The following is a 56,915-nucleotide window of genomic DNA, read 5'->3' as shown; positions in this document are numbered from 1 at the left end:
TTGCTCCAAACACAAATAAAATTCCAGCAACAAGTATGTTATTCCCCAATGAGACTTCCCCATTTGCAATAAGTACAGACCTTAAATACACAAAATCAAATAATACGAATGCAATAAAGAAGAGCTGGACTGCATTCCATAAAGACGATGAGCGAAACATCCCTAGTCCAAAACGATGGATTGTTAAATATGCAAAGAATCCCATTTGACTTATAACGCTAAAAATAAATCCTACCCCCATCAACCAGAAAGATACCGCTAAAATCTCCTTAACGTCGAAATTTTGAAAAAATTCATTGTACCTGTCCCACTCCAAAACAAAACCAATAATAACTGTGCTAATCCCACCAAGAAACAACGTCGTTAAAAATAGTCGTACCCACTTGCGGCTATTCACAACACATCCCCCATTATCCTTATATTTCTAATTAAATTGTATCAATGACAATTTCAAAAAGCTAGCCATGTTCATGTATAAATTCCTTAAAGATATTTATATTAAAAAGAGAGAACTGTGCTGAAAGGAGTTCCAACTTATGAAACGGATACTATTCATTTTCGTTTCTTCTTTTCTACTTATCGCACTTGTAGCATGCGCACAAGGAAAAGAAACGAAATCCGAACTAGATTACGATCAAACAAAGAAAATGATTGTTGATATTTTAAAAACAGATCAAGGTAAGAAAGCTATTCAAGATGTATTAACTGATGAAAAAATGAAACAAGCACTCATACTAGATGAAACAGTAGTAAAGAAAACGATTGAAGATGCAATGGTATCCGATAAAGGGCAACAATTCTGGGAAAAGCTCTTTAAAGATCCTGAGTTCTCATCGAAGTTCGCTAAAAGTATGGGGAAAGAACAAACCCAATTAATGAAAACCTTATTAAAAGACCCTGAATACCAAGCAGGCGTTATAGAAATCATGAAAAATCCTGAAGTAGAAAAAATGATGTTACAAACAATGAAGAGTAAAGAATACCGTCAATATCTACAACAAGTACTAACAGAAACTGCTGAAAGTCCACTCTTCCAATCCAAGATGATTGATATCATTAGTAAAGGTGTACAAAAGGCTGAAAAAGGTGGATCTGATAAGAAAGAAGCAGGCGGTGACGGTGGTTCTCAAGGCGAGAAGAAGGAAGAACAGTGAAAATAATAACTATAATAACGAGTGGACAATGTATAAATTGTCCACTCGTTATTACTTTATCTTGCTATTAACAGACAAAATGGCCCTCTAGTTAAGCGAAAAGTTTACTAGTAACAAAACCCTTATTGTTGCCAGTAACAGATGAACTCCACTGATTAAAGTTTCACTTTATTTTTGTGTAACAGCTGTTTTATCAATTACCACTTCGGCTATTTTACTATAAATAATGCCGGTTGTATGTGTATCTTCATATACTGAAGGAGCAAAGTCTTCTTTATTCCAATCAGGTTGTTGCAGCGGAATACGACCAAGAACATTTGTTTGTAGTTCGGTAGCCAACTTATCTCCCCCGCCTCTTCCAAATACATATTCTTTCTCACCAGTTACCTTACTTTCAAAATATGCCATGTTCTCAACAACACCGAGAATACTATGTTCAGTGCGTAATGCCATCGCTCCAGCACGCGCTGCTACAAACGCAGCTGTTGGATGAGGCGTCGTTACAATAATCTCTTTGCAAGATGGCAACATTGAGTGCACATCTAACGCAACATCACCTGTTCCTGGTGGTAAATCTAGTACTAAATAATCTAAATCGCCCCATTCCACTTCTGTGAAGAAGTGGTTTAACATTTTCCCAAGCATAGGTCCTCTCCAAATAACTGGTGCATTATCCTCTACAAAGAAGCCCATTGAGATTACCTTTACACCTAAACGTTCCACCGGAATTATCTTGTCACCTCTTACGATGGGACGTTTTTCTATCCCCATCATGTCTGGCACACTAAAACCGTAAATGTCCGCATCAATAATACCAACTTTTTTTCCTAAACGAGCTAAAGCAACTGCAAGGTTAACGGAAACGGTTGATTTTCCCACGCCACCTTTTCCACTCGCTACTGCTAAGAATGTCGTTTTTGAATTTGGTGACAATAAAGATTCACTTTGCTCTGCTTCTTGTTCTGGTGCAAACTGAGCTAATTCCTCTTCTGTAAATTCTGCAAAACGAAGTCCAACTGTTGCTGCTCCAAGTTCTTTTACTAACTTTACAATTCCAGACTGCAACTGCATTTGTTCCGCTGTACCAGTTTTTACGATTGCAATTTTGACACTCACATGTTCCTTCTCAGGCTTGACTGTTACCTCTTTAATTGCACTTGTTTCTTTTAATGTTTTATGTAAAAACGGATCTACAATCCCTTCTAACGCTTCAACCACTTGTTCTTTCGTTACCATAATTAACCCAGCCCCCTGTATGAAAAATAACGTAATGTTAATTGAATTCATCTTTGTTTATTCTTCAAATTAATGCGTTTACATTTCCAGTATAACATATTTTCCGAAAACTTCGTTAACGAGAGAAACTCAAAAAAATCCTCCTTATTCTGGAGGATTTCCTTTTTCCGTGAAATAACGCAATATACCACGGTATATTGCAGCTGCTACCTTCTGTTGATATTTCTCCGAATTTAACATATACCTTTCGTTCACATTCGATAAAAAGCCGGCTTCAATTAAAGCACCTGGTGTTTTCGCATACTTCAATAAGTATACGTGAGAGATTGTTTTAGCAGAACGATTCGTATTTTCTAAACTCGTTCTCAATTCAGCCTGTATAAATTTAGCAGCACGTTCATTTTCAATTGAAGAGCGATAGTAGAATGTTTGTGCGCCTTTCGATCCACTACTAGTTAAAGCATTTAAATGAATGCTTGCAAAAAAGTCTATATCTGGTTTATTGATGATTTCTACACGTTTTTTTAAATCCTCCGCTTTACGTCTACTATATGACTTTGTATCTTTGTTAGCTAAATCATAATCTCCCTCACGCGTTAAAATAACTAGTGCACCTTGTTCTTGTAAATAGTCTTGTACCTTTTTTGTAATTTCAAGCGTAATATCCTTTTCTATAATATCCTTTCCACCAACAGCCCCTCCATCTGGTCCACCATGCCCAGCATCTAATACGATTACTTTCCCTGATAAGGGTAAATTCCAAGCTCGCCACGATTTTGTGATTTGAAATTCTTGTTTGACTAAAAAAAACAAAACAACCGCAGCGAGTGCAAAAGAGATAATTCGAATTCTCTTCATACCTTTCCTCCTCCAGCTAGTCCCTCTAATTACTTATATGGGACAAGAGGAAAGTTTATGCTTGTCTTAATGAAGCTTTAATCGATATCTTCTTTCACCTTTTTCATACCCTTCTTGCCACCACAATCCTATAAACTGCTGACAAGATTCAAAAAGTAATTCCTCATCTTTCAACTTTATTTCTCGCATAGTCATACTCGTTAAAAATTGAAATAGCGTTTCAGTTAATTGTTGTTCTTCTTCTAAAGCTCTATATTTCACATCAAAAAACGATTCACCATAATAACCAAATTTACTATATCTCGCTCCTAATAAATAAGATTCTATCCCTAATTCAATACAGTAATCTTCATACTGACGATGAAGCTCTTGCATTTGAAAGGCATCACGAATATTTGAGCGCAATGTTTTTAATGATAATTCTCGCAGCATCTTCCGCTCGTATTTTAACTGCTTTTCTTTTTGTTTTTCTTGTAAGCTGACAATGACATTCATAGTACTTATAAACCTCCCTAATACGTATAGTCTAAACTTCTAAAGAAGAAGCATACGCGAGGCCGTAGCACTAAAATATTCCAAGCTAAAAAAATTGTAAAAGAGGAATGAAACACAAAAAAACCCCAACCAAAATGGTTGGGGTTTGTAGTTCGCAAAAATTAACGTTTTGAGAACTGAGGTGCACGACGTGCGCCTTTAAGACCGTATTTTTTACGCTCTTTCATACGTGCGTCACGAGTTAATAGACCTGCACGTTTTAGTGTTAGACGGTATTCTGGATCAGCTTTTAATAAAGCGCGAGAAATACCGTGACGAATAGCACCAGCTTGACCAGTGTATCCACCACCATTTACGTTTACAAGTACATCGTAGTTACCTAAAGTTTCTGTTGCAACTAGAGGTTGTTTCACTACTTCACGTAATGCAGCAAATGGGATATAGTTTTCAAAATCACGACCGTTAATGATAACGCGTCCTTCGCCTGGAACTAGGCGTACGCGCGCTACTGAACTCTTACGACGTCCAGTGCCATAGTATTGAACCTGTGCCAAAGTAAGCCCTCCTTTAATTAATTATCCGCGAAGTTCGTAAACTTCTGGTTTTTGTGCTTGGTGTGGATGCTCTGCTCCAGCATACACGTTAAGTTTCTTAGAAACTTGACGGCCTAAGCGTCCTTTTGGAAGCATGCCTTTAATTGCAAGCTCTAACATTTGTACAGGGTAGTTTGTACGCATTTCAAGAGCTGTTCTTTGCTTAAGTCCACCTGGGTGGTTAGTGTGACGGTAGTAAATTTTATCGTTTAATTTATTACCTGTTAAATGAATTTTCTCAGCGTTAATAATAATTACATGATCACCCGTGTCAACGTGTGGTGTAAATGTAGGTTTGTTTTTACCACGTAAAATGGATGCTACTTCAGTAGATAGGCGACCTAAAGTTTGACCTTCAGCATCAACCACATACCATTTACGCTCAACTTCGTTAGCTTTTGCCATAAAAGTCGTACGCATGTGTTTCCCTCCTCGTTATCTTTTCCATAGAAAAAATCTATTGTTTATCTTAAACACGATTTCCTTCCGGGGCTAATCGTGGTTTTAGAAACAATACCATATGTTATGATATACTTTTGAGTTTCTAATGTCAAGCAAATGTTACACCAGGATTAGTTGTTATAGTTTACCTCCCATAGGTAAAGCCCATGACCTGGAGCCATCTTTCCAGCAAACTGACGATTTTGTTTCGCTAAAATCTCTGGAATGCTATCAGGATCAAGCTTTCCTTGCCCTACGTTAAGTAACGTACCAACAATAATTCTGACCATATTATATAAAAATCCATTACCTACAAAACGAAAAATTAATTCATCATCTTGCTCAATTAACTCGATTTCATAAATTGTTCGCACTTTATCTTTTTTGTCAGTTTTTGCCGAGCAAAAAGAAGTGAAATCATGCGTTCCAATAAAATAAGGAATTGCTTTTCTTATAGAATTGATTTCGAGCGGATATGGATATTGATATACGTAATTTCTACGGAATACATCCGCAGTCTTTGATAATAATACACGATAACGATATTCTTTTTTCTCAACACCGTAACGTGCATGAAATTCTTCTGTTTTTTTCTCTACTCGCCTAATAACAATATCATCTGGCAACATTGTATTTAAAGCGTTATTCCATTGCCACTCCTCAAGAGACAAAGGAGTATCAAAGTGTATTACTTGCCCTTTTGCATGAACCGTAGAATCTGTTCTACCAGACGCCTGAACACGAACAAGTTCTCCCTTATGCAATTTCTGTAATGCTTTTTCTATCTCCTGTTGAACAGTACGATGCTTCGGCTGAATTTGATAACCACAAAAATGCATACCATCATATGCAACCGTACATTTTATTCTATCCATTTCTCTATTCTCCATTACGATCGCACCCATGCCAAAATACAAGCTAAACAAAATAAGCTTACAATCGTTACTGTATCGCTTGTTTTCCAGCGTAGTTGCCTAAATTTAGTACGTCCTTCACCACTTTGATATCCACGAGCTTCCATCGCAATAGCTAAGTCCTCTGCACGCTTAAAAGCACTGATAAACAGAGGAACGAGCAGTGAGATAATAGCTTTCATTCTATCTTTTATCGGTCCACCAGCGAAATCAATACCACGTGATGCTTGTGCTTTCATTATTTTACTCGTTTCATCCATTAATGTCGGGATAAAACGAAGAGAAATTGACATCATTAATGCGATTTCATGAACAGGAACCTTTATACGCTTCAATGGCTTTAATAACGTCTCCAAACCATCTGTAATTTCAATAGGTGTCGTCGTTAACGTTAATAATGTCGTCATTAAAATAATAACGAAGAACCGTACAGAAATGTATATCCCTTGCTCTAATCCTTTTTCATGTATCGAAAACCAACCAAGCTGGAGTAGTACATCCCCCTCTTTATTTGTAAAAATATGCAGGAAAAATGTAAAAAGAAAAATCCATAAAATTGGTTTTAAGCCCGAAAGTACATAACGAATCGGCACTTTTGCAAAAAATAAAGCAATGAGTGCATATAAAAATAAAAATCCATATGAAATCGCATTATTTGCTAAGAAAACAACAAATACATATAAAAAGACAATCAGCAGCTTCGTACGTGGATCAAGTTGATGAATAAGTGAATTCCCCGGGATATATCTCCCAATAATCAACTGCTGCATGATTCATGACCACCTTTTCGTAACACCTGCACAACTTCATGAGTAAGATCCTCTAAAGATAAGGTAGCCTTTGGAATTGAAATACCAAACTTCTCTTCAATTGCACGTTTATACTTTAATGACATAGGAAGATCCACACCAATTTTCTCTAGTTCATCAGCATGTGAAAATACTTCCTCTGCACTTCCTTGCAAAAAGACCGTTCCTTTATGCATAACTACAATTTGTTCCGCATACTGAGCAGCATCTTCCATATTATGCGTTACAAGGATAACTGTAAGCCCTTTCTCCTTATGCAACTTATAAAACATCTGCATAAGTTCGTTCTGCCCTTTTGGATCTAGACCTGCTGTAGGTTCATCTAATACAAGCACTTCAGGTTCCATTGCCAGTACACCCGCTATAGCAACACGTCTCATTTGTCCACCACTTAATTCGAACGGAGAACGTGTTAACAGTTCCGGTTCTAGCCCTACAAGTTCTATTGCCTCTCTAGCCTTTTGCTTCGCTTCGTCTCCAGATACCCCGAAATTAGTAGGTCCGAAGCAAATATCTTTCTCCACAGTTTCTTCAAACAACTGATGTTCCGGGAATTGAAAGACAACCCCTACTTTTTTACGTAGTGGCTTTAGCTTTTTTTCTTTCTTTCCTGCCGAAATCAAATGTTCACCAATTTGAACTGTACCATTTGTCGGCTGCAATAAACCATTTAAATGTTGAATCATCGTCGACTTACCTGAACCAGTATGACCGATAATGGCATAATAGCCCCCACTTGGAAACGACACGTCTACATCATAAAGTGCGCGTCTTTCAAATGGAGTTTTATATTGATAACGATGTTCTACTTTTTGGAATGTAATCTCCAAAGTTCGTTCACCAAGCTTTCCATTGTAAGATGCGTATTTTGCAAAAGAATTTCATTTCTTTTTAATAATTCTGCTATTTTCACCGAAAACGGTACATCTAAGCCAATTTCTTGGAGCATATGAGAGGACTTGAAAATTTTCTCTGGAGTCCCTTCCTCTAATATTTCTCCCTTATTTAAAATAATGACACGATCTGACTGCGCCGCTTCTTCTAAATCGTGCGTAATTGATAACACGGTAATACCTTTTTGATTAACAAGTTGTCTAACCGTTTCTACTACTTCACGTCTTCCTTGAGGATCTAACATTGACGTTGCTTCATCTAATATTAAAATAGATGGCTGAAGTGCTAAAACGCCCGCTATTGCCACTCGCTGTTTTTGCCCACCAGATAAGGAATGAGGCTCATCATTAAGAAAATCTTCCATACGGACAAGTCGTAAGGCCTGTTCTAATCTTTCAATCATTTGTTCTCTTGGCATTCCGATATTCTCTAAACCAAATACAACATCATCTTGCACTGTTGTTCCAACAAATTGATTATCTGGATTTTGAAATACCATTCCAATTTGTTTTCGAACATCCCATACCGTTTCCTCTGATAAAACCATTGAATCATTTACTGTAATAGTCCCTGCTTCCGGCAAAAACAAACCATTCAATAATTTTGCAAGTGTAGACTTTCCTGAACCGTTTTGTCCAATAATAGATACCCATTCTCCCTCATATAAGGAAAATGAAACATCTTTTAATGCATACGTGGCTGCCCCAGGATATTGAAATGATATATTTCCTATCCGAAGTTTCTCTTTTTTCAATAGAAGGCACCCTTTCCTTCGCCAAGCTCGCCTATTTTTATATTTAAAAAAAAGGGCCATGACCAGTTTCTTGAAAAGAACTGTCCTGCCCTTTTAATTATCATTATACTAACTCGATAATTACCATTGGTGCTGCGTCTCCGCGACGTGGACCAATTTTTGCAATACGAGTGTATCCGCCTTGGCGCTCAGCATAGCGTGGAGCTACATCAGCGAATAATTTTTGAAGTGCATCTTGACCAGTCTCAGCGTTAGCTACTTCATTGCGAATGAAAGCTGCTGCTTGACGACGAGCATGAAGATCTCCGCGTTTACCTAAAGTGATCATTTTTTCCACTACAGAACGAAGTTCTTTTGCACGAGTTTCTGTCGTTTGGATGCGCTCGTTGATAATTAAATCAGTAGCTAAGTCACGTAACATAGCTTTACGTTGCGCACTTGTACGGCCTAATTTTCTGTATGCCATTCGTAGTTCCCTCCTTTGTTCATGGGTTTAAATCCTCAGTCGTCTTTACGTAAACCTAAACCTAATTCCTCAAGTTTATGTTTAACTTCTTCTAAGGATTTACGTCCTAAGTTACGAACTTTCATCATATCTTCTTCTGTTTTGTTCGCAAGCTCTTGTACAGTATTAATTCCTGCACGTTTTAGGCAATTATAAGAACGAACAGAAAGGTCTAGTTCTTCGATAGTCATCTCAAGAACTTTCTCTTTTTGATCTTCTTCCTTCTCGACCATAATCTCAGCATTTTGTGCTTCATCAGTTAAACCAACAAAGATATTTAAATGCTCAGTTAAGATTTTGGCACCTAAAGAGATAGCTTCTTTTGGCCCGATGCTTCCATCCGTCCATACATCAAGCGTAAGCTTATCATAATTAGCCACTTGTCCGACACGTGTCTTTTCCACTTGGTAAGTCACACGTGATACTGGAGTATAAATAGAATCAATAGGAATTACTCCTATTGGTTGATCTTCGCTTTTATTTGCATCAGCTGGCGTATACCCACGGCCACGCTTTGCAGTTAAACGCACGCGGAAATGCGCATCTTTTGCTAACGTTGCAATGTGTAAATCTGGATTTAAGATTTCTACATCACTATCGTGAGTAATATCAGCAGCTGTGACAATACCTTCGCCCTGCACATCAATTTCCAACGTCTTCTCTTCTTCAGAGTAGATTTTAAGAGCTAACTTTTTCAAGTTTAAGATGATCGTCGTAACGTCTTCTACTACGCCCTCAACTGTTGAAAATTCATGTAATACGCCATCGATTTGGATAGCAGTAACAGCGGCACCAGGGAGTGAGGATAAAAGAATACGACGTAAGGAGTTACCCAAAGTAGTACCATATCCACGCTCAAGCGGTTCAATTACGAATTTACCATATTTAGCATCTTCGTTAAGTTCAACCGTTTCGATTTTCGGCTTTTCGATTTCAATCATTAACTAAACCCTCCTTCAAAACGTCGAAACCCCGGTTAAACAAAGGTATAACCCCTGTCTAACCGAAAGTCCCCCTTAGGCAGTTCCCGATTGTGCACAACAAGCGATGTTTCTGTACGAAATTTCTCGATAATGCATCATATCCATTATAGACAAAAGGGAAAATTCTATACAGAAAAATTACACACGACGACGTTTTGGCGGACGACATCCATTATGAGGAACTGGAGTAACATCTCTAATTGCTGTTACTTCTAGACCTGCAGCTTGAAGAGCACGAATTGCAGCTTCACGACCAGCACCAGGACCTTTAACAGTAACCTCTAAAGTTTTTAAACCGTGCTCCATTGCAACTTTAGCAGCAGCTTCAGCAGCCATTTGCGCAGCGAATGGAGTAGATTTACGAGATCCACGGAAACCAAGTGCACCAGCACTAGACCAAGAAAGTGCGTTACCGTGAGTATCTGTAAGTGTTACGATTGTGTTGTTGAAAGTAGAACGAATATGAGCTATACCAGCTTCGATATTCTTTTTCACACGTTTTTTACGAGTGTTTGTTTTACGTGCCATTGTTAGTTCAACCTCCTTTACTTATTATTTCTTTTTATTTGCTACTGTACGACGTGGACCTTTACGTGTACGAGCATTGTTTTTAGAATTTTGACCACGAACTGGTAAACCACGACGGTGACGAAGACCACGGTAAGAACCGATCTCCATTAGACGTTTAATGTTAAGAGATACTTCACGACGAAGGTCTCCCTCAACTTTAATACGATCGATAACATCACGGATACGTCCTAATTCGTCTTCCGTTAAATCACGAACTCGTGTTTCTGAAGAAATACCAGCTTCAGTAAGAATTTTTTCAGCAGTTGTGCGACCAATGCCGAATACGTAAGTTAAAGAAATAACAACGCGTTTGTCTCGAGGAATATCTACACCTGCGATACGTGCCATTCTGAATGCACCTCCTTCTGATTAACCTTGTTTTTGTTTATGTTTAGGGTTTTCACAAATAACCATTACTTTTCCACGTCTACGAATAACTTTACATTTTTCGCAGATTGGTTTAACTGACGGTCTTACTTTCATGTCTCGAACCTCCTTAAAGATTACGGAGTGCTATATTATTTAAAACGGTACGTAATACGACCACGATTTAAATCGTACGGAGATAATTCTACCGTAACTTTGTCTCCTGGTAAAATACGAATGAAGTTCATACGGATTTTACCAGAAACGTGAGCCAATACGACATGCCCATTCTCTAATTCTACTTTGAACATAGCATTTGGCAACGTTTCAAGAACGGTACCTTCGACTTCAATTACATCATCTTTAGCCATTCAATAGTTCTCCCTTCTTCAAATCAGTAACATTTTACACTGCTCTGAAATCCCGGAGAGCCAGCTACTTATAAAGTGGTAAGGATTTCGTATCCTGCTTCTGTAAGAGCAATCGTGTGCTCAAAATGGGCACACCATTTACCATCTACCGTTACCACTGTCCAGTCATCAGATAGTGTTTTTACATATCGTCTTCCTTGATTCACCATCGGCTCAACACAGATGACCATTCCCGGCTTTAATCTAGGGCCTCTATTTGGTGGACCATAGTGCGGGATTTGAGGGTCCTCATGTAAGTCTTGCCCGATTCCGTGACCAACATACTCCCTAACGATCGAGAATCCATTCTCTTCAGCATGGGTTTGAACCGCATGTGAGATATTTGATAATCTCTCGCCTGGTTTTACTTGTTCTAGACCAAGATACAACGATTTTTCTGTGACATCAAGTAGCTTTTGAACAGATTCAGAAATGTTTCCAACTGGATACGTCCATGCAGAATCTCCATGGTACCCATTGTATTTCGCACCAATATCGATACTGATGATATCGCCCTCTTTGAGCTTGCGCTTTCCTGGAATTCCGTGTACAAGCTCTTCATTTACAGAAGCACATATGCTCCCCGGAAATCCGTTGTATCCTTTAAAAGATGGCGTAGCACCATATTTTTGAATCGTCTTTTCCGCTATTTGATCGAGCTCTTTCGTTGTAATTCCTGGAGTAATGTGCTGTTTCAACTCTTGATGAGTTAAAGCAACGATTCTGCCAGCTTCTCGCATGATTTCTATCTCGCGAGGAGTTTTGCAGATGATCATTACGCTAAGCCTCCGATGAGAACATCGATATCAGCAAATACTTTATTGATATCTTGCTCACCATTAATGCTTTTTAAGTAACCAAGCTCGTCGTAGAAATCAAGCAAAGGTTTTGTTTGCTTAATATTTACATCTAAACGATTTGCTACAGTTTCTTCATTGTCATCAGAACGTTGGTATAATTCGCCACCACATTTATCGCACACATCAGCTTTTGCTGGTGGATTGAATTCTAAGTGGTAAGTCGCACCGCACTCTTTACAAATGCGACGGCCTGTAAGGCGTTTTAATAACAACCCTGAATCCACATTAATGTTTAAAACATAGTCGATTTTTTTGCCAAGATCTTTCATAATCTCTTCAAGAGCTGATGCTTGTGCAACAGTTCGTGGGAAACCGTCTAGTAAGAAACCTCTTACGCAGTCTTCTTGACTTAAACGTTCACGAACAATTCCGATTGTAACTTCATCTGGAACAAGTGCACCTTTATCAATAAAAGATTTTGCTTGTAGACCCATTTCAGTTTCAGCCTTCATAGCTGCACGGAACATATCTCCTGTTGAAATGTGAGGGATGTTATACTTGGCTACAATCTGTTCGGCTTGTGTACCTTTACCAGCACCAGGAAGCCCCATTAAAATTAAGTTCATCCTTGTTCCCCCTCAGTACATGAGCATGTAGGGAAGATAGTTCTTCCCACTTACTCACTGCTTGATAAACCCTTTGTAATGGCGTTTTACCAGTTGGCTTTCTAGCTGCTTCATTGTTTCTAAAGCAACGCCGACAACGATTAACATACTCGTTCCACCAATCTGTGCAGATGGAGGAAGATTTCCCAATTTCGTAAAAATAACTGGTAAGATTGCAATCGCTGCTAGGAAAATTGATCCTACAAAGGTCAAACGATACAAGATTTTTGTTAGATATTGTTCTGTATTCTTACCCGGACGAATACCTGGAACATATCCACCTTGCTTGTTTAGATTCTCTGACATTTGCTCTGGATTAACCTGAACAAATGCATAGAAATATGTGAAGGCTACAATGAGCGCAACATATATGATCATTCCCACTGGGTGAGAATAGTTAAAGTTTGCAATAATCCACTGCGATACATCATGTTTCGGGAAGAACTGTGCAATAGTTGGAGGCGTAATTAAGAATGAAACAGCAAAAATGACTGGAATAACACCCGCACTATTTACCTTAAGCGGTAAATGTGTGTTTTGTGCTCCAGCATGATTCCCATTCCCTCCTGTTACACGCTTCGCGTATTGAATTGGGATCTTTCTAACAGCTTGTTGAATGAAAATAACACCAACAATAACTGCTAGCACAGCTAGTAAAATCAATGCAACTTTAACGATACTCATGAACAATTGATCTCCGATATTTTGAAACTGTTGTTGATACACTTGAGATATAACACTTGGGATCGCTGCAGCAATACCGCCAAAGATAAGGATGGAAATACCATTACCTACACCTTTAGCTGTAATCTGTTCGCCTAACCACATTAAAAATGCAGTACCAGCAGTCAGTACCGTAGCAATGTATAAATAAGTGCTCCAACCAGGATTCAAAATTAATTGCCCACCTACCATACCGTTAAAACCGATTGACATACCAAACCCCTGAATAAACGCAAGAACAATTGTAAAGTAACGCGTGAATTGCGTTAGTTTACGACGGCCCATTTCACCTTGCTTCGACCATTCCGAAAATTTAGGAACAACATCCATCTGCAATAATTGCACGATGATGGATGCTGTAATATACGGCATGATTCCCATCGCGAAGATGGAGAAGTTTTTCAAGGCGCCACCGCCAAATGTATTTAGGATGCCTAAAGCATTTAATTGGTCTTGTGCTTTCAGTACGTCTCCATTTGTAAATGGCACTGGGATAAACGTGCCAATCCTGAATACGATTAACATCGCTAAAGTGAATAATATTTTACGTCTTATCTCAGCAACGCGCATAAAGTTGGAGATTGTACGAAACATTAGATCACCTCAACTGATCCGCCAGCTGCTTCAATTGCTTCTTTAGCACTTGAAGAGAACTTGTGCGCTTTAACAGTTAGTTTTTTCTCTACTGCTCCGCTTGCAAGAATTTTAACACCGTCGTTTAACTTGCTGATAACGCCAGTTTCCAGCAATAATTCAGGTGTTACTTCTGTACCATCTTCAAAACGATTTAACGTTGATAAGTTTACAATAGTAAACTCTTTACGGTTAATGTTTGTGAAGCCGCGTTTTGGTAAACGACGGAATAATGGAGTTTGACCACCTTCGAAGCCAAGACGAACACCGCCACCAGAACGTGCGTTTTGTCCTTTATGACCTTTACCAGCAGTTTTACCGTTACCAGAACCGATACCACGACCGACACGGTTACGTACTTTACGAGAACCTTCTGCAGGTTTTAATTCATGAAGTTTCATTCCCAGGCACCTCCTTATATTAATGAGTTATCCTTAAGCTTCTTTTACAGTTAAAAGGTGAGAAACTTTGTTGATCATACCAAGAATAGCAGGAGTTTCTTCCTTAACTACAGTTGAATTCAACTTTTTAAGACCTAAAGCTTCTACCGTCGCACGTTGATCTTGTGGACGACCAATTACACTACGAGTGAGGGTAATTTCTAACTTTTTCGCCATTTGTTTTCCCTCCTTAACCTAGTAGCTCTTCTACAGATTTACCGCGTAATTTTGCAACATCTTCAGCGCGCTTAAGTTCGCTTAATCCGTTCACAGTAGCGCGAATCATGTTGATTGGTGTGTTAGAACCAAGAGATTTCGAAAGAATATCTTGTACACCAGCTAATTCAAGAACCGCACGAACAGGTCCACCAGCAATAACACCAGTACCCTCAGCAGCAGGTTTTAAGAATACTTCACCAGCTCCAAAGTGACCGTTGATTGTGTGTGGAATTGTTGTACCAACTAATGGTACAGCGATTAAATTTTTCTTAGCGTCTTCGATAGCTTTGCGAATTGCGTCTGGTACCTCTTGTGCTTTACCAGTACCGAATCCAACATGACCGTTTTTATCGCCAACTACAACTAGTGCAGCAAAGCGGAAACGACGACCACCCTTAACAACTTTCGCGACACGATTTATCGTAACTACACGTTCTTCAAGTTCTAATTTACTTGGGTCAATGCGATGCATCAATTTTCCCTCCTTTGACCATTAAAATTGTAATCCAGCCTCACGAGCAGCTTCAGCTAGAGCTTTAACACGGCCATGGTATAAGTAACCACCGCGATCGAATACTACTTCTTTAACGCCTTTCTCTACAGCACGCTTAGCAACTGATTCTCCAACTTTCGTAGCAGCTTCAGTATTGCTAGTACCGTTAAGAGCAAGGTCTTTATCAAGAGTAGATGCACTTACTAACGTTACACCATTCACATCATCAATAACTTGAGCGTAAATATGTTGGTTAGAACGGAACACGTTTAAACGTGGACGCTCTGCAGTACCAGTAAGTTTAGCACGTACACGTGCATGTCTTTTCTTACGAGTCGCATTTTTATCAGCTTTAGTGATCATTTTCTTGTCACTCCTTTCTCTCACCTAACGGGTTTACTTAGCAGTTTTACCTTCTTTACGACGAACAACTTCGCCTTCGTAACGAATACCTTTACCTTTGTAAGGCTCAGGAGCACGTACAGCACGGATGTTAGCAGCAAATTCGCCAACACGTTGCTTGTCGATACCTTTAATTACGATTTTAGTTGGTGCAGGTACTTCAACTTCAAGACCTGCTTCCGGAGTCATTTCTACTGGATGAGAATAACCTACGCTTAAAACAAGTTTATCTCCTTGTTTTTGAGCACGGTAACCAACACCGACTAATTCAAGTCCGCGTGCGAAACCTGCAGTTACACCTTCAACCATGTTTCCGATTAAAGCACGAGTTGTACCGTGTAATGCACGGTGTTCCTTCTGTTCAGATGGACGCTCAACTGTTAGTGTATTTTCTTCAATTTTGATAGACATATCAGCATTGAATTTACGAGTTAATTCACCTTTAGGGCCTTTTACTGTTACAGTATTGTCTTCTGCAATTGTAATAGTAACACCTGCAGGGATTTCAAGAATCTTTTTACCAATACGAGACATGTGGTCACACCTCCGTTCGTTTTAAATATATATTACCAAACGTATGCTACTACTTCTCCACCAGTTTGTAATTGACGAGCGTCTTTGTCTGTCATTACTCCCTTAGATGTAGAAACAAGAGCGATACCTAATCCGTTAAGTACACGTGGTACTTCGTCAGCTTTAGCGTAAACGCGTAAGCCAGGTTTACTGATACGTTTTAATCCAGTGATTACACGTTCATTGTTTGCACCATATTTCAGGAAAATACGAAGGATACCTTGTTTGTTATCCTCGATGTATTCTACATCACGAATGAAACCTTCACGTTTTAAAAGTTCAGCGATCTCTTTTTTGATTTTAGAAGCAGGAACCTCTAATTTCTCATGACGTACCATGTTCGCATTACGGATGCGAGTAAGCATGTCTGCAATTGGATCTGTCATCACCATGTGTTTTACCTCCTTCCCATTTGTGGGTTTTACCAACTAGCTTTTTTAACACCAGGAATTTGACCTTTATATGCAAGTTCACGGAAACAAATACGGCAAAGTTTAAATTTGCGGTATACAGAATGCGGACGACCGCAGCGTTCGCAACGTGTATACTCTTGTACTTTAAACTTAGGAGTACGCTTTTGTTTCGCTATCATAGATTTTTTAGCCACGTTTTCGCCTCCTCTACTTAGCGTTGGCTTCCATTATTTTTGGAATGGCATACCGAATTGTGTTAAAAGTTCACGAGCTTCTTCATCAGTTTTCGCTGTAGTAACGATTACGATGTCCATACCGCGTACTTTGCTTACTTTATCATAATCAATCTCAGGGAAGATAAGTTGCTCTTTAACACCTAATGTGTAGTTCCCACGACCATCGAATGATTTCTTAGAAACACCACGGAAATCACGTACACGTGGTAAAGAAACCGATACTAATTTGTCGAAGAACTCATACATTTGCTCGCCGCGTAAAGTTACTTTCGCACCGATTGGCATACCTTCACGAAGACGGAAACCAGCGATTGATTTTTTAGCACGAGTTACAACAGGTTTTTGACCTGCGATTTGTGTTAATTCTTCTACTGCATTGTCTAAAGCTTTTGAGTTAGATACCGCGTCACCAACACCAGTGTTGATTACGATCTTTTCGATTTTCGGTACTTCCATCACAGATTTATAGTTAAACTTGCTCACTAGAGCAGGAGTAATTTCCTTTTGGAACTTCTCTTTAAGGCGATTCAATGAAGTGACCTCCTTTCTTAAGAAAATTATTTATCTAATAATTCACCAGATTTTTTTGCAATACGAACTTTTTTACCATCTTCTACTTTGAAGCCTACGCGAGTAGGTTCACCTGTTTTCGGATCTAAAATCATAACGTTAGAAACGTGAATAGGTGCTTCTTTAGTAATAATTCCACCTTGTGGATTTAATTGAGATGGCTTAGAGTGTTTTTTAACGATGTTAACACCCTCAACGATAACACGGTTTTGCTTTGGGAAAGCCACAAGGATAACGCCTTGTTTTCCTTTGTCTTTACCAGTGATTACCTGTACTTTATCACCTTTTTTTACATGCATCTTAATTCTGCACCTCCTTAGCAAGGCAATACCTTAAATTATAGAACTTCTGGAGCTAAAGAAACGATCTTCATGAAGTTGCTATCACGTAATTCACGAGCTACTGGTCCGAAGATACGAGTACCACGTGGGCTCTTATCGTCTTTAATGATAACCGCTGCGTTTTCATCAAATTTGATGTAAGAACCGTCCGGACGACGAGCTCCGCTCTTCGTACGTACTACTACTGCTTTAACAACGTCACCTTTTTTAACAACGCCACCTGGTGTTGCTTGTTTTACCGTAGCAACGATAATGTCACCAATGTTAGCATATTTACGACCAGAGCCGCCTAATACTTTAATTGTTAAAAGTTCACGTGCACCAGAGTTGTCAGCAACTTTCAAACGAGATTCTTGTTGGATCATGTTATGAAACCTCCCTTCGGACTAAAAATTCCGATTCGTCTATTTAGATAATAACCGCTTCTTCAACGATTTCAACTAAACGGAAACGCTTAGTAGCAGAAAGCGGGCGAGTTTCCATGATTTTAACGATATCGCCAAGTTTCGCTTGGTTTTGCTCATCATGGGCTTTGTACTTCTTAGAATACTTAACACGTTTTCCGTACAAGGAATGAGTTTTGTAAGTTTCAACTAAAACTGTAATCGTTTTGTCCATTTTGTCAGACACTACACGACCAGTATAAACTTTGCGTTGGTTACGTTCGCTCACTATGCAAACCTCCCCTCAATTTATCGATTAATTCCGATCTCTCTTTCACGAACTACAGTTTTCATACGAGCAATTGCTTTACGCACTTCACGAATGCGAGTTGGATTCTCTAATTGTCCTGTAGCAAGTTGGAAGCGAAGATTAAACAACTCTTCCTTTAAAGCTTTAACTTTTGTTTCGATTTCGGCAGTGGTTAATTCACGAATATCATTAGTTTTCATTAGATTCACCACCATTTTCTTCACGTTTTACGAATTTACATTTCACAGGTAACTTGTGAGCTGCAAGACGTAATGCTTCGCGTGCTACCTCTTCAGATACACCCGCGATTTCGAACATAATTTTCCCAGGTTTTACTACTGCTACCCAGCCTTCTGGTGCCCCTTTACCGGAACCCATACGTACTTCTAGAGGTTTTGCAGTGTAAGGTTTAGAAGGGAAAATTTTAATCCATACTTTACCGCCACGTTTCATGTAACGAGTCATTGCACGACGAGCAGCTTCGATTTGACGGTTTGTAATCCATGAAGCAGCTTGTGCTTGTAAACCGAATTCACCGAAAGCAATTTCAGTTCCACCTTTAGCACGACCACGCATTTTACCACGATGCTCTCTACGATATTTTACGCGTTTTGGCATTAACATATTATTTTCCTCCTTCCTCAGAAGCTTTCTTTTTTGTAGGAAGGACTTCTCCACGGTAGATCCATACTTTTACGCCTAATTTACCGTATGTTGTATCAGCTTCAACTGCTGCATAGTCAATATCAGCGCGAAGTGTATGAAGTGGAACAGTTCCTTCACTGTAAGATTCTGCACGAGCGATATCAGCTCCGCCAAGACGACCAGAAACCTGTGTTTTAATACCTTTAGCACCTGCACGCATAGCACGTTGAATAACTTGCTTTTGTGCACGACGGAATGATACACGGTTTTCTAATTGACGAGCGATGTTTTCGCCTACTAATTTAGCGTTAAGATCAGCTCTCTTAACTTCTAAAATGTTGATGTGTACACGCTTGCCTGTTAATTGGTTAAGAGCTTTACGAAGTGCTTCAACTTCAGTACCACCTTTACCAATTACCATACCAGGTTTTGCAGTGTGAATTGTAACATTTACACGATTTGCTGCACGTTCGATTTCTACTTTAGCAACAGCAGAATCTTTTAAGCGTACATTAATGTACTCACGGATTTTGATGTCTTCATGTAATAATGTAGCGTAATCTTTCTCAGCGAACCAACGAGATTCCCAGTCACGGATAACACCGACACGAAGACCAATTGGATTAACCTTTTGACCCATCGATTATCCCTCCTTCTTTTCTGATACCACAACTGTGATGTGGCTTGTGCGTTTGTTAATTTGGCTTGCACGACCCATTGCACGTGGACGGAAACGTTTCAACGTTGGACCTTCGTCAACGAAGACTTTTTCAACAACTAGGTTGTTAATATCCATCTCATAATTGTGCTCTGCATTTGCGATTGCAGATTTTAAAACTTTTTCTACAACTGGAGAAGCAGTTTTTGGTGTGTGGTTAAGGATAGCAATCGCTTCACCCACTTGCTTACCTCGGATTAAGTCTACTACTAAACGAACTTTACGAGGAGCAATACGAACTGTTCTCGCTACTGCTTTAGCTTGCATTGAAGTGCCTCCTCTCATTATCTTCTAGTTTTCTTATCGTCAGCAAGGTGACCTTTATACGTACGAGTTGGTGCGAATTCACCTAACTTATGGCCAACCATATCCTCAGTGATGTACACAGGTACGTGTTTACGACCATCATATACAGCGATTGTGTGTCCGATGAACTGAGGGAAGATTGTTGAACGGCGAGACCAAGTTTTAACAACTTGTTTTTGCTCAGATGCAACTAATTTTTCCATTTTGCTCATTAAGTGATCATCGACAAATGGTCCTTTTTTTAAGCTACGAGCCATTTTGGTGCCTCCCTTCGTGATTGGCGTACGGTTCTAGAAATGAACCGTACTACAATCCCATTATTTTTTACGACGACGAACGATAAATTTGTCAGACGCTTTGTTTTTCTTACGAGTCTTGAATCCAAGAGTTGGTTTACCCCATGGAGACATTGGAGACTTACGTCCGATTGGAGAACGACCTTCACCACCACCGTGTGGGTGATCAACCGGGTTCATTACAGAACCACGAACTGTTGGGCGTTTACCTAACCAGCGAGAGCGACCTGCTTTACCGATTTTGATAAGTTCATGTTGTTCGTTACCTACTTGACCGATTGAAGCGCGACAAGCAGATAATACAAGACGTACTTCACCAGAAGTTAAACGTACAAGTACGTATTTACCTTCTTTACCAAGTACCTGAGCAGATGTACCAGCAGAACGAACTAATTGTCCGCCACGACCAGGCTTAAGCTCGATGTTATGAACAACAGTACCTACTGGAATGTTGATTAATGGTAATGCGTTACCGATTTTGATGTCAGCTTCTGGGCCAGACATAACTTCCATACCTACTTCTAATGATTTAGGAGCAAGAATGTAACGTTTTTCACCGTCAACGTAGTTAATTAATGCGATATTCGCAGAGCGGTTTGGATCGTATTCGATCGTAGCAACGCGTCCTGGAATTCCATCTTTGTTACGCTTAAAGTCGATGATACGGTATTGACGCTTATGTCCGCCACCTTGATGACGTACAGTAATTTTACCTTGGTTATTACGACCAGCCTTCTTGCTTAAAGGAGCAAGTAAAGACTTTTCGGGTCTGTCAGTCGTGATTTCAGCGAAATCATTCGTAGTCATATTACGACGACCGTTAGTAGTTGGATTATACTTTTTAATTCCCATCTCAATTTCCCTCCTTCTTTAGTAAGAATTAAACGCCTTGGAAGATTTCGATTTCTTTGCTGTCAGCAGTTAGCTTAACGATTGCTTTACGACGACGGCTAGTAAAACCAGCGTGACGACCAACGCGTTTTGCTTTCGGCTTGTAGTTCATGATGTTCACTTTTTCTACTTTAACACCAAAGATCGCTTCAAGAGCATCTTTAACTTCTGTTTTATTAGATTTAACGTCCACATCGAACGTGTATTTTTTTTCAGCCATCATTTCCATAGAACGTTCAGTGATAACTGGGCGCTTAATGATATCACGAGGATCTCTCATTATGCAAGCACCTCCTCTACTTTTTCCACTGCCGCTTTTGTCATGATTAGCTTATCATGATGAAGCACGTCTAAAACGTTTACGCCATCAGCAGTGATTACTGTTACTCCAGGGATATTGCGAGCAGATAACTCTACAGATTCGTTTGCATCAGCAGTTACGATAAGAGCTTTCTTCTCAACAGTTAATCCTTTAAGTACTGCTAGCATGTCTTTTGTTTTTGGTGCATTTAATACTAGGTCTTCAAGAACTACAATGTTGTTCTCAACTACTTTAGTAGCTAATGCAGATTTAATTGCTAAACGACGAACCTTCTTAGGAAGTTTGTACGCATAGCTTCTTGGTGTAGGTCCGAATACCGTACCACCACCACGCCATTGAGGAGAACGGATAGACCCTTGACGAGCACGTCCAGTTCCTTTTTGACGCCATGGTTTACGACCACCACCGCGAACTTCAGAACGAGTTTTTACTTTGTGTGTACCTTGACGTAAAGATGCACGTTGCATCATTACAGCTTCGAAAAGTACAGCTTCATTTGGTTCGATACCGAAAATAGCTTCAGCTAATTCGATTTCACCAACCTGTGAACCAGTTTGGTTATATACAGTAACTTTTGGCATTGGAATTCCTCCTTCCTATTGTGAATTATTTGCTAACCTTCACAGCGCCTTGAACAACTACAAGAGATTTCTTAGCACCTGGAACGTTACCTTTTACTAGTAATAAGTTGCGCTCAGTGTCAACTTGAACGATTTCTAAGTTTTGGATAGTAACTTGGTCTCCACCCATACGTCCAGCAAGTTTTTTGCCTTTGAATACACGGTTCGGAGCAACTGGGCCCATTGAACCTGGACGACGGTGATAGCGAGAACCATGAGACATAGGTCCGCGAGATTGTCCGTGGCGTTTGATAACACCTTGGAAACCTTTACCTTTAGAAATTCCTGTTACGTCAACGATTTCACCTGCAGCGAAAACTTCAACTTTTACCTCTTGACCAACCTCTAATCCGTCCACGTCTGCATCGCGGATTTCGCGAATGAAGCGCTTAGGAGTTGTAGATGCTTTAGCAGTGTGGCCTTGTTCAGGTTTGTTAGTTAACTTTTCACGTTTATCTTCAAATCCTAACTGGATTGCATTGTAGCCATCAGTTTCAGTTGTTTTCTTTTGAAGAACAACGTTTGGATTAGCAGCGATAACTGTTACTGGGATTAACTCACCGTTCTCAGCAAATACTTGAGTCATACCGATCTTTCTTCCTAAGATTCCTTTGGTCATGAGTTACACCTCCTACATTTTTAAGTTATATAATTTATAGTTTAATTTCGATATCTACACCAGACGGTAAGTCTAAACGCATTAATGAATCTACTGTTTGTGGAGTAGGACTCACGATATCGATTAAACGTTTGTGTGTGCGCATTTCGAATTGCTCACGAGAATCTTTGTACTTATGAACAGCACGAAGAATTGTGTAAATAGTCTTCTCAGTTGGTAATGGGATCGGACCAGAAACTGTTGCCCCAGAACGCTTAGCTGTTTCTACAATTTTCTCAGCTGATTGATCAAGAATACGGTGATCATAAGCTTTTAAACGGATACGAATTTTTTCTTTTGCCATTATTTTCCCTCCTTCGTTCGCCTATTTCTAAAATAGACCTTCTCCATGGAAATTTCCCCACACCATGCCATGGCAAAGCGGCCGGGTGTGTCAGCAACCTTCCACTTCATCGCAGTCAAAGACCAACATTGTCTATTATACAATGTTATTAGTCTAGATGCAAGCATCTTTTTGTTTGCATCTGCTTTTCTCTACTTTTGCTATTATACATGGCACTTTAAAGAATTTCAAGTTTTCATCTACTAGAATTCATTTTACAGTTTTTGGGTTTCGTTTTAATGTTTTTATATACTATAGAAGAAACTCGTCAAAACATAAAGATATCATCCAATTCATTATATAAACACAAACAAAACCCCCCAAGGGGAAATCCCTTGGGGGGTTTTTATATCAGTTAAGATTACTCAACGATAGTAGCAACTACACCGTAACCTACTGTACGTCCACCTTCACGAATAGAGAATTTAGTTCCCTCTTCGATAGCGATTGGAGCGATAAGTTCGATAGTCATTTCGATGTTGTCACCAGGCATTACCATTTCAGTACCTTCTGGTAATTGGATGATACCAGTTACGTCAGTTGTACGGAAGTAGAACTGAGGACGGTAGTTAGCGAAGAATGGAGTGTGACGTCCACCTTCTTCTTTAGATAATACGAAAACTTCAGCTTTGAATTTAGCGTGTGCTTTTACAGAGCCAGTTTTAGCAAGAACTTGTCCACGTTGGATGTCTTCACGAGCAACCCCACGAAGAAGAGCACCGATGTTGTCTCCAGCTTGAGCTTGGTCAAGAAGTTTACGGAACATTTCTACACCAGTTACAGTTGTAGAAGCATTCTCTTCAGCAAGACCGATGATTTCTACTACGTCACCAACTTTAACGATTCCGCGCTCTACACGACCAGTTGCAACTGTACCACGACCTGTGATAGAGAATACATCCTCGATAGGCATTAAGAATGGTTTGTCAGTTTCACGTTCTGGAGTTGGGATGTAAGCATCAACTTCAGTCATTAATTCAATGATTTTTGCTTCCCAATCAGCTTCTCCTTGAAGAGCTTTAAGAGCAGAACCTTTGATTACAGGAATGTCGTCGCCTGGGAATCCGTATTCAGATAATAGGTCACGAACTTCCATTTCTACTAATTCTAATAATTCTTCGTCGTCAACCATGTCGCATTTGTTTAAGAATACAACGATGTAAGGAACACCTACTTGACGAGAAAGAAGGATGTGCTCACGTGTTTGAGGCATTGGGCCATCAGCAGCAGATACTACTAAGATACCGCCGTCCATTTGAGCAGCACCAGTGATCATGTTTTTAACATAGTCAGCGTGACCTGGGCAGTCAACGTGTGCATAATGACGAGTTTCAGTTTCGTACTCAACGTGTGCAGTTGAGATTGTGATTCCGCGCTCTCTTTCTTCTGGAGCAGCGTCGATTTGATCGTATCCGCGTGCTTCAGCACCACCAGCTTTTGCAAGAACTGTAGTGATCGCAGCAGTTAATGTAGTTTTACCATGGTCAACGTGGCCGATTGTACCGATGTTAACATGGGGTTTAGAACGTTCGAATTTAGCTTTAGCCATTCTAAATTCCTCCTTAGTTTATATAGGTTATTTTATATTTAGACTAGAAAGCGAAACTTACGTCCCACTTTCTAAGCTTACATAAGTAGTTATACTCGAACAATTGATAAAAATCAATTATTCGCCTTTATTTTTTTTAATAATTTCTTCTGAAACAGACTTCGGTACTTCTTCATAATGATCAAATGTCATTGAGAATGTTCCGCGTCCTTGAGTGTTAGAACGTAATGCTGTCGCATAACCGAACATTTCAGAAAGCGGAACCATAGCGCGAACAACTTGTGCGTTACCGCGAGCTTCCATACCTTCTACACGTCCACGACGAGATGTTACGTCACCCATGATGTCTCCCATGTATTCTTCAGGGATTACAACTTCAACTTTCATCATTGGCTCAAGAATTACTGGGTTACATTTAGAAACCGCAGCTTTAAGTGCCATAGATGCAGCGATTTTGAACGCCATCTCAGATGAATCGACATCATGGTAAGAACCGTCAACTAATGCTGCTTTAATGTCAACTAGTGGGTAACCAGCTAGTACACCATTTTTAAGTGAGTCTTCAAGACCCGCTCCAACAGCTGGGATGTATTCACGTGGAACTACACCGCCGACGATTTTGTTTTCGAATTCAAATCCTTTACCTTCTTCGTTAGGTGCAAACTCAATCCAAACGTGACCGAATTGTCCACGTCCACCAGATTGACGAGCAAACTTACCTTCAACTTTCGCAGCAGCGCGGAAAGTTTCACGGTATGCTACCTGAGGAGCACCAACGTTTGCTTCGACTTTGAATTCACGGCGCATACGGTCAACGATGATATCAAGGTGAAGTTCACCCATACCAGCGATGATAGTTTGGCCAGTTTCTTGGTCAGTGTGAGCACGGAATGTTGGATCTTCTTCAGAAAGCTTAGATAATGCTGTACCCATTTTATCTTGGTCAGCTTTAGATTTTGGTTCGATAGCTACAGAGATAACTGGCTCTGGGAATTCCATAGACTCAAGGATAACAAGACTCTTCTCGTCACAAAGAGTATCACCAGTAGTAGTATCTTTTAAACCTACAGCAGCAGCGATATCACCAGCGTAAACTGTTGAAATCTCTTCACGGCTGTTAGCGTGCATTTGTAGGATACGTCCTACACGCTCACGCTTACCTTTAGTTGAGTTTTTCACGTATGATCCAGAGTTTAACACACCAGAGTACACACGGAAGAACGTTAACTTACCAACATAAGGGTCAGTCATGATTTTGAATGCTAGAGCTGCGAATGGTTCTTCATCGCTAGACTTACGTTCTACTTCTTCATCTGTATCCGGAAGAGTACCTTTAATAGCAGGTACATCTAATGGAGATGGTAGGTAGTCGATAACTGCGTCTAACAGGATTTGAACACCTTTGTTTTTGAATGCAGAACCACAGATTACTGGGAAGAATTCTACAGAAGTTGTAGCCTTACGGATACCAGCTTTAAGCTCTTCTACAGTGATTTCTTCACCTTCTAGGTACTTCATCATCATTTCTTCATCAAGCTCAGCTACCGCTTCAATAAGCTTTCCACGGTATTCTTCAGCTAGTTCTTTGTGCTCTTCAGGAATTTCGACACGCTCGATGTCTGTTCCTAAATCGTTACCGTACATGTAAGCACACTCTTCAACAAGATCAATGATACCATTGAACTCATCTTCAGCACCGATTGGTAACTGAATTGGATGTGCGTTTGCTTGTAAACGATCGTGGATTGTTCCTACAGAGTATAAGAAATCTGCACCGATCTTATCCATTTTGTTAACGAATACGATACGAGGTACACCGTAAGTAGTAGCCTGACGCCAAACAGTTTCTGTTTGTGGTTCTACACCAGATTGTGCATCAAGTACTGCTACCGCACCATCAAGTACGCGTAAAGAACGTTCTACTTCTACTGTGAAGTCTACGTGTCCTGGAGTATCAATGATGTTTACACGGTGACCTTTCCATTGAGCTGTAGTTGCAGCAGAAGTAATTGTGATACCACGCTCTTGCTCTTGCTCCATCCAGTCCATCTGAGATGCACCTTCATGAGTTTCACCGATTTTATGAATACGTCCTGTGTAATACAGAATACGCTCAGTTGCTGTTGTTTTACCAGCATCGATGTGAGCCATGATACCAATATTACGAGTGTTTTCTAAAGAGAACTCTCTTGTCATTTGGTGTCTTGCTCCTTCCATATATGGATTGGATTTTTTATTTTAAGTAGCAAAAAAGCCACTTTATATTGTTACATATGCCAGTGTCCAGTACCCTCATTATGTAAAACGAGCGCCCAACGAAAGGGAGAGGCATTCTCCCTCTCCACACTTCCATAAGCGACAAATAAAGCGGTTTATGCTTACATTTATTTTACGTTGAATCCTACCAACGGTAATGAGCAAATGCTTTGTTAGCTTCTGCCATTTTATGAGTGTCTTCACGTTTCTTAACAGATGCACCAGCGTTGTTAGCTGCATCTAAGATTTCGTAAGCTAGACGCTCTTCCATAGTTTTTTCACCACGAAGACGAGCATAGTTTACTAACCAGCGAAGACCTAAAGTTGTACGGCGTTCTGGACGAACCTCAACTGGAACTTGGTAGTTAGCACCACCAACACGACGAGCGCGTACTTCAAGAACAGGCATGATGTTCTTAAGAGCTTGCTCGAATACTTCCATTGGTTCTTTATCTGAACGTTCGCGAACGATATCGAAAGCGTTATAAAGAATTGTTTGAGATTTACCTTTTTTACCGTCAACCATCATTTTGTTGATAAGGCGTGTTACTAGCTTAGAATTGTACATTGGATCTGGTAACACGTCACGTTTCGCAACAGGTCCTTTACGAGGCATATTGAGTTCCTCCTTTCATTATAAGTTTATTATTTTTTAGCAGGTTTTGGTCGCTTAGTACCATATTTAGAACGTCCTTGCATACGTTTGTCAACACCAGCTGTATCAAGCGCTCCACGAACGATGTGGTAACGTACCCCTGGTAAATCCTTTACTCGACCACCGCGAATTAATACTACGCTATGCTCTTGTAAGTTATGACCGATACCTGGGATGTAAGCTGTAACTTCAATCCCGTTTGTTAAACGTACACGAGCGTATTTACGTAACGCTGAGTTAGGTTTCTTTGGAGTCATTGTACCAACACGAGTACATACACCACGTTTTTGAGGTGCAGAGATATCAGTTGATTTTTTCTTTAAAGAGTTAAAACCTTTGTTTAACGCAGGTGATTTAGATTTCCATACTTTATCAGTACGACCATTTCTCACTAATTGGTTAATAGTAGGCATTTGATTATCCTCCCTTCGCATGTTTGTATGACCACATATCCAGGTGGTTCATTATTAGTTGAAAACAAAGTTTTTGCAAGGAAGAGCAAATGCTCTCTCCTCACAAAAACAGTTTTAACTTATTATTCCTATTGCTGAAGCTCCCACTTGAATCCCCGAAACTTTTCCAAGCTTACGAACTGATTCAACTTTTGTTATGGGTATGTTATGTTGCAAAGCAGTGCGAATGATAACATGGGTTAACCGCACATCAGCATCTTCTGCAATAACAACTTCTTTAACTATACCATTTTTGATTGCTTCCAATGTTCGTTTATGACCAACGACTACATTTTCAGCATTTGACACTTTTTGATAAGACATATAAATATCCTCCAAAGCATCGTTCAGGAGCAACCTTGATTATAGTAACATTTTGACTCATACAATGTCAACTAGGATTAGCTGTTTTTATACAAAATTTACGACGGAAAATTTTACTGTTCCACATAAACTTCATCGTTTTCTACATTCATGTTATCTTGTGTTGTTTTTACAAGATCCACTTTACGATAACGATTCATACCTGTTCCAGCAGGAACAAGCTTACCGATAATAACATTCTCTTTCAATCCTAGAAGCTCATCGCGTTTACCTTTAATTGCTGCATCCGTTAAAACACGAGTTGTTTCTTGGAACGAAGCTGCAGATAAGAACGAATCTGTTTCAAGTGAAGCTTTTGTAATACCAAGTAGAACAGGTCTAGCTGTCGCTGGTTGTTTACCTTTCAGTAACACCTTCGCATTCGCATCAGTAAACTGATGGATATCTAGTAATGTTCCTGGTAATACATCTGTTTCACCTGCATCACTTACACGAACTTTACGTAGCATTTGGCGTACCATTACTTCTACGTGTTTGTCACCAATTTCTACCCCTTGCATACGGTATACTTTTTGAACTTCACGTAATAAGTATTCTTGCACTGCTGTAATGTCCGTTACTTTTAGTAATTCTTTCGGATCAATAGAACCTTCTGTTAACTCTTTACCGTGGCTAATTGGCTGTCCTGGAGTTACTTTCAGACGAGCACCGTAAGGAATAGCATACGTACGAGCTTCAACTTCACCCTGTACAACTACTTCTTGGCGATCTTTAACATCGTTGATCGCTGCGATAACACCGTCGATTTCACTGATAACTGCCTGACCTTTCGGATTACGAGCTTCGAAGATCTCTTGGATACGAGGTAAACCTTGAGTGATATCATCTCCGGCAACCCCACCTGTATGGAATGTACGCATCGTTAACTGTGTACCTGGCTCACCGATAGATTGAGCTGCGATAATACCTACCGCTTCTCCTACTTCTACGTCTGTACCAGTTGCTAAGTTACGACCGTAACACTTCTTACATACACCGTGGCGAGTGTTACACGTGAACGCTGAACGAATGTTTACAGTTTCAACACCCGAATTTTCAACGATATGAGCGATATCTTCAGTAATTAATTGGTTTTCACTAACTAATACTTCACCTGTTTCAGGATGTTTTACAGTTTTTCTTGCAAAACGTCCAACAAGACGATCATATAATGACTCAATTACTTCATTACCCTCTTTAATCGCACCAATTAATAGACCACGATCTGTTCCACAATCATCTTCACGGACAATTACATCTTGTGCAACGTCTACAAGACGACGCGTTAAGTAACCAGAATCGGCAGTTTTAAGTGCTGTATCGGCAAGACCTTTACGCGCACCATGCGTAGAGATGAAGTACTCAAGTACTGTTAAACCTTCACGGAAACTTGATTTAATTGGAAGTTCGATAATACGACCAGATGGATTGGCCATCAGACCACGCATACCAGCAAGCTGAGTAAAGTTCGATGCGTTACCACGGGCACCGGAATCACTCATCATGAAGATTGGGTTGCGTTTATTCAAGGATTTCATCAGTTTTCCTTGGATAACATCTTTTGCATTACTCCAAATAGAGATAACGCGATCGTAACGTTCTTCTTCCGTGATTAAACCGCGACGGAATTGTTTAATTACATTATCTACTTTTGCTTGTGCTTCATGGAGAATTTCATCTTTTTCACCTAATACAAGAATGTCAGATACCCCAACTGTAATACCAGCCTTTGTAGAGTACTTAAATCCTAAGTTTTTCATACGGTCAAGCATGCGAGATGTTTCCGTAATTTGGAAACGTTTGAATACTTCCGCAATGATGTTACCAAGGATCTTCTTGCTAAATGGTGCCACTTCTTCGCGACTAGCAATAATTTCTTTAATGTTCGCACCTTTTTCAACGAAATATTCCGCTGGTGTTTCTTTTTCAAGGTTTGAGTTTGTCGGTTCATTAATATAAGGGAACGACTCTGGTAAGATTTCGTTAAATATTAATTTACCAACTGTTGTTAATAGAAGCTTACCCTTTTGCTCTTCAGTAAACGTTACGTTATTTACTGAACTTGCAGCAACTGCAACACGTGTGTGCAGATGTACATATCCATTTTGGTATGCAAGTATTGCTTCGTTTGCATCTTTGAAGACCATACCTTCACCGATTGCGCCTTCACGCTCAAGTGTTAAGTAGTAGTTACCTAATACCATATCCTGAGATGGAGTAACAACTGGTTTTCCGTCTTTTGGATTCAAGATGTTTTGTGCCGCTAACATAAGAATACGAGCTTCTGCTTGTGCCTCTGATGATAACGGAACGTGAACCGCCATTTGGTCACCGTCAAAGTCCGCGTTGTATGCAGTACATACAAGTGGATGAAGACGAATTGCGCGACCTTCTACTAATGTAGGTTCAAACGCCTGGATACCAAGACGGTGAAGTGTTGGTGCGCGGTTTAGAAGTACTGGATGCTCTTTAATCACAGATTCTAAAACGTCCCAAACTTCAGGGTGTACACGCTCAATTTTACGTTTTGCACTCTTAATATTGTGTGCTAAGCCTTTTCCAACTAACTCTTTCATAACGAAAGGTTTGAACAGTTCAAGCGCCATTTCTTTCGGCAATCCACACTGGTACATCTTTAAGTTCGGTCCTACAACGATTACAGAACGGCCAGAGTAGTCAACACGTTTACCTAATAAGTTTTGACGGAAACGTCCTTGTTTACCTTTAAGCATGTGAGATAGTGATTTTAATGGGCGGTTACCTGGTCCAGTAACCGGACGGCCACGACGGCCATTATCGATTAATGCGTCTACAGCTTCTTGTAACATACGTTTTTCGTTTTGAACGATGATGCTTGGAGCACCTAGGTCCAATAGACGTTTTAAACGGTTGTTACGGTTAATTACACGACGATATAAGTCGTTTAAGTCAGAAGTAGCAAAACGTCCACCATCTAACTGTACCATTGGGCGTAGTTCTGGTGGGATTACTGGTAGAACATCTAAGATCATCCAAGATGGTTCATTTCCAGAGTTGCGGAATGCTTCTAATACTTCTAGACGTTTAATAGCACGAGTACGGCGTTGTCCTTGTGCTGTTTTTAATTCTTCTTTTAAGAAGTCTACTTCTTTATCTAAATCGATGTCTTGTAGTAGCTTTTTAATCGCTTCTGCACCCATAGCAGCTTGGAATGTGCTACCATATCGATCACGATATGCACGGTATTCTTTTTCAGAAAGTAATTGCTTCTTATCAAGTGGTGTATCTCCACTTTCTGTTACAACATAAGAAGCGAAATAAATTACTTCTTCAAGCGCGCGAGGGGACATGTCTAAGACAAGTCCCATGCGGCTCGGGATACCTTTGAAATACCAAATATGAGATACAGGAGCAGCTAATTCAATATGACCCATACGTTCACGACGTACTTTTGCACGCGTTACTTCAACGCCACATCGATCACAAACTACACCTTTATAACGTACACGTTTGTATTTTCCGCAATGACATTCCCAGTCCTTTTGTGGTCCGAAAATACGCTCACAGAACAAGCCATCTTTTTCAGGCTTTAACGTACGATAGTTAATAGTTTCTGGTTTCTTAACTTCACCGTATGACCAAGAACGAATCTTGTCAGGTGAAGCAAGTCCAATCTTCATATATTCAAAGTTATTTACATCTATCAAGGGGCCTACCTCCCTTTTAGTCTACAGGTTATCCCAATTATTCCTTAGTTGTCTCAACTTCAACATTCAATTTATCTGCTGATTGATGATCATCATCATCTTCTGTATCACGCATTTCAATTTCTGTATCGTCGCTAGACATCATTTTAACGTCCATACCTAAACTTTGCAGCTCTTTAATCAATACTTTGAATGATTCAGGAACGCCTGGTTCTGGAACATTTTCGCCTTTAACAATTGCTTCATAAGTCTTAACACGTCCAACAACATCATCAGACTTCACTGTTAAGATTTCTTGAAGAGTATAAGCAGCACCGTAAGCTTCAAGTGCCCAAACCTCCATCTCACCGAAACGCTGTCCACCGAACTGAGCTTTACCTCCAAGAGGTTGCTGCGTTACAAGTGAGTATGGTCCAGTAGAACGAGCATGAAGTTTATCGTCAACCATGTGCGCAAGTTTGATCATATACATGACACCAACAGATACGCGGTTATCGAATGGTTCACCAGTACGTCCGTCATACAGGATTGTTTTCGCGTCATTTGCCATACCAGCTTCTTCAATTGTGCCCCAAACATCTTCCTCACGAGCACCATCGAATACTGGTGTTGCAATGTGAATGCCCAGGTATCTTGCTGCCATACCAAGATGAAGCTCTAATACCTGACCGATATTCATACGAGATGGTACCCCTAATGGGTTTAACATAATATCGATTGGCGTACCGTCTGGTAAGTAAGGCATATCTTCTTCTGGTAAAATACGAGAAATAACACCTTTGTTACCGTGACGTCCGGCCATCTTGTCACCTTCAGAAATTTTACGTTTTTGAACGATATATGCACGTACAAGTTGATTCACACCTGGTGGCAATTCATCGCCATCTTCACGGTTGAATACTTTTACGTCTAAGATAATACCGCCACCACCGTGTGGTACACGTAGTGATGTATCACGTACTTCACGCGCTTTTTCTCCAAAGATAGCATGTAATAGACGTTCTTCAGCTGTTAATTCTGTTACACCTTTAGGTGTTACTTTACCAACAAGTAAATCTCCATCTTTTACTTCAGCACCAACGCGAATAATACCGCGCTCGTCAAGGTTACGTAATGCGTCTTCCCCAACGTTTGGAATGTCACGTGTAATTTCTTCTGGTCCAAGCTTCGTATCACGAGCTTCTGATTCATATTCTTCAATATGAATAGAAGTGTACACATCATCTTTTACAAGGCGCTCACTCATGATAATCGCATCCTCGTAGTTATAACCGTCCCAAGTCATGAAGCCAACAAGCACGTTACGTCCAAGTGCTAGTTCACCTAATTCCATAGAAGGACCATCCGCAAGGATTTCACCTTTTACAACTTCATTTCCAACACTTACGATTGGACGTTGGTTGTAACAAGTTCCTTGGTTAGAACGAATGAATTTTTGCATTTTGTAGCGATCTAAGTCGCCTTTTACTGTTTGACCGTCAACTTCTACATAGCGACGTACCCAAACTTCACGTGCTTCTACGCGCTCAACAACACCAGGATGTTTACAGATTACTGCAGCACCCGAGTCTTTTGCTGATACGTACTCCATACCTGTACCTACAATCGGAGATTCCGGATTCATTAACGGAACCGCCTGACGTTGCATGTTCGCTCCCATAAGTGCGCGGTTAGAGTCATCGTTTTCTAAGAACGGAATACAAGCTGTCGCTGCCGACACTACTTGTTTTGGAGATACATCCATGTAGTCGATGCGTTCTCTATTTGTGACAATATTTTCGCCACGGAAACGAGCTACGATATCTTCACTTAGGAATTCACCTTCATCAGATAATTTCATATTCGCTTGGGCTACAACATAGTTATCTTCTTCATCTGCTGTTAAATAATCAACATGCCCTGTTACAAGACCAGTTTCTGGGTCAACACGACGGTATGGTGTTTCAATGAAACCAAACTCATTTACTTTCGCGAACGAAGATAATGAGTTAATCAAACCAATGTTTGGTCCCTCTGGTGTTTCAATCGGACACATACGACCATAGTGGGAGTAATGAACGTCACGTACTTCAAAGCCTGCGCGCTCACGCGTTAAACCACCAGGTCCTAATGCAGATAGTCTTCGTTTGTGAGTTAACTCTGCTAATGGATTTGTTTGGTCCATGAACTGAGATAACTGAGAACTTCCGAAGAACTCTTTAATAGATGCAATAACAGGACGAATATTAATTAGTGCCTGTGGTGTAATTGCATTTGTATCTTGGATCGACATTCTCTCACGAACAACACGTTCCATACGAGAAAGGCCGATACGGAATTGGTTTTGTAATAGTTCTCCAACAGAACGCAGACGACGGTTTCCTAAATGGTCAATATCATCTGTATCTCCTACTTTGTATAGTAGGTTGAAGAAGTAACTGATAGAAGCAAGGATATCACCTGGTGTGATGTGTTTCACATCACGAGTAATGTTTGCATTACCAATTACATTAATTACGCGTTCGCCTTCCGACTCAGGAGCATAAATCTTAATAGATTGCAGCTCAACATCGCCTTCTACCACTCCACCCATTGGTTTCGCTGTTTTGAATCCAATGTTTTTCTCTAAGTAAGGTAAAATGCGATCAAGTGTACGACGATCTAAGATTGTTCCTTCTGCCGCTAAAATTTCACCAGTTTCTGGATCCACTAATGTTTCAGCTAAACGTTGATTAAACAATCTGTTTTTAATGTGTAACTTCTTGTTGATCTTATAGCGACCTACATTTGCTAAATCGTAGCGCTTTGGATCGAAGAAACGAGACACAAGTAAGCTCTTAGCATTTTCTACTGTTGGTGGTTCACCAGGACGTAGACGCTCATAAATTTCAAGCAATGCTTTTTCTGTGCTATCTGTGTTGTCTTTTTCTAATGTGTTGCTTAAGTATTCGTTATCACCTAAAAGCTCGGTGATTTCTTGATCAGAGCCAAACCCTAATGCGCGTAACAAAACAGTTACAGGAAGTTTACGCGTACGGTCAATACGCACATATACAACATCCTTAGCATCTGTCTCATACTCTAACCAAGCTCCGCGGTTTGGAATTACAGTAGCAGTAAAACCACGTTTTCCGTTTTTATCCACTTTGCCACTATAGTATACGCTTGGAGAGCGAACTAACTGGGAAACGATAACACGTTCTGCACCGTTAATTACGAATGTTCCAGTCTCTGTCATGAGTGGGAAATCTCCCATGAACACATCTTGTTCTTTTACTTCACCAGTTTCCTTGTTGATTAGACGCACTTTTACACGAAGTGGTGCTGCATACGTCACATCACGCTCTTTGCATTCGTCTACAGAGTATTTAGGTTCACCTAAGCTGTAGTCGATAAATTCAAGCGATAGATTTCCCGTAAAGTCTTCAATCGGAGAAATGTCTTGGAACATTTCTCGCAAACCCTCATCAAGAAACCACTGATAAGAAGAGGTTTGAATTTCGATAAGATTTGGTAACTCTAATACTTCACTAATACGGGCATAACTTCTTCGTTGGCGGTGGCGTCCGTATTGAACTAGTTGACCTGTCAACTGCTTCACCCCTCAAATCATGAGTATTATAAATGCACAAAAAAATTTGTGCAAAATCACAAATAAATACAACTACTGCTATTAGCGTAGTCTTTTTCTCTTAAAGATAAATACGTTGAGTCTTTCTACCTGCTCAAAAAAGAAAAATGGCTTCTATAAGAAAACCATCATTCTGTTTCATAATCTGCTGATTTTACTATCTTTTCCAAGAGAAACAAAAATATACATCTTTCTCAACGCAGAAAATCATATATTGGCATTGTATAATGTTAACATAGCCAAAAATAACCGTCAACGTTTTTTTGATTTTATGATATAATATCCTTTTTTCTTTTCTACAACCTCAACTTCAGAAAATACTTCCTCTAGTTTTTTCAGCGCAGATGGTGCACCTTGCTTCTTTTGAATAACAATCCAAAGTTCTCCACCTGGAACTAAATACTCCACAGCTTTTTCTAAAATTTCATGTACGACATCTTTACCCGCACGAATTGGAGGGTTAGATAGAATAGCAGCATACTTGCCATCTACATTTTCATAGACGCTACTTTGAAAAATACGTATATTCTCGATTTTGTTATTAGCGGCGTTTTCTTTCGCAAGTCCAAGCGCCCTTTCATTCACATCCACCATGTGAACTTCACGACCTTGAAACTCTTTCGCTAGCGACAAACCAATAGGACCGTATCCGCAACCTACATCTAATATATTACCTTTAATATCTGGCATTTGAAAAGCTTCAATTAAAAGACGGGAACCAAAGTCCACTTCGTTTTTCGAGAACACCCCATGGTCGGATAAGAAAGTAAATTGAGATCCACGAAGTGCAAATTCCCATCGCTTACGATCACTTTTACTAGAAGGGTCGTTAGAAAAATAATGGTCTGCCATATGGCCACCTCTCTTCTTTACAGTTAAAAAAAAAGCTCGCATGAGAGCGAGCTTTTTTTAAAGCATCAAAAGTTAATTACTTAACTTCTACAGCAGCGCCAACTTCTTCAAGTTTAGCTTTGATTTCTTCAGCTTCTTCTTTAGCAGCAGCTTCTTTGATTACTTTTGGAGTGTTGTCAACTAATTCTTTAGCTTCTTTTAAGCCAAGACCAGTGATTTCACGAACAACTTTGATAACTTTGATTTTTTGTGCACCAGCGCTAGTTAGTTCCACATCAAATTCAGTTTTCTCAGCAGCAGCTTCTCCAGCGCCACCAGCAACAGCTACAGGAGCAGCAGCAGTTACGCCGAATTCTTCCTCGATAGCTTTTACTAAGTCGTTAAGTTCTAATACAGTCATAGATTTAACTGCTTCAATGATTTGTTCTTTAGTCATTGTAAATATCCTCCCTTAAATAGGTTTGTATTGTTTTATCGATAATACGTAATTATCTTTTAAAAAATTAAGCGCCTTGCTCTTCCTTTTGTTCTGCAACTGCTTTAGTAGCAAGTGCAAGGTTACGGATTGGAGCTTGAAGAACGCTAAGAAGCATAGAAAGTAAGCCTTCACGTGATGGAAGAGTAGCGATTGCTTTAACCTCATCAAGTGTTACAAGTTTACCTTCGATTACGCCCGCTTTAATTTCTAAAGCTTCATGATTTTTAGCGAAGTCGTTTAATACTTTCGCAGGAGCAACTACATCCTCGTTACTGAACGCGATTGCGTTTGGTCCTGTTAAGAATTCGTTTAACTCAGCCATTTCAGCAGATTCTGCAGCACGACGAGTTAGAGAGTTTTTGTAAACTTTGAACTCAACGCCAGCTTCACGTAATTGCTTACGTAATTCTGTTGCTTCAGAAACTGTTAAACCACGGTAGTCAACAACGATCGTAGATTTACTAGCACGAAGTTTGTCCGCGATTTCAGTTACAACTTGTTGTTTAGTTTCGATTACTTTGCTCATGTTATTACACCTCCTGTAGATTATATAGAAGATGTACCGAAAGTGCACTAAAAACCTCCATGCCCAACTTGTAGACATGGAGGCATATAGTCACAGAAAAAAAATTCCGTTTCGTATATTAACACCTAGGTAGGAAATTAAGTCTATTGACACCTACTGTCTACGGTACACTATTTAAATTCACAACATAAATGATTATATTAAATCTTCTTTATGAAGTCAACTTCCAATTTTTACGCTAATGTAGAAACGTCTACACGTACGCCAGGTCCCATTGTAGAAGCAACTGTTACGTTCTTCATGTAAGTACCTTTTGCAGCAGATGGCTTAACTTTTAATAAAGTATCAGCGATTGTTTTGAAGTTTTCTACTAATTTAGCATCTTCGAAAGATACTTTACCGATTGGAACGTGGATGTTACCAGCTTTATCAACGCGGTATTCAACTTTACCAGCTTTGATTTCGTTAACAGCTTTAGTTACATCGAAAGTAACTGTTCCAGTTTTAGGGTTTGGCATTAAACCTTTAGGTCCTAATACGCGACCAAGTTTACCAACTTCACCCATCATGTCAGGAGTTGCTACTACTACATCGAAATCGAACCAACCTTGTTGGATTTTACCGATGTAATCAGTATCGCCTACGAAGTCAGCTCCAGCAGCTTCAGCTTCTTTAGCTTTTTCACCTTTAGCGAACACTAATACACGTTGTACTTTACCAGTACCGTGCGGAAGAACAACTGCACCACGGATTTGTTGGTCAGCTTTCTTAGGGTCAACACCTAAACGGAATGCAGCTTCTACAGTTGCATCAAATTTAGCTGTGTTTGTTTTCTTTACTAATTCTACTGCTTCTGTTGCAGAGTAAGCAGCTGCACGGTCAACAAGCTTTGCAGCTTCTACGTACTTTTTACCTCTTTTAGCCATTTTTATTTCCTCCTCGAATGTGGTTTTAGCGGAATAACCTCCCACGTTTACGCCTGTTTTCAGGTATAACCTGAGGATGAGCGCCATCCATTTATTTAAAAACGATAATCATTTACGATAATAAAGGTTGCGAATTGGAATTCCAGACCCGCAACCTTTTTTTAAAAACAAATCGAATTAGTCTTCGATAACGATGCCCATACTGCGTGCAGTACCTTCAACCATACGCATTGCAGCTTCTACGCTAGCAGCATTTAGGTCAGGCATTTTAGTTTCAGCGATTTCGCGTACTTTATCACGCTTAACAGTTGCCACTTTATTACGATTTGGTTCACCAGAACCAGACTCAATACCAGCTACTTTCTTAAGAAGAACAGCAGCAGGAGGAGTTTTAGTAATGAAAGTGAATGAACGGTCCTCAAATACCGTAATTTCAACAGGGATGATAAGACCAGCTTGATCTGCTGTACGAGCGTTAAACTCTTTACAGAAGCCCATGATGTTAACACCTGCTTGTCCTAATGCTGGACCAACTGGTGGAGCTGGGTTAGCTTTACCTGCAGGAATTTGAAGCTTTACCATTTTAATTACCTTTTTAGCCACGAGACACACCTCCTTAAGTCCGTGATGTGGTCAATTGGACAGTGATTTGCCCTCCCACGTCATATTTTATCTGTAAGGATAAAATCTTTCAAAAAACGCCTCCGATAATGAAGACGTACTGACTTAAAAGATATTATCACTTTTTACAATTCATTTCAAGTTTCATTTTATAATTTTTCAATTTGATGGAAGTCAAGTTCAACTGGAGTCTCGCGACCAAACATGTCCACAAGTACACTAACCTTTTTCTTCTCCACATCAATTTCTTCAATAGCACCTGTATAATCTGCGAATGGCCCCTCATTTACACGTACTGTCTCATGAAGTTCAAAGTCGAAATCAACCACTTCGTTGTCCATTCCCATATGTTTCATAATGGTAACAACTTCCTCTTCTAATAGAGGCGATGGCTTAGATCCAGAACCAGAAGAACCAACGAACCCAGTTACACCCGGCGTGTTACGTACAACATACCAAGAATCATCAGTCATGATTAATTCTACTAATACATAACCTGGGAACACTTTTCTTTTCATTAATTTTTCTTTTCCGTTTTTCATTTCTACTTCTACTTCTTCCGGGACAACAACACGGAAAATTTTATCTTGCATACCCATTGATTCTACACGCTTCTCTAGGTTTGCTTTTACTTTATTTTCATATCCAGAATAAGTATGGACAACATACCAACTTTTTTCCATTCATTTAGGACGAGCGTCCTTCCCTCCCTGACGTACATTTTTTTGCGCAAATGAAAAAACCCGTTCACCGGGCTTTTACACAGTTCTTATAAATAACATTATATCATGGATAAGTGCTTCTTATTCAAGAATTAACCAAGAATTAACCAAGAATTAACCGAATTAAAGAAGAAATGCCCATATCAACTACTGCGAAGAAAATCGCAAAGAACACAACTGTAGCAACAACAGTCGCTGTTGAGCGGAGTAATTCATCTTTTTTAGGCCAACTTACTTTTTTCATTTCGCGACCTACATCGCCGAAAAAGTTCGTTAAACGCATCTGCGGGACCTCCAGTGTATTATTTCAATTATTTATTTTGTTTCCTTGTGAACTGTATGCTGATTGCATGTTTTACAAAACTTTTTTATTTCAAGTCGCTCTATTGAGCTCGTATCTTTCATAGTAGAGTAGTTTCGATTTTTACACTCTTCACATGAGAGTACAACTTTTTTCCTCATTAGTTACACCAACCTTGTAACATTATGTCCCTAAAAATGTATCATACAATAAAAGACAATGTCAATGACATGCATTTTGTACGCTCTACAAAAGAAAACAGGTGATTTATTTTACACCTGTTGTACTTGTTATTTGTTATGAATTTAAAGTTGTACTTTCTCGCATTTCCATATATCGTTCCAATTTCCTCTTCACCCGCTGTAAAGCGTTATCAATAGATTTCACATGTCTGTTTAACTGTTCTGAAATCTCTTGATAAGAACGCCCATCTAGATATAAAGAAAGTACTTTTCTTTCTAAATCGCTTAATAATTCTGATATTTTTGATTCTATGTCTGTATATTCTTCTTGGCTAATAATCATCTCTTCAGGATCAGTTACCTTCGCTTCAGAAATAACATCCAATAATGTTCGATCAGATTCCTCATCGTAAATCGGCTTATCTAAAGACACATATGAATTTAAGGGAATATGTTTTTGTCTTGTTGCCGTTTTAATAGCGGTAATAATTTGTCGAGTGATACACAGTTCAGCAAATGCTTTGAATGAAGACAGCTTGTCCTCTTTATAATCACGAATTGCTTTAAACAACCCTATCATACCTTCTTGAACAATGTCTTCTCGATCGGCACCCACTAAAAAGTAAGATCTTGATTTCGCGCGAACAAAGTTCTTATACTTGTGAATTAAATATTCTAGAGCGTCAGTATTACCTTTTCGAACTAACTCAACGATTGCCTCATCCTCTAAATCACGAAATGTAACGTCGCCTACACTTACGAAGCCTGCTTCCACCTTGATCCCTCCGACCGCTATTTATTTAGCAATATTATACAGTAAAAAGACAAAGAGCGTCAATGCTTCAACGCTCTCCTCTTCTTAATTTTTCTAATTTTTCTGTAATATCTTTACTAAATATCTTTCGCATGGCGGGTTGCTGTTCTTTCGTGTCTTTTGTACGCCTTCTTACTTGTTGCTCCATTGCCTGTACTTCCAACTCTAATTCACGCGCAGATTTCCGAAGGGCACCTTGCGCAAATATAACCCATTGTTCCGTGTAATCAGAAGTCGCAACATATATTCGTGTATTTATATTTCTAAGCTCTATCGCAAGTTGCTCTATCTTTTCATCTGCAGTTTGATTCTTTCGTGTGAATATTACTTCCACACGAGATTGTTTCATCTTTTTTTCAATACCATGTACTGTATAGGCATCAAAGACTATCATCACTTTTGTGCCTGTATAACCTTGATAATCCGCCATCTTATCAATAAGTGCATCTCTTGATGATTGTAAATCTACATCCCGCAGTTTCTTCAAATCTCCCCAAGCTCCGATAATGTTGTAACCGTCAACGATTAAAATATCGTTCATCTTTTATTTACCAATTTCGTGACGTTTACGATATACCTCATACATTAACAAACTTGCGGCTACGGAAGCATTTAAGGATGTAACTTTACCAACCATCGGTAGAGTGATTAGGAAATCACACTTTTCACCAATAATACGGCTCATACCTTTTCCTTCACTACCAATTACTAACCCAATCGGCATTTTACCATCTAAATTACGATAATCCGTTTTTCCTTTGGCATCTGTACCAGCAATCCAAAGTCCACGTTCTTTTAATTCATCAATTGTACGGGATAAGTTCGTTACGCGTGCAACAGGAATGTATTCAATTGCTCCTGTTGATGCTTTCGCAACTGACGCTGTAAGCCCCACAGCCCTTCTCTTTGGAATAATAATCCCATGAGCTCCTGTCGCATCAGCAGTACGCATAATAGAACCTAAGTTATGCGGATCTTCAATCTCATCTAAAATTAAGAAGAATGGATCTTCATTACGTTTTTCTGCCACTTTGAATAAATCTTCTAACTCCGCATACTGATATGCAGCTACTTGAGCGATTACACCTTGATGATTACCCTCAACTAATTGATCTAACTTTTTCTTTGGTGCATGTTGTAAAATAACCTTATTTTCTTTCGCTAACGCTAGTACAATCTGCACTTGTCCTTTGGCAGCACCTTCTGCGATCCAAATTTTATTAATATCTCTCCCTGATCGTAACGCTTCAATTACAGGGTTACGTCCGATAATATATTCACTACTCATGATGATGTGCCCCCTTCCTTTTCTTCTAAAACTGCAATTGCCTTATATACAATTTCGTCTAATCTTTCACGGTTATTTAATAAATGATGATAACCAATTAGCGCTTCAAAGGCTGTACTATGTCGATATGTTTGTACATCCGTATTTTTCGGAACCGTACCTGAATTTGCATTACGTCCTCTTCTTAATACCGCCTCTTCTTCCTCTGTCAAAAACGACGTCTCTAATAAATGATAAACAACTTTCGCCTGTGCTTTTGCTGAAACAAAGCTCGTCCCTAAGCGATGTAATTGATTAGGGCGAACCTTTCCTTTTTGAAGGAGGTGATAGCGGATATATTGTTCATATACCGCATCACCCATATACGCTAACGCCAAGCTGTTTAATTGCTTTGCATCAATCATCCTTATCCTCTTTTCCATCTTGTACCTTGAGCGGTATCTTCTAAAATAATATTACGTCCTTTTAAATCGTCACGAATTTGATCAGACAATGCGAAATCGCGATTTTTACGAGCCTCAATGCGCTTTTGGATAAGTTCTTCAATTTCTTCATCCAGCAATTCTTCTTGCGTTAATTCTAATCCTAAAATATCAAATAACGTTTCCAATTGTTTTACGTATGCTTCGATCACAACTTTAGATGTATGCTCTTCAAGTAAATATTGATTTGCATGATTGGCTACATTGTATAATTCGGTAATTGCATTCGCAGTGTTAAAGTCATCATTCATTGCCTCTTCAAATGCAGTCTGGAATTTCTCTATTTCAACTAACCATTTCTCATTATGGTCTGTTAAATCCGTACTGCTTTCCATACGATGCTTTAAGTTTCCATAAGCTGTTTTAATTCTTTCCAGCCCATTATTCGTACTTTGTAATAACTCTTCACTAAAGTTAATCGGATGACGATAGTGTACTGATAACATAAAGAATCTAATTAACTGTGGGTCGTATTGCTTAATAATATCGTGAACTAAAATAAAGTTACCAAGCGATTTAGACATCTTCTCATTGTTAATATTAATATATCCATTATGCATCCAGTAACGTGCAAACGTTTTTCCAGTCAATGCTTCCGACTGCGCAATTTCATTTTCATGATGCGGGAACGCCAAGTCTTGACCACCAGCATGAATGTCAATTGTATCCCCTAAGTACTTACGTGCCATTGCTGAGCATTCAATATGCCACCCTGGACGCCCTTGCCCCCAAGGGCTTTCCCAGAAGATTTCTCCTTCTTTCGCAGCTTTCCATAAAGCAAAATCAAGAGGGTCTTGTTTCTTTTCCCCTACCTCAATACGAGCACCGTGACGTAAATCTGCGATTGGTTGATGTGATAATTTACCGTAACCTTCGAATTCCTTCGTTTTAAAGTACACATCACCCTCTGATTCGTATGCATACCCTTTATTCACAAGTTCTTGAATAAATTCAATAATGATATCCATATTTTCTGTTACACGAGGATGGACTGTTGCGTGTTTGCAACCTAGCGCTGTTACATCTTCAAAGTACGCTTCAACAAAACGATTAGCAATTGTCGGTACATCTTCACCTAATTCATTTGCCGCTTTAATTAATTTATCATCTACGTCCGTAAAGTTCGATACGTATTGCACATCGTACCCTTTATATTCTAGATAGCGACGTACTGTATCGAATACCATAGGAGGTCTTGCATTGCCAATATGAATGTAGTTATAGACTGTAGGTCCGCATACATACATCTTTACCTTATTTTCTTCTAATGGAACAAACTCTTCTTTTTGACGTGTTAACGTATTATAAATGTGAATAGTCATTTTTATCCTTCCTTTCTACCTTTACTTCCAGTTGTTTCTTCAATTTATCAAGTTCTACTTCCATAGCCTTTAATTTATCAAAAATTGGATCCGGAAGGTCAGAGTGATTTAATTCTTGACCAATCTTTACTCCATTTTGAATAACGACTCGGCCAGGTATACCTACAACTGTAGAATGTGCAGGAACTTCTTTTAATACGACAGACCCTGCCCCGATTTTAGAATTCTCTCCCACAGTAATAGAACCAAGGACTTTAGCACCCGTCGCAATTAATACATTATCCTGAATTGTTGGATGCCTCTTGCCTTTTTCTTTTCCTGTACCACCTAATGTAACCCCTTGATAAATTGTTACATTATCACCAATTTCACAAGTTTCTCCAATTACAACTCCCATTCCATGGTCTATGAAAAAGCGTCGACCAATAGTTGCTCCTGGATGAATCTCAATGCCAGTAAAAAAACGACTAACTTGTGAAACAAAACGTGCAAGAAAGAAAAAATCCCTTTTATAAAAAGCATGTGCAATTCGATGAGCCCAAACTGCATGTAATCCAGAGTAAGTTAAAATGACTTCGAAATAACCTCTTGCCGCTGGATCCTGTTCAAAAACGACTTCAATATCTTCCCGAAGCCTCTTAAACATCGATGTTCCCTCCCCTTTATGGGCTGCTTTTTCGAGTGAACTAACTCCCTACTTATCTCCCTAAATCTTTATACACGTAGATAAAATTTATACTCATACCCAGTTTTACGGTATAAAAAAAGACGCCTCTGTCATATTGACAGAGACGCCTTTTAAGCGCGGTTCCACTCTGTTTAGGCTAAAAAAGCCTCAAACTCATCTCTGATAACGGTGTACACCGCTTCTGCTTACTTTAACGCCTTAAGATGTTTCACAAAACATTTTGCTGTTCAGCAGAAGACTCGAAGGGGCATTTCAAAAACCCGCTTATAAACCACTTCCAGCCTAAAGGTGGTTCTCTCTGTAAAAAGCCTGATTTTCTACTTCTCCTTCTCGTCGCTTTTCCTTATTAGGTTTTAAGTATACTTATTATATTTCTAAACCTAGAAAATGTTAACCAATTACTTTATGAAGACGATTTAAAACTTTTTCTTTTCCAAGAAGTGCAATAGCATTAGGAAGCTCTGGGCCATGTGTTTGACCAGTAGTTGCAACACGGATTGGCATAAATAAGTTTTTACCTTTATGACCTGTTTCCTTTTGAACTGCTTTAATAGCCGCCTTAATTGCTGCTGGTTCCATCGCCTCTAGTGCTTCTACTTGACCAGCAAATGCACGAAGTACTTCTGGTACTTGTTCACCTTTTAATACTTCTTGTCCTTCTTCTTCATGATCAACATGATCTTTGAAGAACATTTCAGAAAGCTCTACAATTTCAGCTCCAAAACTCATTTGTTCATGATATAACGCAATTACATCACGAATCCAAGCTTGCTCTTGTTCACTTAAAGTTTCACCTATACGTCCAGCTTTCACTAGATGCGGTAAGCTTAATTCTACCACCGTATCTAAATCTTGCTTTTTCATATATTGGTTGTTCATCCATTTTAATTTTTGAGAATCAAATAATGCAGGTGATTTTGATAAACGAGCTGCATCGAACATTTTGATAAACTCTTCTTGAGAGAAGATTTCTTCTTCTCCTACCGGCGACCAACCTAGTAGTGCAATAAAGTTAAAGATTGCTTCTGGAAGATATCCAAGCTCTTTATATTGCTCAATAAATTGAATAATAGATTCATCACGCTTACTTAATTTTTTACGGCTTTCATTTACAATTAAAGTCATATGGCCAAATTGCGGGATATCCCAACCGAAAGCTTCATAAATCATCATTTGTTTTGGCGTATTTGAAATATGGTCATCACCACGAAGTACATGTGTAATTTCCATTAAGTGATCATCTACTGCTACCGCAAAGTTATAAGTTGGAATTCCATCTTTTTTCACGATAACGAAATCACCGAAATCATTTGAATGGAATGCTACTTCATCTTTTACGATATCTTTAAATGTGTAATCACGATCAGCTGGTACACGGAAACGAATACTTGGAATACGTCCCTCAGCTTCAAATTCTTTCATTTGTTCTTCAGTTAAATCACGGTGGTTACCTGCATAACGAGGTGTTTCACCACGAGAAATTTGTCCTTCACGCTCTGCTTCTAGCTCTTCTTCTGTCATATAACATTTGTAAGCTAAACCACGCTCTAATAAATCTAGATATAATTTTTTATAAATATCTAAACGCTCTGTTTGACGATATGGTCCAAATTCACCGCCAACATCAACACCTTCATCCCAGTCCATACCGAGCCATTTCAAGTATTTTAATTGGCTTTCTTCTCCACCAGCCACGTTACGTTTTACATCAGTATCTTCAATACGAATAATAAACTTGCCATCTAAATGACGAGCAAATAAATAATTAAATAATGCCGTACGCGCATTTCCGATATGTAAGTGTCCTGTTGGACTTGGCGCATAGCGCACTCTCACTTGCTTTTCCATAATTGGTACACCTTCCATTCTTAATGTCTACACATTCTATAATTGTACAACAAAAAAATGTGATTATCCATCTTACGAATTAAAAACCATTATTTTTTCTGTAATAATACCACTGCTTGAGAAGCAATTCCTTCTTCTCTACCTGTAAATCCTAATTTCTCTGTTGTTGTTGCCTTTACATTAATGTTATCTATAGACGTTTCTAACAGTTCACTAATACGTTTACGCATACTTTCAATATGCGGTGCCATTTTTGGCTTTTGAGCAATAATTGTACAATCTAAGTTCCCTAACTCGTAACCTTGTTCACGCACAAATTCCCAAACTTTTTGTAACAATACAGCTGAATCTGCATCTTTAAAAGCTGGGTCTGTATCAGGAAAATGCTTTCCAATATCTCCTGCTGCAATGGCACCTAAACATGCATCAGCAATCGTATGTAACAATACATCTGCATCTGAATGACCGATTAATCCTTTCTCGTGTGGAATTGTAATTCCGCCAATAATTAACGGTCTACCTTCCGCAAATTCATGCACATCAAAACCTTGTCCAATTCGAAACATTCTTTACATCCTCCTTGAGCTAAACCACTGAGCTTTATGACTCTATATTATATTGATATCCCTACAAAGAAAAGCCCGGCCATTGCCGAGCTTTCCTTTGTTATACACCATCACGGCTATTTTTTCTGAACATGAAGGAAACTTTCAGCAATTAGTAAATCCTCTGGAGTCGTCACTTTAATATTATAGTAACTCCCCTCTACTACACCTACTTGCTTACCAATACGTTCCACGAGACTTGCATCATCTGTACCAAGAAAACAACTCTGTTTTGCACTTCTATGAGCTTCTAACAAAAGAGAAACAGAGAACCCTTGCGGTGTTTGTACAGCCTTAAGCTGAGATCGTTCTACCGTTTCGACAACAACACCTTGCTCTACTTTCTTAACTGTATCCTTTACTGGCACTGCACAAATGGAAGCTCCATATTTTTCTGCTGCTGTTAATACGTCTTGAATCACTTTATTCGTTACGAATGGGCGCGCTCCGTCATGTACAAGAACGTATTCAACATCACTCGCATGCTGAATCGCGTTATATACACTATCTTGTCTTTCGGCTCCACCCTGAATAAATTGTACCTGTTTTTCAATCGGATACTTCTGCATTAATTCCTCAAAATACGGGCGTTCCTCTTCGTTAATTGCCATAACAATACTTTTGCACTCTTTATCTCTTTCAAAAGCACGTAATGTATGAACGATAATCGGTACTTCGTTTATAAGTAAGAACAACTTATTTTTGCCAGCACCCATCCGCTTTCCTTGGCCGGCTGCCGGAATAATTAATGTATACATATTAATAATCCTCTACCTATAATGCTTTTTCTAATAATTTACGTTTTGCGAAAATCATACGACCAGCCGATGTTTGTAATACGCTAGTAACCAGTACATTAAGTTGCGAACCTACATACTCTCTACCATCTTCTACTACAATCATCGTACCATCATCTAAGTACGCAACACCTTGGTTTTGCTCTTTACCATCTTTCACAACATAAACATTTAATTCTTCGCCAGGGAGTACAACTGGTTTAATTGCATTAGCTAAATCATTAATGTTTAACACCGTTACTCCTTGTAATTCAGAAACTTTATTTAAGTTGAAATCATTCGTTACTACAGTTCCACCGGTGATTTTTGCTAACTTTACAAGTTTGCTATCCACCTCTTGGATATCCTCGAAATCGCCTTCATAAATTTCTACCGGAATCGGCATCTCTTTTTGAATACGATTTAAAATGTCTAGTCCTCTGCGACCACGATTACGCTTTAAAGCATCGGAAGAATCGGCAATATGCTGAAGCTCTTCTAATACGAATTGTGGAATCACAATTGTTCCTTCCAAAAACTTCGTTTGGCAAATATCAGCAATACGTCCATCGATAATTACACTCGTATCGAGAATTTTCCAATGAGTCGTAGATTTTTCTGCTTCTACCTCTTCGTTCTCGCTATTATTTTTCTTCTTACCTCCGCGTTGGGGTAATGTAAATAATCCTAGCAATTCATTCCTCTTTTTAAATCCTACTTGGAATCCTAAATATCCAAGTAAAAGAGTGAAGAACACTTGCAACACCGTACTAATAACCGGAATTGTAAATTCACGAATCGGTATTAAAATTAAATATGCAACAATAAGACCAGAGATCAATCCTAATGTACCAAATAAAACATCTGCTACAGGCGCCTTTACAAGAGCCTCTTCAATATGCTTAATAAGTTGAACAATATAATCTACAAGCCAAAATGTTGTTAAAAATAAAATAATTGCACCAATAATCGCACGAACATACGATCCTTCCAATAAAGGAACAGCACCGATGTCTAATACATTAATAACTTTTGGGATTAAGTAAATCCCTAACGCTCCCCCGATTACTAGAAAGAAGAGCTGTACGATCCGTTTTAACATCCAACCACCTCCTACTCATTATTAACCATTGTTTCGCTAATCAAAACGCCGAATGCAAAAGCGGACGTGTTTTTTTTTATAAATAGTTTTATTTACCAATATATCATATCATATACCAAAAATGTTCTAGTGTCGTTATATTATGGAATCAATGTAATATTCTTAATTGTGTCTACTCATATAGAGATGCTCTTGAATTCTTTTTAGGCCTTCTCGTATTTTCTTCGCCCTTACTTCCCCAATTCCTTCCACATCATCCAATTCATGAATCGTCGCGCGACAAACTCCTTGCAACGTTTTGAATCGATTAATTAAATTTTCAATGATAAGTGGCGGAACACGAGAGATTTTGCTTGTAATTCGATATCCCCTTGGCGTCACACTTTCTTCTAAACTAGTTTGCCCTGGATAGCCAAGTAATTTAACTAAATCACTATCCTCTAAAAGTTGTGTATTTGCAAGGTCCTGTAACTTTTTCAAAATTTGATGATGGTCTTGTGTTTTCTCCTGGTGATAATCTTTAATTAACAATGCTGCCTCTGCTTCTAAATCAGCTAGCAATTCTGTAAGCTGTAAACGAATTAACCTACCTTCTGTTCCGAGCTCATGAATATAGCTCAATATTTCATTTTTAATACGCAGTACCATTTCAACACTATGTAAAACGTGAACTACCTCAGACATTGTAACGACCTCTTCAAATTCTAGAATGCCCAAATTCGTAATACCATCATTCCATACAGCCTTATATTTTTCTAACGTTTGAATAGCTTGATTTGCTTTTGTTAAAATAACCCCTATATCTTTTAGTGTATAACGTAAGTTCCCTTGATATAGCGTAATTACGTTACGTCTTTGTGAAATGGCCACAACAAGGCTGCCCGTCTGCTTCGCTACACGTTCTGCTGTTCGGTGACGCATACCTGTTTCAATAGAATCAATAGATGCCTCTGGAACTAACTGTGCATTCGCTATTAAAATTTTACTTCCCGTTTCATTTAAAATAAGTGCCCCGTCCATTTTTGCTAATTCATATAAACTAGCAGGAGAGAATGCACAATTAATGTGAAAACCACCATCCACAATACTTTTAATCTGCTCATTATATCCAAGAACAATTAGCCCCCCTGTTTGTGCGCGAAGTACATTATCTATCCCTTCACGCAGTGGTGTTCCTGGGGCCACGAGCTGTAAAATATTAATCATACTTTTGACACGTTGCTTATTTTCTTCCATAGCCTAGCCTCCTAATGTCAAACGAAGCGCTTCTCCTAAATTAGAAACACCTACAACCTCAATCCCATCCGGAATTGTCCATCCTCCTAAGTTTTTTCTAGGAATAATAACACGTTGAAATCCTAATTTAGCCGCTTCTTGTACACGTTGTTCGATTCTTGATACTCTTCTTATTTCTCCAGTTAATCCTACTTCTCCTATTACTGCATCAGTTGGTGCCGTAGATTTATCCCTAAAACTTGAGGCTATACTTAAAGCCACTGCTAAATCAATTGCCGGTTCGTCTAATTTCAAACCACCAGCTACTTTTAAATATGCATCTTGATTTTGCAATAGTAAACCTGTTCTTTTTTCTAATACTGCCATAATAAGCGAAACACGGTTATGATCAATTCCCGTCGCCATTCTTCGAGGATTTCCAAAACTAGTAGGGGAGATTAATGCTTGTATTTCTACTAAAACCGGTCTTGTTCCTTCCATTGAAGCAACTACTGTTGATCCTGCAACACCAACCGGCCTTTCCTCAAGGAAGATTTCAGAAGGATTTAAAACTTCCGCAAGACCAAGCTCTTTCATTTCAAAGATACCCATTTCATTCGTGGAACCAAAACGGTTCTTCACAGCCCGTAAAATACGATACGTATGGTGTCGATCTCCTTCAAAGTAAAGAACTGCATCGACCATATGTTCTAACATACGAGGTCCTGCAATTGCTCCTTCTTTTGTCACATGCCCGACAATGAAAATAGGGATTCCTTTTGTTTTTGCAAGTTTCATTAATTCCGCTGTACATTCACGTACTTGTGCCACACTTCCTGGTGCTGACGTCACTTCAGGTAAATGTATCGTTTGAATAGAATCAATAACAACAAAAGCTGGATTCATCTCTTCAATATGTGCTGCAATACGCTGCAGGTCTGTCTCTGCTACAACAAATAGATTGCTACCCTTTACATGCAAACGATCTGCACGAAGTTTAATCTGCTTTGCCGACTCCTCACCCGATATGTATAATACATCATATGAAGAATCTGCTAATTGTGATGAAATCTGTAATAGTAATGTTGATTTTCCAATCCCAGGGTCTCCACCAATAAGCACTAAGGACCCATCTACAATTCCACCACCAAGCACACGATTAAACTCTTGAAATTCCGTTTCAATACGTGCCTCAGACTTTGTTTCTACTTCGGTAAGACGTCTTGGTTTTGTTACTTCCGTTTGAATTGCATTCGCGTAATTAAGGCGCCTAGATGATACAACTGGCTCCATTTCTTCAACAAGTGTATTCCATTGACCACATCCAGGACATTTACCCATATATTTTGGTGACTGATAACCACATTCTTGACATATAAATTTCGTTTTCTTTTTAGCCATACCTTTTTATAGTTCACTTCACTTTCGTCTATAAACGTTTATCCTTCTCGTACAAGAAAGAGGGCTATCGCGTAGCCCTCTTTGTTTGTCTATACTTATTTTACCTTTTCCGCACTATGAATGACAAATGATTCTCCTTCTACATCAAAGATAACTTTTTGTCCTTTCTCAATAGCACCTTTTAAAAGTTCTTCTGATAGTCTATCTTCTACATGTTTCTGAATTGCTCTGCGAAGTGGACGAGCGCCATACTCACGATCAAATCCTTTATCTGCAATAGCTGAAATTGCCCCTTCCGTTAAGTGCAATTCGATTTCTTGTTCTTTTAAGCGATTTACTAACTGATTTACCATAAGAGTTACAATCTCTTGAATATGTTTTTTCTCAAGCATATGGAATACGATAATTTCATCAATACGGTTTAAGAATTCTGGACGAAATGCCTTTTTCAACTCATCCATTACTTTACCTTTCATATCCGAATAATCACGGCTTTCATCTTGGACATTAAATCCAAGATGTTTGTTACGTTTTAACGCCTCGGCACCAACGTTAGACGTCATAATAACAATTGTATTACGGAAATCAACTGTACGTCCTTTAGAATCTGTTAAACGACCATCTTCTAATACTTGTAGTAGAATATTAAATACATCCGGATGAGCTTTCTCTACCTCATCTAATAATACAACTGAATATGGCTTGCGACGAACTTTCTCTGTTAATTGTCCACCTTCTTCATATCCAACATATCCTGGAGGAGAACCAACTAAACGGGAAGTAGAATGCTTCTCCATATACTCTGACATATCGATGCGAATCATTGCATCTTCATCACCGAACATAGATTCTGCTAGTGCTCTTGCAAGTTCTGTTTTACCTACACCTGTTGGTCCTAAGAAAATAAATGAACCAATCGGGCGCTTCGGATCTTTTAATCCTGCTCTTGCACGACGAACAGCTTTTGCTACTGCTACTACTGCTTCATCTTGACCAATCAAACGATCATGAAGAATGGATTCTAAATTTAATAATTTATCAGTCTCTGTTTGTGCAAGTTTAGAAACTGGGATACGCGTCCATGTAGAAACGACATTTGCAATATCTTCTACCGTAACCTCTGAATTTTCTTTTCCTTGTTGCTCTTTCCATTGACGTTTTGTATCTTCTAACTTCTCACGTAAGCGTTGCTCCATATCACGTAAGGATGCAGCCTTTTCAAATTCTTGACTTTGTACAGCTGCATCTTTTTCTTTTCGAATCTCCTCAAGCTTCACTTCAAGCTCTTTTAAGTTTGGTGGTGTTGTATAAGAACGTAAGCGAACTTTTGAAGCAGCTTCATCAATTAAATCAATTGCTTTATCCGGTAAAAAGCGATCTGTAATATAACGATCTGAAAGTTTTACAGCTGCATCAATAGCGTCATCTGTAATAGATACACGGTGATGCGCCTCATAACGATCACGTAAACCTTTCAAGATTTGAATCGATTCTTCTAAACTTGGCTCATCAACATGAATTGGTTGAAAACGTCTTTCTAAAGCCGCGTCTTTTTCAATATATTTACGATACTCATCTAAAGTTGTTGCCCCAATACATTGTAGCTCTCCTCGTGCTAAAGATGGTTTTAAAATATTCGATGCATCGATTGCACCTTCTGCTCCACCTGCACCAATTAATGTATGAAGCTCATCAATAAATAGAATAATATTGCCTGCTTGGCGAATTTCATCCATCACTTTCTTTAAACGATCTTCAAATTCACCGCGATATTTTGTTCCAGCTACCACTGTACCCATATCTAGTGTCATAACACGCTTATCTCTTAAAGTTTCAGGAACTTCATTATTTACAATTTGCTGTGCTAATCCTTCTGCAATTGCCGTTTTACCTACACCAGGCTCACCAATTAATACTGGGTTATTTTTCGTTCTACGGCTTAATACCTCAATTACACGTTGAATTTCTTTACCGCGTCCAATAACAGGGTCTAAGCGATTTTCACGTGCAACAACTGTTAAGTCCCTTGCTAAACTGTCCAGTGTCGGTGTATTTGCATTTGTTGCTGAACCACCTTGATGACCTGAACTAGCTTCATTACTTCCAAGAAGTTGTAACACTTGTTGTCTTGCTTTATTTAGACTTACACCTAAATTATTTAAAACACGTGCGGCTACACCTTCACCTTCACGGATTAAACCGAGTAAAATGTGTTCTGTTCCAACGTAAGAATGGCCTAGCTTACGCGCTTCATCCATAGATAATTCAATAACCTTTTTAGCACGAGGTGTATAATGTACAGTTTGAGAAGCTTCTGTTCCTCGCCCAATTAACGCTTCTACTTCTTTTTGAACTTTCTCTGGACTTAATCCAAGAGCAATTAATGCTTTTGCTGCAATTCCTTCACCTTCGCGTACAAGCCCAAGTAAAATATGTTCTGTTCCAATATTATTATGCCCAATACGAATTGCTTCCTCTTGAGATAAAGCTAACACTTTCTGTGCTCTTTCTGTAAATCTTCCAAACATCATAGAAATCGCCTCCTACTTGCGCTTAGTTTTTTTCAATACGTAATCGCTCACGGATTAAGGTTGCTCTTCGATAATCTCTTTCTTCTGGCCCTAAAGGTCCACCTGCGTATTGTTGTAAAATACCTGGTTGCGTAAGAACCATTAGCTCAGTCAAAATATTTCTCGATATACCTTTTATATATCCTAGATCAATACCAAGTCGTACATCTGATAAGCAATTGGCTGCTTCTGCAGATTGAATTAAACGACTGTTTGCTAGTATGCCGTAAGAACGATAAACCTTATCTTCAAGTTCAATACTTGAATTTTGTACAATTAATTCTCTAGCCATTTTTTCTTGCTGTATAATTTGTTGAATGACACTCTTTAAATCTGCAATAATATCTTCTTCAGACTTTCCTAGCGTCATTTGATTTGAAACTTGAAATATATTACCTAACGCTTCGCTACCTTCACCGTATATTCCTCTTACTACTAACCCTAATTTTTGAATTACTTGTATAATACGGCTAATTCTTTTTGTTAAAACCAGTCCCGGTAAATGTATCATCACAGAAGCTCTTAACCCTGTGCCAACATTAGTAGGACAACTCGTAATATATCCAAGTGATTCATCAAAAGCGTATTCAACTTCTTTCTCAATCCAATTATCTATTTGATTGGCACTTTGAAGTGCCTCTGATAACTGTAATCCTGAAAATAGGCACTGAATCCGAATATGGTCTTCTTCATTAAGCATAACACTAATATGTTCACTTTCTGATAGTAGACATGCTCCATATTCTGTCCCTGCAAGATTTGGACTAATTAAATGCTTTTCGACTAAAACTCTCCTTTGAAGAGGGGTTAATTCATTCATCTTTAATAGTCCAAACTCCCCAAAAGACCCTACTGCTTTATTTATGAATTTCTTTTTGAATAATTCATGAATCTGTTTAGCTTCTTCTTCGTTTTGCATAGTGGAAAATTGATATTGTTTAAAGTTACGAGCCAAACGAATTCGACTACTTAAAACAATATCAGAATCAGGGCCATCCCCCTTCATCCATGGACTAATTGCTTCGTTCATAATTTTGTCCAGTGACATAGAACTATTCCCCCTCTCTATGCTCACTAAGCTGTATTTCAAGACCTCGGATCTTATCTCTTACTTCTGCAGCTTTCTCAAATTCCTCTTTCTGTACGTATTGTTTCAGAATAAGTTTTAGTTCATCTAATTCTTTCTTTAAGTGGATATTTCCTTCTATACGTTCCGGAATTTTCCCACAATGTTCTGTATGCCCACCGTGAAGGCGTTTTAATAATGGCTTTAAATGCTCCTTAAATGTATCGTAACAAGAATAACAGCCAAAACGTCCGACTTTTGTAAATTGTTCATATGTCATCTTACAATCTGGACATCTTACTATATCTGCATTTGAAAATCCATTTTTTCCTTCTTCAAACATTGTTGATTCACCGTGTAATAAACCAGCAAATAAATCATGAAATGAAAAGTTAGACTGCGATGATGGAAAGAAAGACGTATAGCCACTTTGCTCTGCACATTGCTCACAAAGATGAACTTCCGCCTTCTTCTCGTTAATTACTTTTGTATAATGTAAAGTTGCTGGTCTTATATTACAGTTTTGACAAGTCATCACTATCCCCACCTTTACAACAGGAACGCTCTATCTCATGGTACTTTTCATACATTACTAGATTGTTCGCTTTCCTGAATCCGTTTAAATAAAAGTGCATGTTCTTTTTCAAAACTTCTACAATATTTAACTGCTTTATCTTAGTTATCAATCTTTTACAAAAGTTATATTTATTTATATTTCAGTGTTCTTAACATTGCGCATAATATTCGAGCCCTAAGTTCATCTCGAGAAGGAACATCCATTGATAATACAGAACGATCTATTACGCTTAACATCAGTTTCGCTTCACGATTTGTTATAATTCCCTCTTCTATTAAACGTATAATCATACTTTCTGCATTCCCTTGCGCAACGCTATGATCAATCATATGAAGCATTTGATCAATAATATCTATATCGTCATGCAGTTTGACTTTTATAATGCGAATGTAACCTCCTCCACCACGTTTACTTTCTACTACAAATCCTCTTTCTAACGTAAAACGGGTATTGATTACATAATTGATTTGAGATGGTACGCACTCGAATCGATCCGCAATCTCATTTCTCTTGATTTCAATCACATTATTATTACTTAAGTCAATAACTTGCTTTAGATATTGCTCAATGATATCAGATATATTTCTCATTTATCCGCCACCTTTATTGACTTTGACTATCTTTGACTTTAATTATATACGTATTAATAAAATTTGCAACTCTTTTGCTTATTCACTATCCTAGCCACATTCCCCTGTATTTAAACAAAATATGAATACTTTAAACACATTTTTTATTACTATGGATTATAAAATAAAACACGAAAAAACACGAGTCATTTGACTCGTGTTTTAGTTGCTTGGCGACGTCCTACTCTCACAGGGACAAGGTCCCAACTACCATCGGCGCTAGAGAGCTTAACTTCCGTGTTCGGTATGGGAACGGGTGTGACCTCTCTGCCATCATCACCAAACTATTGAAGGTATATTCCTTCAAAACTAGATAACATTGCTACATATTATATGGTTAAGTCCTCGATCTATTAGTATTCGTCAGCTCC

At 39.0% G+C, this 56,915-nt stretch carries 72 protein-coding genes, 1 rRNA gene and 2 other annotated features (1 of these 75 only partly in view); of the genes, 1 reads left to right on the top strand and 72 read right to left on the bottom strand.

The features are described from left to right. Positions 1-397: the 5' portion of a KinB signaling pathway activation protein KbaA gene (kbaA, locus tag DOS87_RS00860; RefSeq protein WP_001088533.1), read on the bottom strand. 215 nt of this gene lie to the left of the window's left edge; 397 of the gene's 612 nt are visible here — the first part of the coding sequence; the start codon lies at positions 395-397; the stop codon falls past the left edge of the window. Between the two features lie 139 nt (positions 398-536). Between kbaA and gerD the strand changes: the two genes are divergently transcribed. Beyond that, the gene (gene gerD / locus DOS87_RS00855) at positions 537-1,154 is read left to right on the top strand and encodes a spore germination lipoprotein GerD (RefSeq protein ID WP_000821601.1); all 618 of its coding nucleotides are present in this window, start codon (positions 537-539) and stop codon (positions 1,152-1,154) included. A gap of 168 nt (positions 1,155-1,322) precedes the next feature. Here gerD and DOS87_RS00850 read toward each other — a convergent pair whose 3' ends face one another. The 71 genes from DOS87_RS00850 to rrf all read right to left on the bottom strand — a co-directional run bounded on the left by DOS87_RS00850 (position 1,323) and on the right by rrf (position 56,828). Next, positions 1,323-2,390 (bottom strand): Mrp/NBP35 family ATP-binding protein, encoded by a 1,068-nt coding sequence (locus DOS87_RS00850; RefSeq protein ID WP_000256626.1) that lies wholly within the window; start codon positions 2,388-2,390, stop codon positions 1,323-1,325. 144 nt (positions 2,391-2,534) lie between these two features. Beyond that, positions 2,535-3,248 (bottom strand): N-acetylmuramoyl-L-alanine amidase CwlD, encoded by a 714-nt coding sequence (gene cwlD, locus DOS87_RS00845; RefSeq protein WP_000822437.1) that lies wholly within the window; start codon positions 3,246-3,248, stop codon positions 2,535-2,537. A gap of 66 nt (positions 3,249-3,314) precedes the next feature. Next, positions 3,315-3,743: a DUF2521 family protein gene (locus DOS87_RS00840; RefSeq protein ID WP_001101005.1), complete on the bottom strand. Its 429-nt coding sequence runs from the start codon at positions 3,741-3,743 to the stop codon at positions 3,315-3,317. 161 nt (positions 3,744-3,904) lie between these two features. Further along, positions 3,905-4,297 (bottom strand): 30S ribosomal protein S9, encoded by a 393-nt coding sequence (gene rpsI / locus DOS87_RS00835; RefSeq protein ID WP_000079986.1) that lies wholly within the window; start codon positions 4,295-4,297, stop codon positions 3,905-3,907. Between the two features lie 21 nt (positions 4,298-4,318). After that, positions 4,319-4,756, bottom strand: a complete 438-nt coding sequence (gene rplM / locus DOS87_RS00830) for a 50S ribosomal protein L13 (protein WP_001260795.1) — start codon at positions 4,754-4,756, stop codon at positions 4,319-4,321. A gap of 152 nt (positions 4,757-4,908) precedes the next feature. Then, entirely contained in the window at positions 4,909-5,652 is a 744-nt protein-coding gene (truA, locus tag DOS87_RS00825; protein WP_002084072.1) for a tRNA pseudouridine(38-40) synthase TruA, read from the bottom strand. A 14-nt stretch (positions 5,653-5,666) separates the two neighbouring features. Continuing rightward, positions 5,667-6,461, bottom strand: coding sequence for an energy-coupling factor transporter transmembrane component T family protein (locus tag DOS87_RS00820; protein WP_001186530.1), 795 nt, complete (start codon positions 6,459-6,461; stop codon positions 5,667-5,669). Continuing rightward, a complete protein-coding gene (locus DOS87_RS00815; RefSeq protein WP_000406529.1) occupies positions 6,449-7,330 on the bottom strand; it encodes an energy-coupling factor ABC transporter ATP-binding protein in 882 nt (293 codons plus the stop codon). The genes DOS87_RS00820 and DOS87_RS00815 overlap by 13 nt, the downstream gene beginning before the upstream one ends. Continuing rightward, the gene (locus DOS87_RS00810) at positions 7,306-8,148 is read right to left on the bottom strand and encodes an energy-coupling factor ABC transporter ATP-binding protein (protein WP_000711763.1); all 843 of its coding nucleotides are present in this window, start codon (positions 8,146-8,148) and stop codon (positions 7,306-7,308) included. Before DOS87_RS00810 ends, DOS87_RS00815 begins: the two co-directional genes overlap by 25 nt. 103 nt (positions 8,149-8,251) lie before the next feature. After that, positions 8,252-8,614, bottom strand: coding sequence for a 50S ribosomal protein L17 (rplQ, locus tag DOS87_RS00805; protein WP_000331490.1), 363 nt, complete (start codon positions 8,612-8,614; stop codon positions 8,252-8,254). Positions 8,615-8,649: 35 nt separating this feature from the next. Next, on the bottom strand, positions 8,650-9,594 hold the full coding sequence (locus DOS87_RS00800) for a DNA-directed RNA polymerase subunit alpha (protein WP_000569643.1): 945 nt from the start codon (positions 9,592-9,594) through the stop codon (positions 8,650-8,652). A 180-nt stretch (positions 9,595-9,774) separates the two neighbouring features. Further along, entirely contained in the window at positions 9,775-10,164 is a 390-nt protein-coding gene (gene rpsK / locus DOS87_RS00795) for a 30S ribosomal protein S11 (RefSeq protein WP_000101797.1), read from the bottom strand. A gap of 24 nt (positions 10,165-10,188) precedes the next feature. Then, positions 10,189-10,554, bottom strand: coding sequence for a 30S ribosomal protein S13 (gene rpsM / locus DOS87_RS00790; protein ID WP_000090792.1), 366 nt, complete (start codon positions 10,552-10,554; stop codon positions 10,189-10,191). Between the two features lie 21 nt (positions 10,555-10,575). Next, positions 10,576-10,689: a 50S ribosomal protein L36 gene (gene rpmJ / locus DOS87_RS00785; RefSeq protein ID WP_000868344.1), complete on the bottom strand. Its 114-nt coding sequence runs from the start codon at positions 10,687-10,689 to the stop codon at positions 10,576-10,578. A gap of 35 nt (positions 10,690-10,724) precedes the next feature. Next, positions 10,725-10,943, bottom strand: coding sequence for a translation initiation factor IF-1 (infA, locus tag DOS87_RS00780; protein WP_001029884.1), 219 nt, complete (start codon positions 10,941-10,943; stop codon positions 10,725-10,727). Positions 10,944-11,011: 68 nt separating this feature from the next. Further along, on the bottom strand, positions 11,012-11,758 hold the full coding sequence (gene map / locus DOS87_RS00775; protein ID WP_000582539.1) for a type I methionyl aminopeptidase: 747 nt from the start codon (positions 11,756-11,758) through the stop codon (positions 11,012-11,014). Continuing rightward, complete coding sequence (locus DOS87_RS00770; protein WP_001048995.1) at positions 11,758-12,408, bottom strand: adenylate kinase; 651 nt, start codon at positions 12,406-12,408, stop codon at positions 11,758-11,760. The genes map and DOS87_RS00770 overlap by 1 nt, the downstream gene beginning before the upstream one ends. 54 nt (positions 12,409-12,462) lie before the next feature. Next, positions 12,463-13,764, bottom strand: coding sequence for a preprotein translocase subunit SecY (secY, locus tag DOS87_RS00765; RefSeq protein ID WP_000490118.1), 1,302 nt, complete (start codon positions 13,762-13,764; stop codon positions 12,463-12,465). Continuing rightward, positions 13,764-14,204 (bottom strand): 50S ribosomal protein L15, encoded by a 441-nt coding sequence (gene rplO, locus DOS87_RS00760; RefSeq protein ID WP_000766083.1) that lies wholly within the window; start codon positions 14,202-14,204, stop codon positions 13,764-13,766. The genes secY and rplO overlap by 1 nt, the downstream gene beginning before the upstream one ends. Positions 14,205-14,237: 33 nt before the next feature. Next, positions 14,238-14,420, bottom strand: coding sequence for a 50S ribosomal protein L30 (gene rpmD / locus DOS87_RS00755; protein ID WP_001085233.1), 183 nt, complete (start codon positions 14,418-14,420; stop codon positions 14,238-14,240). A gap of 13 nt (positions 14,421-14,433) precedes the next feature. Continuing rightward, positions 14,434-14,934 (bottom strand): 30S ribosomal protein S5, encoded by a 501-nt coding sequence (gene rpsE, locus DOS87_RS00750; protein ID WP_000554646.1) that lies wholly within the window; start codon positions 14,932-14,934, stop codon positions 14,434-14,436. Between the two features lie 21 nt (positions 14,935-14,955). Further along, on the bottom strand, positions 14,956-15,318 hold the full coding sequence (gene rplR, locus DOS87_RS00745) for a 50S ribosomal protein L18 (protein ID WP_000628818.1): 363 nt from the start codon (positions 15,316-15,318) through the stop codon (positions 14,956-14,958). 33 nt (positions 15,319-15,351) lie between these two features. After that, positions 15,352-15,891 (bottom strand): 50S ribosomal protein L6, encoded by a 540-nt coding sequence (gene rplF, locus DOS87_RS00740; protein ID WP_000086551.1) that lies wholly within the window; start codon positions 15,889-15,891, stop codon positions 15,352-15,354. Between the two features lie 32 nt (positions 15,892-15,923). After that, positions 15,924-16,322, bottom strand: coding sequence for a 30S ribosomal protein S8 (gene rpsH, locus DOS87_RS00735; protein WP_000245511.1), 399 nt, complete (start codon positions 16,320-16,322; stop codon positions 15,924-15,926). Positions 16,323-16,351: 29 nt separating this feature from the next. Then, positions 16,352-16,537: a 30S ribosomal protein S14 gene (rpsN, locus tag DOS87_RS00730; RefSeq protein WP_001085700.1), complete on the bottom strand. Its 186-nt coding sequence runs from the start codon at positions 16,535-16,537 to the stop codon at positions 16,352-16,354. Positions 16,538-16,570: 33 nt separating this feature from the next. Further along, positions 16,571-17,110, bottom strand: a complete 540-nt coding sequence (gene rplE, locus DOS87_RS00725) for a 50S ribosomal protein L5 (protein ID WP_001080829.1) — start codon at positions 17,108-17,110, stop codon at positions 16,571-16,573. A 26-nt stretch (positions 17,111-17,136) separates the two neighbouring features. Next, positions 17,137-17,448 (bottom strand): 50S ribosomal protein L24, encoded by a 312-nt coding sequence (gene rplX, locus DOS87_RS00720; RefSeq protein ID WP_000558200.1) that lies wholly within the window; start codon positions 17,446-17,448, stop codon positions 17,137-17,139. Positions 17,449-17,486: 38 nt separating this feature from the next. Next, on the bottom strand, positions 17,487-17,855 hold the full coding sequence (gene rplN / locus DOS87_RS00715) for a 50S ribosomal protein L14 (RefSeq protein ID WP_000615912.1): 369 nt from the start codon (positions 17,853-17,855) through the stop codon (positions 17,487-17,489). A gap of 43 nt (positions 17,856-17,898) precedes the next feature. Further along, positions 17,899-18,162 carry a 30S ribosomal protein S17 gene (rpsQ, locus tag DOS87_RS00710; protein ID WP_000004106.1) on the bottom strand — a complete coding sequence of 88 codons (264 nt, stop codon included), beginning with the start codon at positions 18,160-18,162 and terminating at the stop codon, positions 17,899-17,901. Between the two features lie 20 nt (positions 18,163-18,182). Beyond that, entirely contained in the window at positions 18,183-18,383 is a 201-nt protein-coding gene (gene rpmC, locus DOS87_RS00705; RefSeq protein ID WP_000855718.1) for a 50S ribosomal protein L29, read from the bottom strand. Then, a complete protein-coding gene (gene rplP, locus DOS87_RS00700; RefSeq protein WP_000928969.1) occupies positions 18,373-18,807 on the bottom strand; it encodes a 50S ribosomal protein L16 in 435 nt (144 codons plus the stop codon). The genes rpmC and rplP overlap by 11 nt, the downstream gene beginning before the upstream one ends. Before the next feature lies 1 nt (position 18,808). Continuing rightward, positions 18,809-19,468, bottom strand: a complete 660-nt coding sequence (gene rpsC, locus DOS87_RS00695) for a 30S ribosomal protein S3 (RefSeq protein WP_000529956.1) — start codon at positions 19,466-19,468, stop codon at positions 18,809-18,811. 3 nt (positions 19,469-19,471) lie between these two features. Further along, on the bottom strand, positions 19,472-19,813 hold the full coding sequence (gene rplV / locus DOS87_RS00690) for a 50S ribosomal protein L22 (protein WP_001148024.1): 342 nt from the start codon (positions 19,811-19,813) through the stop codon (positions 19,472-19,474). A 17-nt stretch (positions 19,814-19,830) separates the two neighbouring features. Then, positions 19,831-20,109: a 30S ribosomal protein S19 gene (rpsS, locus tag DOS87_RS00685; protein ID WP_000124454.1), complete on the bottom strand. Its 279-nt coding sequence runs from the start codon at positions 20,107-20,109 to the stop codon at positions 19,831-19,833. A 60-nt stretch (positions 20,110-20,169) separates the two neighbouring features. After that, complete coding sequence (gene rplB / locus DOS87_RS00680) at positions 20,170-21,000, bottom strand: 50S ribosomal protein L2 (RefSeq protein ID WP_000511583.1); 831 nt, start codon at positions 20,998-21,000, stop codon at positions 20,170-20,172. Positions 21,001-21,028: 28 nt separating this feature from the next. After that, positions 21,029-21,319, bottom strand: coding sequence for a 50S ribosomal protein L23 (gene rplW / locus DOS87_RS00675; RefSeq protein WP_001205558.1), 291 nt, complete (start codon positions 21,317-21,319; stop codon positions 21,029-21,031). Next, the gene (rplD, locus tag DOS87_RS00670; protein ID WP_001127258.1) at positions 21,319-21,942 is read right to left on the bottom strand and encodes a 50S ribosomal protein L4; all 624 of its coding nucleotides are present in this window, start codon (positions 21,940-21,942) and stop codon (positions 21,319-21,321) included. The genes rplW and rplD overlap by 1 nt, the downstream gene beginning before the upstream one ends. A gap of 25 nt (positions 21,943-21,967) precedes the next feature. Continuing rightward, positions 21,968-22,600, bottom strand: a complete 633-nt coding sequence (rplC, locus tag DOS87_RS00665; protein ID WP_000160209.1) for a 50S ribosomal protein L3 — start codon at positions 22,598-22,600, stop codon at positions 21,968-21,970. Between the two features lie 34 nt (positions 22,601-22,634). After that, positions 22,635-22,943, bottom strand: coding sequence for a 30S ribosomal protein S10 (gene rpsJ / locus DOS87_RS00660; protein ID WP_001040595.1), 309 nt, complete (start codon positions 22,941-22,943; stop codon positions 22,635-22,637). 400 nt (positions 22,944-23,343) lie between these two features. Continuing rightward, complete coding sequence (gene tuf, locus DOS87_RS00655; RefSeq protein ID WP_001029617.1) at positions 23,344-24,531, bottom strand: elongation factor Tu; 1,188 nt, start codon at positions 24,529-24,531, stop codon at positions 23,344-23,346. Positions 24,532-24,648: 117 nt separating this feature from the next. Beyond that, positions 24,649-26,727 carry an elongation factor G gene (gene fusA, locus DOS87_RS00650; protein WP_000196384.1) on the bottom strand — a complete coding sequence of 693 codons (2,079 nt, stop codon included), beginning with the start codon at positions 26,725-26,727 and terminating at the stop codon, positions 24,649-24,651. Positions 26,728-26,932: 205 nt separating this feature from the next. Next, a complete protein-coding gene (gene rpsG, locus DOS87_RS00645) occupies positions 26,933-27,403 on the bottom strand; it encodes a 30S ribosomal protein S7 (RefSeq protein ID WP_001137492.1) in 471 nt (156 codons plus the stop codon). 29 nt (positions 27,404-27,432) lie between these two features. Next, positions 27,433-27,855, bottom strand: coding sequence for a 30S ribosomal protein S12 (gene rpsL, locus DOS87_RS00640; protein WP_001142341.1), 423 nt, complete (start codon positions 27,853-27,855; stop codon positions 27,433-27,435). 114 nt (positions 27,856-27,969) lie between these two features. Next, positions 27,970-28,218, bottom strand: a complete 249-nt coding sequence (locus tag DOS87_RS00635; protein ID WP_000121833.1) for a 50S ribosomal protein L7ae-like protein — start codon at positions 28,216-28,218, stop codon at positions 27,970-27,972. A gap of 113 nt (positions 28,219-28,331) precedes the next feature. Continuing rightward, on the bottom strand, positions 28,332-31,943 hold the full coding sequence (gene rpoC, locus DOS87_RS00630; protein WP_000567944.1) for a DNA-directed RNA polymerase subunit beta': 3,612 nt from the start codon (positions 31,941-31,943) through the stop codon (positions 28,332-28,334). Positions 31,944-31,980: 37 nt separating this feature from the next. Next, a complete protein-coding gene (gene rpoB / locus DOS87_RS00625) occupies positions 31,981-35,514 on the bottom strand; it encodes a DNA-directed RNA polymerase subunit beta (RefSeq protein ID WP_000147553.1) in 3,534 nt (1,177 codons plus the stop codon). Positions 35,515-35,805: 291 nt separating this feature from the next. Beyond that, positions 35,806-36,405, bottom strand: a complete 600-nt coding sequence (locus DOS87_RS00620; protein WP_000763259.1) for a class I SAM-dependent methyltransferase — start codon at positions 36,403-36,405, stop codon at positions 35,806-35,808. A 76-nt stretch (positions 36,406-36,481) separates the two neighbouring features. Continuing rightward, positions 36,482-36,841: a 50S ribosomal protein L7/L12 gene (gene rplL / locus DOS87_RS00615; RefSeq protein ID WP_000159736.1), complete on the bottom strand. Its 360-nt coding sequence runs from the start codon at positions 36,839-36,841 to the stop codon at positions 36,482-36,484. A 67-nt stretch (positions 36,842-36,908) separates the two neighbouring features. Continuing rightward, entirely contained in the window at positions 36,909-37,409 is a 501-nt protein-coding gene (gene rplJ / locus DOS87_RS00610) for a 50S ribosomal protein L10 (protein ID WP_000048717.1), read from the bottom strand. A 39-nt stretch (positions 37,410-37,448) separates the two neighbouring features. Then, positions 37,449-37,593 (bottom strand) — a sequence feature (ribosomal protein L10 leader region). Positions 37,594-37,642: 49 nt separating this feature from the next. After that, positions 37,643-38,335, bottom strand: coding sequence for a 50S ribosomal protein L1 (gene rplA, locus DOS87_RS00605; RefSeq protein WP_002084079.1), 693 nt, complete (start codon positions 38,333-38,335; stop codon positions 37,643-37,645). A gap of 177 nt (positions 38,336-38,512) precedes the next feature. Then, positions 38,513-38,938 (bottom strand): 50S ribosomal protein L11, encoded by a 426-nt coding sequence (rplK, locus tag DOS87_RS00600; RefSeq protein ID WP_001085872.1) that lies wholly within the window; start codon positions 38,936-38,938, stop codon positions 38,513-38,515. 167 nt (positions 38,939-39,105) lie between these two features. Beyond that, entirely contained in the window at positions 39,106-39,639 is a 534-nt protein-coding gene (gene nusG, locus DOS87_RS00595; protein ID WP_000415794.1) for a transcription termination/antitermination protein NusG, read from the bottom strand. Between the two features lie 142 nt (positions 39,640-39,781). After that, positions 39,782-39,961 (bottom strand): preprotein translocase subunit SecE, encoded by a 180-nt coding sequence (secE, locus tag DOS87_RS00590; protein ID WP_001241323.1) that lies wholly within the window; start codon positions 39,959-39,961, stop codon positions 39,782-39,784. Positions 39,962-39,993: 32 nt separating this feature from the next. After that, positions 39,994-40,140: a 50S ribosomal protein L33 gene (rpmG, locus tag DOS87_RS00585; protein WP_014481927.1), complete on the bottom strand. Its 147-nt coding sequence runs from the start codon at positions 40,138-40,140 to the stop codon at positions 39,994-39,996. Positions 40,141-40,276: 136 nt separating this feature from the next. After that, entirely contained in the window at positions 40,277-40,936 is a 660-nt protein-coding gene (locus DOS87_RS00580) for an RNA polymerase factor sigma-70 (protein WP_000387198.1), read from the bottom strand. Positions 40,937-41,003: 67 nt separating this feature from the next. Further along, complete coding sequence (locus tag DOS87_RS00575) at positions 41,004-41,516, bottom strand: NYN domain-containing protein (protein WP_000997887.1); 513 nt, start codon at positions 41,514-41,516, stop codon at positions 41,004-41,006. A 3-nt stretch (positions 41,517-41,519) separates the two neighbouring features. Then, a complete protein-coding gene (rlmB, locus tag DOS87_RS00570; RefSeq protein ID WP_000093762.1) occupies positions 41,520-42,263 on the bottom strand; it encodes a 23S rRNA (guanosine(2251)-2'-O)-methyltransferase RlmB in 744 nt (247 codons plus the stop codon). Next, a complete protein-coding gene (locus DOS87_RS00565) occupies positions 42,260-42,667 on the bottom strand; it encodes a Mini-ribonuclease 3 (RefSeq protein WP_000564265.1) in 408 nt (135 codons plus the stop codon). Before DOS87_RS00565 ends, rlmB begins: the two co-directional genes overlap by 4 nt. Positions 42,668-42,669: 2 nt before the next feature. After that, entirely contained in the window at positions 42,670-44,067 is a 1,398-nt protein-coding gene (gene cysS / locus DOS87_RS00560) for a cysteine--tRNA ligase (RefSeq protein ID WP_000152284.1), read from the bottom strand. After that, positions 44,048-44,713, bottom strand: a complete 666-nt coding sequence (gene cysE, locus DOS87_RS00555; protein ID WP_000476495.1) for a serine O-acetyltransferase — start codon at positions 44,711-44,713, stop codon at positions 44,048-44,050. Before cysE ends, cysS begins: the two co-directional genes overlap by 20 nt. A gap of 138 nt (positions 44,714-44,851) precedes the next feature. Next, positions 44,852-45,098, bottom strand: a binding site (T-box leader). 47 nt (positions 45,099-45,145) lie between these two features. Further along, positions 45,146-46,603: a glutamate--tRNA ligase gene (gene gltX / locus DOS87_RS00550; protein ID WP_098578029.1), complete on the bottom strand. Its 1,458-nt coding sequence runs from the start codon at positions 46,601-46,603 to the stop codon at positions 45,146-45,148. A gap of 89 nt (positions 46,604-46,692) precedes the next feature. Then, positions 46,693-47,169: a 2-C-methyl-D-erythritol 2,4-cyclodiphosphate synthase gene (gene ispF / locus DOS87_RS00545; protein WP_000488386.1), complete on the bottom strand. Its 477-nt coding sequence runs from the start codon at positions 47,167-47,169 to the stop codon at positions 46,693-46,695. A 116-nt stretch (positions 47,170-47,285) separates the two neighbouring features. Then, a complete protein-coding gene (ispD, locus tag DOS87_RS00540; protein WP_000288312.1) occupies positions 47,286-47,966 on the bottom strand; it encodes a 2-C-methyl-D-erythritol 4-phosphate cytidylyltransferase in 681 nt (226 codons plus the stop codon). A 16-nt stretch (positions 47,967-47,982) separates the two neighbouring features. Beyond that, positions 47,983-49,086: a PIN/TRAM domain-containing protein gene (locus tag DOS87_RS00535; protein WP_000919681.1), complete on the bottom strand. Its 1,104-nt coding sequence runs from the start codon at positions 49,084-49,086 to the stop codon at positions 47,983-47,985. A gap of 162 nt (positions 49,087-49,248) precedes the next feature. Beyond that, complete coding sequence (gene disA, locus DOS87_RS00530; RefSeq protein ID WP_000392164.1) at positions 49,249-50,322, bottom strand: DNA integrity scanning diadenylate cyclase DisA; 1,074 nt, start codon at positions 50,320-50,322, stop codon at positions 49,249-49,251. A gap of 3 nt (positions 50,323-50,325) precedes the next feature. Beyond that, on the bottom strand, positions 50,326-51,702 hold the full coding sequence (gene radA, locus DOS87_RS00525) for a DNA repair protein RadA (protein WP_001085199.1): 1,377 nt from the start codon (positions 51,700-51,702) through the stop codon (positions 50,326-50,328). Positions 51,703-51,797: 95 nt separating this feature from the next. Continuing rightward, the gene (clpC, locus tag DOS87_RS00520) at positions 51,798-54,233 is read right to left on the bottom strand and encodes an ATP-dependent protease ATP-binding subunit ClpC (RefSeq protein WP_000971173.1); all 2,436 of its coding nucleotides are present in this window, start codon (positions 54,231-54,233) and stop codon (positions 51,798-51,800) included. 22 nt (positions 54,234-54,255) lie between these two features. Further along, entirely contained in the window at positions 54,256-55,320 is a 1,065-nt protein-coding gene (locus DOS87_RS00515) for a protein-arginine kinase McsB (RefSeq protein WP_000050837.1), read from the bottom strand. A gap of 4 nt (positions 55,321-55,324) precedes the next feature. After that, the gene (locus DOS87_RS00510) at positions 55,325-55,873 is read right to left on the bottom strand and encodes a protein-arginine kinase activator protein McsA (protein ID WP_000128376.1); all 549 of its coding nucleotides are present in this window, start codon (positions 55,871-55,873) and stop codon (positions 55,325-55,327) included. Between the two features lie 170 nt (positions 55,874-56,043). Further along, positions 56,044-56,505: a transcriptional regulator CtsR gene (gene ctsR, locus DOS87_RS00505; protein WP_001244560.1), complete on the bottom strand. Its 462-nt coding sequence runs from the start codon at positions 56,503-56,505 to the stop codon at positions 56,044-56,046. Positions 56,506-56,712: 207 nt separating this feature from the next. Continuing rightward, positions 56,713-56,828 (bottom strand): 5S ribosomal RNA (rrf, locus tag DOS87_RS00500). Between the last annotated feature and the right edge of the window lie 87 nt (positions 56,829-56,915).

Origin of the sequence: Bacillus sp. CR71, assembly GCF_003429245.1 — a bacterium.
Classification (GTDB): domain Bacteria; phylum Bacillota; class Bacilli; order Bacillales; family Bacillaceae_G; genus Bacillus_A; species Bacillus_A thuringiensis_S.
This window is presented reverse-complemented; position numbering and strand designations above follow the sequence as displayed.

Bases quoted from the DNA above. Each gene is read 5' to 3' on its own strand.
- rpsK (WP_000101797.1), bottom strand. From the start codon at position 10,164: ATGGCACGTAAAACAAACACTCGTAAAAAACGTGTGAAAAAGAATATC.
- rplJ (WP_000048717.1), bottom strand. From the start codon at position 37,409: ATGAGCAAAGTAATCGAAACTAAACAACAAGTTGTAACTGAAATCGCG.
- fusA (WP_000196384.1), bottom strand. From the start codon at position 26,727: ATGACAAGAGAGTTCTCTTTAGAAAACACTCGTAATATTGGTATCATG.
- rpsS (WP_000124454.1), bottom strand. From the start codon at position 20,109: ATGGCTCGTAGCTTAAAAAAAGGACCATTTGTCGATGATCACTTAATG.
- DOS87_RS00800 (WP_000569643.1), bottom strand. From the start codon at position 9,594: ATGATTGAAATCGAAAAGCCGAAAATCGAAACGGTTGAACTTAACGAA.
- rpsM (WP_000090792.1), bottom strand. From the start codon at position 10,554: ATGGCACGTATCGCAGGTGTAGATATTCCTCGAGACAAACGCGTTGTT.
- DOS87_RS00840 (WP_001101005.1), bottom strand. From the start codon at position 3,743: ATGAATGTCATTGTCAGCTTACAAGAAAAACAAAAAGAAAAGCAGTTA.
- rplM (WP_001260795.1), bottom strand. From the start codon at position 4,756: ATGCGTACGACTTTTATGGCAAAAGCTAACGAAGTTGAGCGTAAATGG.
- rplW (WP_001205558.1), bottom strand. From the start codon at position 21,319: ATGAGAGATCCTCGTGATATCATTAAGCGCCCAGTTATCACTGAACGT.
- DOS87_RS00510 (WP_000128376.1), bottom strand. From the start codon at position 55,873: ATGACTTGTCAAAACTGTAATATAAGACCAGCAACTTTACATTATACA.
- rpmJ (WP_000868344.1), bottom strand. From the start codon at position 10,689: ATGAAAGTAAGACCGTCAGTTAAACCAATCTGCGAAAAATGTAAAGTT.
- rplV (WP_001148024.1), bottom strand. From the start codon at position 19,813: ATGCAAGCTAAAGCAGTAGCGAGAACAGTTCGTATTGCTCCTCGTAAA.
- rpmC (WP_000855718.1), bottom strand. From the start codon at position 18,383: ATGAAAACTAATGATATTCGTGAATTAACCACTGCCGAAATCGAAACA.
- rplX (WP_000558200.1), bottom strand. From the start codon at position 17,448: ATGCATGTAAAAAAAGGTGATAAAGTACAGGTAATCACTGGTAAAGAC.
- DOS87_RS00820 (WP_001186530.1), bottom strand. From the start codon at position 6,461: ATGCAGCAGTTGATTATTGGGAGATATATCCCGGGGAATTCACTTATT.
- rplD (WP_001127258.1), bottom strand. From the start codon at position 21,942: ATGCCAAAAGTTACTGTATATAACCAAACTGGTTCACAGGTTGGTGAA.
- DOS87_RS00850 (WP_000256626.1), bottom strand. From the start codon at position 2,390: ATGGTAACGAAAGAACAAGTGGTTGAAGCGTTAGAAGGGATTGTAGAT.
- rpsE (WP_000554646.1), bottom strand. From the start codon at position 14,934: ATGCATCGCATTGACCCAAGTAAATTAGAACTTGAAGAACGTGTAGTT.
- DOS87_RS00620 (WP_000763259.1), bottom strand. From the start codon at position 36,405: ATGGCAGACCATTATTTTTCTAACGACCCTTCTAGTAAAAGTGATCGT.
- rplC (WP_000160209.1), bottom strand. From the start codon at position 22,600: ATGACCAAAGGAATCTTAGGAAGAAAGATCGGTATGACTCAAGTATTT.
- truA (WP_002084072.1), bottom strand. From the start codon at position 5,652: ATGGATAGAATAAAATGTACGGTTGCATATGATGGTATGCATTTTTGT.
- disA (WP_000392164.1), bottom strand. From the start codon at position 50,322: ATGGAAGAAAATAAGCAACGTGTCAAAAGTATGATTAATATTTTACAG.
- cysS (WP_000152284.1), bottom strand. From the start codon at position 44,067: ATGACTATTCACATTTATAATACGTTAACACGTCAAAAAGAAGAGTTT.
- tuf (WP_001029617.1), bottom strand. From the start codon at position 24,531: ATGGCTAAAGCTAAATTCGAACGTTCTAAACCCCATGTTAACATCGGT.
- rlmB (WP_000093762.1), bottom strand. From the start codon at position 42,263: ATGAGTAGTGAATATATTATCGGACGTAACCCTGTAATTGAAGCGTTA.
- rpsL (WP_001142341.1), bottom strand. From the start codon at position 27,855: ATGCCTACTATTAACCAATTAGTGAGAAATGGTCGTACTGATAAAGTA.
- rpmD (WP_001085233.1), bottom strand. From the start codon at position 14,420: ATGGCGAAAAAGTTAGAAATTACCCTCACTCGTAGTGTAATTGGTCGT.
- radA (WP_001085199.1), bottom strand. From the start codon at position 51,702: ATGGCTAAAAAGAAAACGAAATTTATATGTCAAGAATGTGGTTATCAG.
- rpsJ (WP_001040595.1), bottom strand. From the start codon at position 22,943: ATGGCAAAAGAAAAAATTCGTATCCGTTTAAAAGCTTATGATCACCGT.
- rpmG (WP_014481927.1), bottom strand. From the start codon at position 40,140: ATGAGGAAAAAAGTTGTACTCTCATGTGAAGAGTGTAAAAATCGAAAC.
- nusG (WP_000415794.1), bottom strand. From the start codon at position 39,639: ATGGAAAAAAGTTGGTATGTTGTCCATACTTATTCTGGATATGAAAAT.
- rplP (WP_000928969.1), bottom strand. From the start codon at position 18,807: ATGTTAATGCCAAAACGCGTAAAATATCGTAGAGAGCATCGTGGTAAA.
- rplB (WP_000511583.1), bottom strand. From the start codon at position 21,000: ATGGGAATTAAAAAGTATAATCCAACTACTAACGGTCGTCGTAATATG.
- clpC (WP_000971173.1), bottom strand. From the start codon at position 54,233: ATGATGTTTGGAAGATTTACAGAAAGAGCACAGAAAGTGTTAGCTTTA.
- DOS87_RS00515 (WP_000050837.1), bottom strand. From the start codon at position 55,320: ATGTCACTGGACAAAATTATGAACGAAGCAATTAGTCCATGGATGAAG.
- rplN (WP_000615912.1), bottom strand. From the start codon at position 17,855: ATGATCCAACAAGAATCTCGTTTGAAAGTTGCTGACAACTCTGGTGCA.
- rplF (WP_000086551.1), bottom strand. From the start codon at position 15,891: ATGTCTCGTATTGGTAAAAAGATTCTTGAAATCCCTGCAGGTGTTACT.
- rplA (WP_002084079.1), bottom strand. From the start codon at position 38,335: ATGGCTAAAAGAGGTAAAAAGTACGTAGAAGCTGCAAAGCTTGTTGAC.
- DOS87_RS00535 (WP_000919681.1), bottom strand. From the start codon at position 49,086: ATGTTAAAACGGATCGTACAGCTCTTCTTTCTAGTAATCGGGGGAGCG.
- rplL (WP_000159736.1), bottom strand. From the start codon at position 36,841: ATGACTAAAGAACAAATCATTGAAGCAGTTAAATCTATGACTGTATTA.
- rpsC (WP_000529956.1), bottom strand. From the start codon at position 19,468: ATGGGTCAAAAGGTTAATCCAATTGGTCTTCGTGTCGGTGTTATCCGT.
- ispF (WP_000488386.1), bottom strand. From the start codon at position 47,169: ATGTTTCGAATTGGACAAGGTTTTGATGTGCATGAATTTGCGGAAGGT.
- cwlD (WP_000822437.1), bottom strand. From the start codon at position 3,248: ATGAAGAGAATTCGAATTATCTCTTTTGCACTCGCTGCGGTTGTTTTG.
- rpsG (WP_001137492.1), bottom strand. From the start codon at position 27,403: ATGCCTCGTAAAGGACCTGTTGCGAAACGTGACGTGTTACCAGATCCA.
- DOS87_RS00565 (WP_000564265.1), bottom strand. From the start codon at position 42,667: ATGATTGATGCAAAGCAATTAAACAGCTTGGCGTTAGCGTATATGGGT.
- ispD (WP_000288312.1), bottom strand. From the start codon at position 47,966: ATGTATACATTAATTATTCCGGCAGCCGGCCAAGGAAAGCGGATGGGT.
- cysE (WP_000476495.1), bottom strand. From the start codon at position 44,713: ATGTTTAAGAGGCTTCGGGAAGATATTGAAGTCGTTTTTGAACAGGAT.
- gltX (WP_098578029.1), bottom strand. From the start codon at position 46,603: ATGGAAAAGCAAGTGAGAGTGCGCTATGCGCCAAGTCCAACAGGACAC.
- DOS87_RS00770 (WP_001048995.1), bottom strand. From the start codon at position 12,408: ATGAACTTAATTTTAATGGGGCTTCCTGGTGCTGGTAAAGGTACACAA.
- rplQ (WP_000331490.1), bottom strand. From the start codon at position 8,614: ATGGCATACAGAAAATTAGGCCGTACAAGTGCGCAACGTAAAGCTATG.
- secE (WP_001241323.1), bottom strand. From the start codon at position 39,961: ATGCGTTTAACGAACTTTTTCGGCGATGTAGGTCGCGAAATGAAAAAA.
- ctsR (WP_001244560.1), bottom strand. From the start codon at position 56,505: ATGAGAAATATATCTGATATCATTGAGCAATATCTAAAGCAAGTTATT.
- rplR (WP_000628818.1), bottom strand. From the start codon at position 15,318: ATGATCACTAAAGCTGATAAAAATGCGACTCGTAAGAAAAGACATGCA.
- rpsH (WP_000245511.1), bottom strand. From the start codon at position 16,322: ATGGTGATGACAGATCCAATTGCAGACATGCTTACTCGCATCCGTAAT.
- map (WP_000582539.1), bottom strand. From the start codon at position 11,758: ATGATCATCTGCAAAACTCCTCGCGAGATAGAAATCATGCGAGAAGCT.
- DOS87_RS00635 (WP_000121833.1), bottom strand. From the start codon at position 28,218: ATGTCTTATCAAAAAGTGTCAAATGCTGAAAATGTAGTCGTTGGTCAT.
- rplO (WP_000766083.1), bottom strand. From the start codon at position 14,204: ATGAAACTTCATGAATTAAAACCTGCAGAAGGTTCTCGTAAAGTACGT.
- infA (WP_001029884.1), bottom strand. From the start codon at position 10,943: ATGGCTAAAGATGATGTAATTGAAGTCGAAGGTACCGTTCTTGAAACG.
- gerD (WP_000821601.1), top strand. From the start codon at position 537: ATGAAACGGATACTATTCATTTTCGTTTCTTCTTTTCTACTTATCGCA.
- secY (WP_000490118.1), bottom strand. From the start codon at position 13,764: ATGTTTCGTACAATCTCCAACTTTATGCGCGTTGCTGAGATAAGACGT.
- DOS87_RS00575 (WP_000997887.1), bottom strand. From the start codon at position 41,516: ATGAACGATATTTTAATCGTTGACGGTTACAACATTATCGGAGCTTGG.